Genomic DNA, 57,671 nt, shown 5'->3' on the forward strand with positions numbered 1-57,671 from the left:
TTTTGAAACAAACTTCATTTCAGGAAATTTTTCTGAGTTAAAGAAATCGTCCGATTTTAAATGTGCGTCTCTATCCGCATTTTTTGTATTGATTGAAGCTGTCTTTGCTGAGAATTCAAGAGAAGCATTTTCAAAACTATCCCCTTCAGTTTTTGCAGTTGCAGTAAAGTCTTCAAAATGACCAGTTACGGTCGAAATCATCATGTGCTTTACTTTAAAGGCGATTTCTGAATGCGTTGCGTCAATTGTCCAATTTGTGTTGTTGCTCATCTTAGTTTTATTTTAAATTATTAAATTATTTTTGTTTTTATTTTTATTCTACTTATTATAAACTCATCGGAACTTCCATCAATAAGATTTCGGTGTCACTATCTGCTTTTATGTCCAATTTATCTGTATCCCAGACACCAAAACCATCTCTAAGATTTAATTTCTGACCATTAATGGTAACGTCACCTTTTAATACAAATGCATAAACACCATTATTTTCAGAATCGTTGAAATTGTAAGTAATCTCTTTTCCCTGATCAAGATTTGTCATATTAAACCAAGCATTCTGATGAATCCAAACTCCCGCATCGTCCGCATTTGGAGAAAGAATCTGCTGCAATTTGTTTTTACGATCTTCGGTGTCCAAAGTTATCTGATCGTAACGAGGCTGTACATTTTGCTTATTTGGAATTACCCAAATTTGTAAAAATTTCACCGCTTTGTCGGGATTGTTGTTATATTCTGAATGCATAACTCCCGTTCCCGCACTCATCACTTGGATATCTCCTTGTTTAATTACCGTCTCATTGCCCATATTATCTTTATGTTTCAAATCTCCTTCTAGTGGAATCGAAACAATTTCCATATCTCTGTGCGGATGCGTTCCGAAACCTTGATTTTCTGAAACTTGATCGTCATTAAGAACTCGTAAAACTCCAAAGTTCATACGCTCTGGATTGTGATAATTTGCAAAACTGAAAGTATGTCTAGATTTTAGCCAACCGTGGTCTGCATTTCCTCTTGTGTCTGCTTTGTGAAGTACTGTGTTCATAGTCTTTATATTTTTATTTGGTAAATGATTGTATCCTACTTTTCTCTTTAATAAATCGAAAGTTGAATTTTCTTTTTCGCTGCTGTTCAATTCAAATGCTCTTGGACAAATGTTACAGCAATTGCTGTAATCAATGAGCTTTTTAGAAAATTCTTCCGATCCATAATTTTAGCTTTAAAAGTATACTGCAAAGATATGGCAGCTATAAAGGCTGTGGAATATGAAAAAATTGCTAAAACGTATGAAATTCCGATGTTATGGAGGAGTTTTTAATTGAGAGCCATCATTTAGATTTAATTATAAAATTAGAAATCTAAATTTACTACATTAAAATTTGAAAAATTAAAAAATAAGTGAGTTATATCCCCTTTCTAGTATTAATCACTTAGGAAGTGGCTTCAAAATTCTTAAAATTAGAAGGCGATAAATCAGTATGTTTTTTAAAGAAAGCACTGAAGTTGGCGGGCTCATTAAATCCTAATTCATATCCAATCTCTTTATTTGACAGCTCGGTAAAGTAAATCAAACGTTTTGCCTCGGTAACAATCCTAGTTTGAATATATTCTTTTGCAGTTTTGCCAATTGTAGTTTTTACAACCCGATTAAGATGATCGGCAGATATGGCAAGCAAATTTGCATAATAGCTGGTTGAATGTTCTTTTCTAAAATCGCGATCAACATATTTCTTAAATGCTCTAATGATATTTTTTCCACTGTTATCATTTTCTAAATCAATCGGATTGGTCGAGCAGATATTATTACATTCTATTAAAATTAATTTTAAGTAGGAGCCAATAGAGAGATTTTTCATATTCGCATTGCTATGAAATATTTGAAATATACTTTCGGAAAAATTTTCAATCAAATCAAATTGGGACTCTTCTAAGATTAAAGGCGGCGTTACGCCATAATTCTGAAATAGGTTCAGACTATCAATAAATGATAGCGGAATTGAATTTTCAACCAGAAATTGCGTTGCAAAGGTCATCACAAAACCTTGTGATTGCTCTTCTTCGATTACTTGGTGAATCTGTCCTGGGGCAACAAAAAAAATCTGTCGCTCGCTTAAATCATAACTGGTAAAATCTATTTTGTGTAAACCTTTAGCCTTTTTTATAATCAAAACGGTGAAGTAGTTATGCCGATGTGGCTCATCAATAGCTCCATTTCGCTTTTGATAAATATCTTGCATTTTCGAAATCCCAAAATTTAGATTGGTCTTTTCTGAATTTACTGCCTGATATGTTTTAAAGCTTTCCATTTTTTATAATATAATAAATTTAATAGCTCATTCCTAAATTTCTTAATCATTAACAAGTCAATATTAATTTATTGGAGTTGGTAAGGTGTATGTAAAATTTATAACTTTAGATTGATGCTAATTTTATCCTGAGGATGTGAAGATACCTTTTTTTATAAAATTGTTCAAAGGCACATCTCATTTGAAAGATCAATAAATATTAACGATTTAAAAATTTTGGTTTCTTAGACATTAAGAATGTCCGCTTATAACTCCATCTGCAAAAAGTAAAAAAGCGGAAAATCAATTAAAATTCAATTTTCCGCTTTCGTATAGTTATCATAACAAAATTATTCTTCATTTACTCCAAAACGGCAAGTGCCATTTTGCGTAAGCCAAAAACCAACATCGCAACCTTCAATTACACTTTCGTCCTTCAAAATTCCTCCCAGTCGAACTTCAGATCCTTGCTTGTCAAAAAGTTCTGGAGTTTCGTCCGAAATATATTTGATCGAGTAACCTTCAGGCGTAAAAAGATCTGCCTTTATCAGAAATTCATCGCCATCACTTCTGGTGATTTCAAACAGCATTTTGCCGTCCAGAGTGCAAGTAGTAATATCGCCAGTGTGATCTAAAGTTAAATCTCCAATCGCAGATTCCTCAGTTGTAATCAAACTGCTTCCTTTGGCTGTAGCCAAATAAGTCCCTTCTGCATCAAAAATTGGAATTTGTGTTGTATATCCAAATCCTGCCTCTTTGATGATCTCAATCATATTTAGATTGTCATATTTCAAAATTATAGGAACTTCGATAAAGGTATTTGATCCCATTGTGACCTTTGGCCAATTGATAAAGAGGAGTTTATCTGTATCCATTATTGTATAATATTAAATTGTTTTCAAATTTGTATTGGTAACGTGCCATCGTAAAAAAGTGGCATAGTCGCAATATACAAATTTTTTGCTTTTGCAAAGCAAGATTCTAGCAACTATAATAGAATCTTGGCCCGAAAAACTAAGTTGCTTAGCGTAAAAATACTACCCAACGAAATAATTATTTTATAAAATTAAAGCAAAAAAATACTGAATCATTGCTGATTCAATAATTTTACAATTTGCTAATATAGCTTCCGTACAAATCTTTAAACTGCAATTTCTGATCCACGCGTTCTTTGCTTAGTTTGTTGTATTCTACCAATCCCCAAAGGATAAATTCCTTTAAGAAGTAACGATCTTCGGCAACGACTTCCGGTTGATAAGTATTAATCAAATCGTCAAGTGGCGTGATTGAATCCAGCTGCGCTTTATATTCCTCATCTGTCATATCATCGTATAGTTCGAAATTAGTTTCAGAGAAAAACCATTCTAAAACTTTAGCATAAGGCGATTTTTCAGTATTGCGTTCTAGTTTTTCAATCTCTGGAAAATAACCTGGAAATAAAGTATGAATGGCATCGTTCATTAGATGTTGCGCAACTATCGCAGCACCTTCTTGTTCGCCTTCGTAAACTAATTCGACTTTACCAGTAATCGCTGGAATAATTCCCATAAAATCTGATAATCTAACTGTAGTTTCTTCTTCTCCTAATATCAACGCACGTCTTTCGGCAGTACTCATCAAGTTTTCGAAAGCAGTAATACTCATTCTCGCACTCACACCACTTTTGCTATCTACAAACTCGCTATCACGAGCTTCAAAACTTATCTGCTCTAGCAAATCACTAGCAAGCGAAGGCACGTAAACTGCATCGATTTGCTCTTTTTTCAATTTCGATTCCTGAGTGGTAATATGTCTTGCAACCGCAATAGTTTCTGGATAATGGGTCAAAATCTGAGATCCAATTCTATCTTTTAAAGGTGTAACAATACTTCCTCTATTGGTATAATCCTCTGGATTTGCGGTAAATACAAACTGCATATCTAGCGGCATTCGCAATTTAAAACCTCTAATCTGAATATCGCCTTCTTGAAGAATATTGAATAATGCCACCTGAATTCTAGCTTGCAAATCGGGAAGTTCGTTAATTACAAAAATACATCTGTTGGCACGCGGAATCATTCCGAAATGTATCACGCGGTCATCTGCGTAAGATAATTTTAGGTTTGCAGCTTTTATTGGATCGACATCTCCAATCAGATCGGCAACAGTTACATCTGGAGTTGCAAGTTTTTCAGAAAAACGCTCACTTCTATGCAACCAGGAAATTGGAGTATCGTCACCTTTTTCTTCTAGAAGATTTGTAGCAAATCTCGAAATAGGAGCGAAGGGGTCGTCATTAATTTCTGATCCAGTTACATACGGAATATACTCGTCAAGAAGCTCAACCATCTTGCGCGCAAGTCTGGTTTTTGCTTGACCTCTAAGTCCTAATAAATTGATATTATGTCTGGACAAAATCGCGCGTTCCAATTCTGGAATTACCGTATTTTCAAAACCGTGAATTCCTTCAAAAGCGGCTTGTCCTAATTTTATTCTGTTTCGTAAATTATCGCGTAATTCATCTTTAATACTTTTTGAAATGTATCCTGAATTCTTTAATTCGCCGAATGTTTTTATATCTTCTGTTTTCATATTATTTTTAAAAAATCTTAGTATGTAATTATTATTGTGGTAGTTGTGTAATTTTATTTAAAGCGATAGTTCAGCTATTAATATTACTTAACTCGCTTCTTTCTGTTGGTTTCATAATCCTGAAAGATCATTTCGCCCAGTCCTTTAAGTCCGGTATAAAAAGCCTTTCCTTGATTTGTTTCGGTAAATTTATTCACGAACTTCTGCAAATAAGGATCATCCGCAATCATAAAAGTGGTGATTGGAATATGCAGTTTCCGAGCTTGAGCCGCCTGATTGTAACACTGCTCCGTGATATACTCGTCAAGGCCATTACTATTCATATAATAGGTGCCATCTTTTTCACGAACACAACTCGGTTTCCCGTCAGTAATCATAAAAATCTGCTTATTTGTATTCCGTTTTCGCCTCAACATATCCATCGCCAATTGAAGTCCTGCAACGGTATTTGTATGATAAGGACCAACATTTAAATAAGGCAAATCTTTGATTTTTATGGGCCAGGCATCATTCCCGAAAACTAAAATTTCAAGAGTATCTTTTGGATAGCGAGTAGTAATTAATTCCGCCAAAGCCATCGCAACTTTCTTGGCAGGCGTGATTCGATCTTCGCCATACAAAATCATACTGTGACTAATGTCAATCATCAAAACGGTACTCATTTGCGATTTATACTGCGCATCTTCCACGACCAAATCATCTTCGGTGAGTTTAAAATCGCCAATTCCGTGATTTACCTGTGCATTTCTCAGACTTTCGGTCAGGGAAATACTTTCGTAATTATCACCAAAATTATAACTTCGGAATTCTCCCGTTTGCTCATCTCCAGCGCCAGAATGTTTGGTTTTATGATTTCCACCACCTGATTTTTTCAGAGCGCCAAAAATTTGGTCTAAAGCCGCTTGTCGAATTGCACGTTCGGTTTTTGAAGTAATTTTCGTTCCAGATCCGCCTTCACCGTCAAATTCCTCGCGGATATATCCTTTCTTTTTCAAATCTTCAATAAAATCATCGATCGTATATTCAGCCGTAGTCAGCTTATATTCCTCATCCAACTGCCGCAACCAATCAATCGCTTCATCAAAATCGCCCGAAGTATGGACAATTAGCTCCTTAAATATTTCGAATAATTTATCAAAAGGGGACTGATACGGAGCCTCATATTGCTTAAAGGAAAATCCTTTTTTATAACTTTTTTCCATAGAATATAAATTTACTACTTATAACTTCCACCGATGCCAAGCAATTATTAATCTTTAGTTAAAAGGATTCAATCACATTTATGACAGTAATGACAAGCTTTCTATTTTTTTCCTTTTCGGAAAGAATAAAGCTCGCAAGACGATTTCTGCTATAATTTTAGGCGGTAATCTTCCGTAAAGCGGATAGAGAGAAGCGATTTTGTCTCTTCCGAAGCTATTCATTTTTGGGTTTTTCATTGACGATTAGAACATAGATTGGAACTTAATTTCAGACGTTATTTGAATAGAATGATTTCCGCACACCTCATAGAAAGAGTCTGTTTCAGTTCTTACGAAGCTTTTGTAAAAGTTTTAGGATTTTGAAATAAAAAGAATGGGAGTATTTTCTCCAACATAACCCATTAAAATTTAACTCAAAATTGATTGTGTTTTAAATCATTCGAAGTAAGTCTTATTATCTATTTGTTATTAAGACCATATTTATACCTAAACTAAAAAACAATGGTTATTTTTGCATCTTCAAAAATAATTTAGAAGCGTAAAATATTTCCGCATTTATCAAGATGACATTAACAACACAAGGAAATAAAACATTAAACCTAGCATATCCAATAATCTTTGGAGAGTTGGCGCAAATTGCATTAGGGTTAATTGATACGGCAATGGTTGGAGCGGTGAGCTACAAACATTTGGCTGCAGCCGCACTTGTGGGTAGCGTGATGACCATTCCGTTTGTAATGGGCGTTGGAATTACCATTGCAGTGTCGCAATTAGTAAGTCAAGCCAATGGACAGCGAGATTCGCAACTTGTAAGTCATTATTTATTTAATGGTTTTTGCCTTTCTGCAATTGCCGCCTTACTTATTTCGCTAGGTTTAGAACTCGGAAAAGACGTCTTATTTCATCTCAATCAAGATCCCGAAGTAGCAATGCTGGCAGTTCCGTACTTGCGACTTGTGGGTTGGTCAATAATCCCGATGTTGTTATTTATTGCCTTAAAACAATTTGCCGACGGTCTAGAATACACCAAAACTGCGATGATACTTTCGCTAATTGCAATGCCACTAAACTTCTTCCTAAACTGGGTTTTCATCTTTGGAAATCTTGGCTTTCCACGAATGGAATTAGTAGGAGCGGGTTGGGGAACTTTTATAACTCGAACAATTATTTTTCTGATTTTAGGATTGGTTGTTTTACGACATTCAACTTTTAAGAGATACGTTGCCGTACGCAAAAAGCAATGGGTTTTTAGATGGAAAACAATGAAAGAATTGCTGCATATTGGCGTGCCTACAAGTATGCAGATTTCTATGGAAGCCGGCGCTTTTGCGGTTTCAGGAATTTTAGTTGGAACCATTGGTGCGGTAGAGCAGGCGGCACATCAAATTGCACTGACCTTGGCTTCGGTAACTTTTATGGCAATGCTCGGATTTTCGCAAGCAGCCTCCATCCGAACCAGCAACGCTTTTGGTCGGAAAAATTGGCCATTAATTAGCTTAATCAGTCGAAGTGCGATGATTGTGGCTTTGGGCTACGGAATCATCTGTGCATTGGTATTTATTTTGCTTAAAAATCAACTTCCTTATATATTTAATGACAACTTAGAAGTAGTAACTCTTAGCGCTCTGTTGTTACTCTACGCTGGAATTTTCCAGATCTCTGATAGTATTCAAGCGATCTCTGCAGGATTATTAAGGGGAATTAAGGATGTTCGTGTTCCCACAATCTTCATCTTTATTGCCTATTGGGTAGTGGGAATTCCGATTGGTTGCCTATTGGCTTTCACCTTTGAAATGGGAGCAGTTGGAATCTGGACTGGATTTATCGTTGGACTTACGCTATCGGCAATATTCCTATATTTACGTGTCAAAAAATTGACTTCGTCAAAAAGAAGTACAATTAGTAGTACATGATTTATTTGAGTTAGCACGCTTACTATTGTAGCTGCAAAGGACAAATATTAGGTACATATCAATAATAATTCTAATCTTTAGTAGAATTAAATCGAAATTTTTCTATTTTTAGGAAAATCACTTTTTACTGAAACTTTAATGAATTTAACTATAGAAAACATTCTTCTTGTAGGCTCTCTATTGCTGCTTTTAAGCATCGTGGTTGCCAAACGCGCCTACAAATATGGAGTTCCCACCTTATTATTATTTCTCGGAATTGGTATGCTTGCTGGATCTGATGGAATCGGAAAAATTCATTTTGACAATCCCGAAATTGCGCAATTCATCGGAATTGTTGCTTTAAACTTCATCCTTTTTTCTGGCGGTCTCGATACCAATTGGCAGAAAGTCAAACCGGTTTTAAAAGAAGGAATAGTACTCTCCACACTTGGCGTTTTACTCACCGCACTTACCGTTGGATTTTTTGTCTATTATGTTACCGACTTTACAATTTACGAAAGTTTACTACTTGGCTCGATCGTTTCATCTACTGATGCGGCGGCGGTTTTCTCTATTTTGAGAGCAAATAGTCTGGGTCTAAAAAAGAATCTCCGACCAGCTTTAGAACTCGAAAGTGGGAGTAATGACCCAATGGCTTATGTACTAACCATTGCTTTTTTAAGCTTGGTGATGAGTCCAGAGCAGGGTTTCTTGTCCGTAATTCCGATGTTTATTCAGCAAATGGCTTTGGGTGCTCTTGCGGGATTCGCCTTTGGAAGATTAATAAAATACATCATAAATTCGATAAATTTAGATTACGAAGGATTGTATCCCGTACTGGTAATTGCCCTAATGTTTATCACATTTTCGGCTACCGATTTCTTTGGTGGTAACGGATTCTTGGCAATTTACATCTGCGCCGTTTACCTTTCCGATCAAGATCTAATTCACAAAAAAGCTATTCTCAAAATGTACGACGGGCTCGCGTGGCTGATGCAAATCATTCTTTTCTTGACCCTGGGACTATTAGTTTTCCCATCCGAAGTATTTTCAGTTATGGGAGTAGGCCTCACAATTTCGATTTTTCTAATTTTGGTCGCAAGACCTTTAAGTGTCTTTTTAAGCCTAATGTTCTTTAAAATGAAACTCCGCCGCCGATTTTATATTTCCTGGGTCGGACTTAGAGGCGCGGTGCCAATTGTATTCGCAACCTACCCATTATTGGCGGGAATCGACAAAGCGTCAATGATTTTTAACATCGTTTTCTTTATTTCGGTGACTTCAATTTTAATTCAAGGAACCACTTTGAGTATGGTTGCCAAGTGGCTTCGAGTTGATATGATTGATGATCCTTTGGCAGTGCAGCCCGCAGATTTGCAGATTGTAGATTCGGTGCGAAGTGAATTGCAAGTAATAAAAATCGGCGTAAACGCAACCGCTGCGGGTAAGAAAATCGTCGATTTGCACTTCCCAGATTCCACTATTGTAAGTATGATTGAGCGTGGAGAAAACTACATAATCCCCACTGGTTCTACGATTGTGCTGGCTGAGGATATTTTGCATATTGTCTCAAATGATGTCGAGGATATGGAATCGATTCAGAATAATTTGTTGAAGATGGTGTAGGAATTTTATTCAAAATGTGGCTCTTAAAAACGAAATAGATGTGATAAGGATAGCGGTTAAATTTTGTAACAATGATTAGGTGAAAATGTAAAAAAAAATGTTACAATTTATTCAAAATAATTTAATGAAGATGGCGTAGGGGTTTTTATCCGCGAAATATATTTCTTGATTTTTAAAATCTATTTGCAAAAAATAATATTACAAGAATTGTTAGAGTTGCAAATATTGCAGCAAGCTTAAACGTATAAGTCCCAGCGGGACGACTTTATTGTAGCCCGTAGCTTCAGCTGCGGGTTTACAGAAGGATGATTTGGAAAAAGTCCCATGGGGACGATTTTATGAATTACCACGCGTGGTGGCCAAATTGCTTCAAATCGATATGATACACGATGCGCTGGCACTCGATCCGCCCGATTTGCAGATTGTAGATTCGGTGCGAAGTGAACTGCAAGTCATAAAAATAGCAATCAACGCAACCGCTGCGGGCAAGAAAATTGTCGATTTGCACTTCCCAGATTCCACTATTGTAAGTATGATTGAGCGTGGAGAAAACTACATAATCCTCACTGGCTCTACGATTGTGCTGGCTGAGGATATTTTGCATATTGTCTCAAACGATGTCAAGGATATGGAATCGATTCAGAATAATTTGTTGAAGGTGTTATAATATTTTTTTGGCGCTTTATCCTGCTGTCCACTATATCTTTCCTGCCCAAAACAAGGGGCAGGAAAGGATGCCGTTCCCATCAGGGCTAGGGCTTCAAGGTAATTACAAGAATCATCTTTAAAATTCGAGATGTCGTCCTTTTATTCTCAAAATACTTCAGGTCAATTTCAAACCAAAATTTCAAATTTTACGAGATCCCATAGCCCCGATTGCAACGAAAATCCCTTGGCTAGCAATTTGCCTTTTTGCAGCAACGGCAGGTAAGAGCGACCTTAGTCCCGATAGCTATCGGGATCCTTGGATGCCGACTGCTGCGGCAAATTGCTGCCAAGGATTGCAGAGAAAAGCGGGATAAAGCTCCAAAAAATCAACGGCAATAACTTATAAAATAATTTGGTGAGTACATCATCGAGACTGCTTACCTTTGCACTTCTTAAAAAAATTGAACTTTCAAAAAATCGTAAATGAAAACTATAAAAATTCTTTTTACTGCTGTTATAATTAGCTGTTTTTCGACTTCTGCATCTGCTTGGGGCAAGGAGGGGCATGCAATTGTAGCGGAAGTTGCTTTTAAATATATGGATAAGCAAACGAAGGAAATCGTTACTAAATACCTCGATGGAATGACGTTTCAAGATGCGGCAAACTGGATGGATGTCATCAAAGATGACCGCTCGATGGACTATATGAAGCCGTATCATTACGTAAATTTTGAAAAAGGCGAGGAGGTAAAGCATCTTCATGGTGGAAATCTTTTGGATGAACTACAGAAATCGATGAATGAGCTTAAAAACTATAAATCGATGTCGGATGCGGATGTACGACAGAAAATTAAGATGATTTTTCACCTTGTGGGCGACTTGCATCAGCCAATGCACGTGGGTTACGGAACGGATAAAGGTGGCAATACGGTTCAGATAAACTTTGAAGGAAAGGGAAGCAATTTGCACCGATTTTTTGATAGCGGAATTATACGCAAGCAAAATATCACTACTAAAAAGGTTTTAAAAGAGAATAAAACTTGTAAAAGTAACCGCAAAAAAATCGCGAATTCGAGCGTAATTGATTGGGCAAATCAGTCTCGCAGTGAGTTGGAATCTATTTATGATTTTAAAGGTGCGAAGATTTCGCAGGATTATGTGAACAAATTTGAGCCACTTGTAACGAAGCAACTTTATGATGCGGGTGTTCGTTTGGCTGCTATAATGAATTCGACTTTTAAATAAAAAATCGCTTTTAGTGCTTATTTGTAGCAATAAACCTTAGCGAATACAGATTTCTATGACATCATTATTAATAAGTATCGCTTGCAGTGTGGCTGTGGGCGCCGTTTTTAAAGTGGCGAAAAAGTATCATTCCAACGACGCGCAAATCGTTTTTTGGAATTACTTTTTTGCAATTTTACTTTCCTATTTTGTCTTTGTGCCAGACTTTAGTTTGGTGAATTCTGAAACGCCGTGGTTGCTTTATGGCACTTTGGGAGTTTTATTGCCAACGGTTTTTATCGTTTTGGCAATTTCAATCAAGAATAGCGGAATTGTCAAAACCGATGCGGCACAGAGAATGTCGCTGTTTTTATCCCTTATTGGCGCTTGGCTGATTTTTAATGAGGCTTTTTCGACTTATAAAATAATTGCGGTAGCGGTTGCATTGATTGCGTTTCTGCTAATCCTCGACAAACCAAGCAAGGAATCTAAAAGTCATTGGATTTATCCTGCACTTGTACTTTTAGGCTACGCAACAATTGACTTACTATTCAAACAACTCGCAGGTTTTACAACACTTCCTTACACAGCATCCTTGCTGATAATTTTTGGAATTGCAATTGTGATTATGTCCATGATTTTAATTGCGAAATACATTTTAAAAAAGGAGAAAATAGAATCTAAGAATATTCTTTTTGGAGCAATTGCTGGTGTTTTAAACTTCGGAAACATCCTTTTCTACTTAAAAGCACATCAGCAATATTCTGATAATCCAAGTACGGTTTTCTTAGGAATGAACGTTGGAGTAATCGTTTTGGGTAGTTTATTGGGGATCTTTATTTTTAAAGAAAAGCTTTCGCTAAAAAACTATATCGGAATTGGTTTGGGAATTATGGCGATTGTCTTTGTGGTGCTTTCGCAAAATTGATAAAGGTTGCAATTGGTTTGCACCGTTCTACAACCAGATTACATAACAATTCACTTTATCTTATATTTAAACATTTATTCATTATAAATTGATTGCTTCTGACCATAAATCGAGTCAAAAGCTCTAAATTTGTGATAGTGAAAATTCTAACTCTCCTTTTCAGCCTTTATTTTTCGATGCTTGCAGCAATGCCTTGCACCGATATTGCTGTGAATAGAAATCAGGATTTTAGCAAAATTGAAAAATCGCACGATCACGCTTCACATCCTGATGAAGCCGATTCTTGTTCTCCTTTCTGCATCTGTAATTGCTGTGGAACTCCGATTTTAAATCTTAATTCAACTTTACTTTTTGCAAATTTGAGCATTTCTCAAATTTCAAAAACTCCAATTTCTACTTACAAAACTCCTTTGTTTTCGAAATTTTTTGGAAGTATTTGGCAACCGCCACAGCTTCACGCATAAACGTTATCATCTTTGGATTACTACACCTTTGTAGGTGATCCATTTCAATTTCGCGTAAGCGTAACCCTAATTTTTTACATCAACAAAATGTTAGATAAAATCATACATTTTAGTATCAGTAATAAATTTATTATTGGTCTATTCACTTTGGTATTAATTATAGTTGGAGCTTACTCTGCCTATACTTTACCAATTGATGCTCTTCCGGACATCACAAATAATCAAGTACAAATTATCACAACCTCTCCAAATCTTGCCACTCAAGATGTGGAACAATTTATAACTTATCCAATTGAGCAGGCGGTAAAACCGATTCCGAATGTAGTCGAACTTCGGTCGATTAGCAGATTTGGATTGAGTGTCATCACCGTTGTTTTTACCGAAGACACAGATATTTACTGGGCAAGAGCTCAAATTTCTGAAAGATTAAAAGAGGCCGAAAGCAGTATTCCAACTGGTATGGGCGCTCCCGAAATGGCGCCTGTAAGTACTGGATTAGGCGAGATTTATCAATATATAGTTTTTCCGAAGCCTGGATTTGAAGATAAATTTGATGCAATCGAACTTCGAATGATTCAAGATTGGATTATCAAACCACAACTTATTGGTACAAAGGGAGTGGCAGAAGTCAACACGCTTGGCGGAAAACTCAAGCAATACGAAATCTCCGTAAATCCAGATAAGCTGAAAAGTATGGACATTACAATTGTCGATATTTTTGAAGCTTTGGAGAAAAATAACGAAAATACTGGTGGTGCCTATATTGACAAAAAACCTTATGCCTACTTCATTCGAGCCATCGGAATGCTTACAGGAATTGACGACATTAATAAAATTGTAGTCAAAAATCAGAACGGAATTCCGATCCTAATGCGAGATGTTGCTACCGTACAAGTAGGAAGCAGTATTCGATATGGTGCAGTGACCAAAGATGGTCAAGGCGAAGATGTGCAGGGAATGGTGATGATGCTCAAAGGCGAAAACAGCGGTCAGGTGGTGAATCGTGTAAAGGAAAAAATGGAGCAGATTAAAAAATCTTTGCCAGAAGGCGTAGATGTGGTGGCCTTTATGGATAGATCTCAACTTGTAGACAGAGCGATTTCGACGGTAGAGAAAAACTTAATCGAAGGCGCGCTGATTGTAATTTTCATCCTCGTATTATTATTAGGAAATTGGCGAGCTGGACTTGTTGTAGCATCGGTAATTCCGTTAGCATTACTGTTTGCAATTTCGATGATGAAGCTTTTTGGCGTAAGTGGAAATTTGATGAGCCTTGGTGCCATTGACTTCGGATTGATTGTCGATGGAGCAGTAATTATTGTCGAATCAATCGTGCACCGACTTCAAATAGGCAAGAAGCGCAAACTTTCGAGAGTTGAAATGGACGAAGAAGTCTTTACCGCATCATCAAAAATTAGGAATAGTGCAGCTTTTGGAGAGATTATTATCCTAATTGTGTACTTACCAATTCTAGCGCTTGTGGGCATTGAAGGGAAAATGTTCGGACCAATGGCAATGACAGTTTCATTTGCGATTTTGGGAGCATTTATTCTTTCACTCACTTATGTGCCAATGATGGCTGCGCTTGCGCTAAAAAAAGAAACGGGACACACTCGAAATTATTCGGATAAAATCATCGATAAGTTGCACAGTTGGTACACACCACTATTAGATTTTGCAATGAAATTTAAAAGAGAAGTTCTTGCCGTTACAATTGCATTTTTCGCACTATCGTTAGTGATTTTTAATACGCTCGGTGGCGAATTTATTCCAAGCCTTGACGAAGGCGATATTGCAACCCATCTAATTATTGCTTCGGGAAGTTCACTTTCGCAAGAGATTGAATCGACTACAAAAGCCGAACAGATTCTAAAAGCGAAGTTTCCAGAAATCAAAATGATCGTCTCAAAAATTGGTTCGGCAGAGATTCCAACCGATCCAATGCCAATGGAAGCTGCCGACGTGATGATTATATTAAAAGATAAATCTGAATGGACTTCGGCAGAAACCAAGGAAGAGCTGATGAAAATGATGGAAAAAGAGTTGGAAGTAATTCCTGGAGCTATCACCGAATTTTCTCAACCTATCCAAATGCGATTCAACGAACTGATGACAGGAGTAAGAAGCGATGTCGCCATTAAAATCTTTGGAGAGGATATCGATTTACTGGTGAGCAAAGGCGACGAAGTATTGCAAATGATTCAGAATATCAAAGGTGTCACAGATCCACAAGCCGAGAGAGTGGCGGGATTGCCACAAATTGTTGTTCGTTACAATAAGGACAAGATGGCTTATTACGGACTGAATGTCGGAGATTTAAATCGCGTTGTCAGAATGGGCTTTGCTGGTGAGGTTGCGGGTAATGTGTACGAAGGTGAGAAACGTTTTGATCTTGTTGTTCGTCTCGATCAAGATAAACGACAGGATATTTCGAATTTGAGATCACTATTTGTGACTTTGCCCAATGGAAATCAAGTGCCACTAGATCAAGTAGCAGATATCGCTTATGAAGATGGACCAATGCAAATTTCTAGAGAAGATGGAAAACGCCGAATTGTAGTTGGATTTAACGTGAGAGGCGAAGATGTGAAAACGGTGGTCAATACAATCCAAGAGAAATTGGATGCAGAATTAAAACTTCCTGATGGATATTACACCACTTTTGGCGGTCAGTTTGAAAATTTAATCGAAGCAAATAAACGTCTTGCGATCGCGGTGCCAATGGCATTGGGGTTGATTTTTATTTTACTATATTTTACCTTTAAATCTGTCAAACAATCATTGATGATTTTTACTGCAATTCCGCTATCTGCAATCGGGGGAATTATCGCTTTGTGGCTGCGAGATATGCCGTTTAGTATTTCGGCAGGAGTTGGCTTTATCGCATTGTTTGGAGTAGCGGTTTTGAACGGAATTGTTTTAATAGGATATTTTAATCAACTAAAAGCTGAAGGTATGGCCGATGTTTTACAAAGAATAAAAGAAGGCACAAAAGTGCGTTTAAGACCGGTAATTTTAACGGCATCAGTGGCATCGATGGGCTTCTTGCCAATGGCATTGAGTACTTCGGCAGGAGCAGAAGTGCAGAAACCCTTGGCAACTGTTGTGATTGGCGGATTGATTACGGCAACTTTTCTGACCTTGATAATCCTACCAATCCTATACTATTTAGTTGAAAAGAAATCGAAGATCAAAAGTACTTCAGCCGTAGTTATATTGTTATTTTTAGGCCTTTCGGCGAAAGCCACTGCGCAGGAAACACCTATATTGACATTGCAATCAGCAATTGAATTGGCGCAAGACAACAATTTACAAATCAAGTCATCAACATTAAATGAAAAAGGACAACAGCAATTGCTGAAATCAGGATTTGATATTCCGAAGACTGAGGTTAAAGCCTCATTTGGGCAACTCAATGGATTTATGAATGATAAGAATTTGGAAATCACTCAAGGGATTAATCCTTTTATAATTGGTGCGAATAAGCAGCTTTTGAAAGCAAATTATTCGAAAGCATCTTTAAAGAAACAGAATATTATCCAAGATATTACCCGAGAAATTAGCAGCTCTTGGAATACGATACTTTTTATGAAAAGGCAAAATAAACTGCTGGGATCAGAGGAAGCATTGCTAATTAAAGCGCAAAAAAATAGTAGTCGTCGATTTGAAACGGGAGATATTAGTAAACTTCAATTTACTTCGGCGAAAGCCAGAAAAGAGGATTTATCCATCAAGATTTTGCTGAATAAAGCGCAAGAAGCTATGGAGAAATCTAAATTGAAGTCGCTATTGCAACTGAAGGATTTTAGGATGGCAGATACTTTATTTGTTCCTATGCTGAATAATTTTTCAAAAAATGACGCTTTCGTGGACTTAAATTCAAAATTAGCTTTGGCTAAAATTGAAGTTGAAGTTGCAAAAGGAGAGCAGAAAGTAGTAAGAGCTGAGGGTTTGCCTGAGATCAGATTAGGTTATTTTTTGCAATCGATGCAAGGCACTCAAGAGAAAAACGGAGTTGATGTAGATGTTGATGGGTCACTTCAATTTCAAGGATTTACAGTTGGTCTAGCACTTCCAATTTTTGCGGGAAGCACGATTGCTAAGAATAAGGCAGCTAAGACTAATATTGAAATGCAAGAATTGAACGCACAATTAGTGCAAAACCAATTGGAAACTCAACTTGAGCAGTATCAAATTATTGCCGAAGCTTATCTGGCAAATATTCAATATTATAAAGAAACCGCTTTGGCTCAAGCCGAAACAATCAGAGTAAATTCAGTTAAGGAATATGCAGCGGGCCAGATTTCATACCACGAATTTACCGAGGCGATGGATGATGTTTATGAAATAGAAAACACTTATCTGGAAAGTATTTTTAATTATAATCAGGTTATCATAGAAATCAATTATCTGATCAACCAATAAATAAAAAATTCAATGCGAAATAATAAATCCATATATATAACCATAATTATCATAGGAATTCTAGTTTTAGTAGGCTATCTGATTGTTAGAAATAATTCGTCCGAAGATGATCACGATCACGAAATGGTCGAAAATAAAGTGGATGAAATATCTACAGTTACTTACAAAGAAGTTGCACTGAATGAAGCTCAGTTTAACGCTGCGAAAATCTTACTTGGAACATTTTCATCAAAGAATTTGAGCGATGTAATACACGCAAATGGTTATACCAAATTACCACCGCAAAATCAGGCAGATGTTTCGGTTTTTGCAAATGCTATCGTAAAGCAGATTTCGATTATTGAAGGACAGAAAGTTCAGAAAGGACAAACGGTGGCAATTTTAGAAAGTCCAGAATTTGCTAAACTTCAAGAAGCATATTTAACTTCAAGAAGTAATTTGGAGTTTTTGAAACTAGAATTTAAACGACAAGAATCGCTGAACGATGAGGAGATAAATTCAAGAAAAATATTTCAGAAATCAAAAGCTGAATATGATATCGAGGTTTCTAGAAATCAATCATTATTACGTCAATTACAGCTTTTAAACATTAATCCAAATGCTTCAATTTCAAGTACGGTTGCAGTAAAAGCACCAATTAGCGGTTATATAACAGAAATTTTTATCAAAATTGGATCGACCGTAGAACCTGGAAAATCGCTGATGAATATCGTTGACAATTCTCAACTTCATCTGGATTTATTGGTTTACGAAAAAGATTTGAATAAAGTAAAGCCTGGCCAAACAGTGCGTTTTATGCTCACCAATCAGGGCAATGAAGAGATTAAAGGGAAGATCTTTAATGTCGGAAAGGCCTTTGAAAGCGACACCAAATCGGTTGCGGTACACGCCGATATTTCGAATGAAGGTCAGAAATTAATTCCTGGAATGTATGTAAATGCGCTGATTGATATTGAAGCAAATAAAACAGATGCTCTTCCGCTTGAGGCAGTTGTAAAGGCAGAAGGAAGAGAGTTTATTTTTATTTTAGAAGAGATAGTTCCCGAAAGAAAGGCAGAAGATGGAAATGCTATAAAAGAAAAGGAATTTCATTTTCTAAGAATTGAAGTAAAATCAGGAACTTCGCAATTGGGATTTGTTCACGTAGATCTTTTACAATCAATTCCTAAAGACGCACAAATCGTTCTGTCCGGCGCTTATTACCTTCAAAGTCATTTAATTAAAAACGACGGAGGCGGCGGACACGCACATTAAAAATTAAAGTATGATAACAGAAAATAAAGCCCACTGGGAAAAAGTCTATCAGACCAAATCTGCTGATCAGGTGAGTTGGACTCAAGAATATCCACGACTGGCAATTGATTATCTAGAAGAATTGAATCTACCAAAGGATGCAGCAATCATTGACATAGGTGGTGGAGAAGCAGCATTTGCTGAAGCTGCGATGGATTTAGGGTATACCAATATTTCGGTTTTAGATATTTCTGAAGCTGCTTTGGCAAAAGCCAAAGAGAGACTCGGTACAAGAGCTGAAAACATCAAGTGGATAGCAACTGATATCATTAATTTTGAAACTACAGTAAAATATGACTTCTGGTATGATCGAGCAGTGTTTCATTTTTTGACCGATGAAAAACATATTGATAAGTACATAGAAATCGCTACAAAATCTCTAGTGGAAAATGGCAACTTTCTATTAGGAACATTTTCTGAAATTGGACCTTTTAAATGTAGTGGTTTGGAAATTACCCAATATTCAGAAACTTCCATGAAAGAAACTTTTGCCAAAAATTTCGTGGCAGAAAAATGTTTTACCCAAGAACATAAAACCCCATTTGATAGTATTCAGAATTTTCAATTTTGTGGATTTAAAAAAATTAAATAGATGGCAAAAAGTACAAATAAACCTGCTAAAAAGTGCTGTAGCATTGATGAAGAAATTCACAAGCCTGCAGTAAACATAAGTGACGATGATCATGGACATTCAGATGATGACGGTCATGGACACAGTCATGATCTTGGCGATCAGTCCAAAGTGCAATTGTTTGCTCCGGCAGTAATCAGCTTTTTACTTTTAATGATAGGAATTTCGCTTGATTATTATTTTAAACCCGAATGGTTTACTGATAATTTAAGATTGATTTTTTATATTATTGCTTATATGCCGGTTGGTTTACCAGTTTTGAAAGAAGCTGTAACGAGCATTAAGCAAGGTGATGTATTTTCGGAGTTTTTCTTGATGGGAATTGCCACAATTGGAGCTTTTGCTATTGGCGAATATCCAGAGGGAGTAGCAGTGATGCTGTTTTATGCAATTGGCGAAATTTTTCAAACTCTCGCAGTTACAAGGGCGAAGACAAACATTAAAAAATTGCTTGATCAACGGCCTGACGAAGCCACTATAATTGTTGATGGTAATCAGCTATTGAAAAAAGCAAAAGACATTGCCATCGGCGAAGTGGTTCAGTTAAAATCTGGAGAGAAACTGGCAATTGATGGAATTTTGTTATCAGAGACAGCAAGTTTTAATACCGCAGCGTTAACCGGTGAGAGTACACCAACAACATTTAAGAAGGGTGAAATGGTTTTGGCGGGAATGATTAATTCGCAAACCGTAAGTTTGATCGAGTCAACCACAGCTTTTGAAGACACAAAGCTTTCGCGAATATTGCAAATGGTGCAAGAAGCATCTTCGAAGAAGGCGCCTACGGAATTATTTATCCGAAAGTTTGCGAAAATCTATACGCCAATCGTCGTATTTTTAGCTTTAGCGATCTGCCTGCTACCATACTTTTTTGTCGACGAATATATATTTAGAGATTGGTTGTATCGCGCATTAATATTTCTAGTAATTTCTTGCCCTTGTGCCTTAGTAATTTCCATCCCACTTGGATATTTTGGCGGAATTGGCGCTGCAAGTAGAAATGGAATACTATTTAAAGGCTCGGTATTTTTGGATGTGATGGCTTCAATTGGTTTGGTTGTCACTGACAAAACGGGCACAATGACCGAAGGGGTTTTTAAAGTGCAGAATATTGAAAGTGTTGGCATATCCGAAGAAGATTTAATTAAATATACTGCAGCAATCGAACATAAGTCGACGCATCCTATTGGTGCAGCGATTATTGAGTATGCAAAGGGATCTGAAACAAATGTAGAAGTATCTGAAGTGGAAGAAATTGCCGGCCACGGATTAATCGGCAGAGTTGATGGTCGAAATATCGCGGTTGGAAATACCAAATTACTTGATAAACTAAATATTTCGTACGACAAACAAATTGGTGAGTCAGCATTTACGATTATCGCGGTTGCAATTGATAACAAATACGCTGGCCATGTACTAATTGCCGATCAAATAAAAACTGACGCGGCATTGACGGTTGCCGAACTAAAGAAATTGGGAGTTCGGACTGTAATGCTGTCTGGCGATAAAGATGCGGTGGTTCAGGCTGTTGCCAAAGAATTGAAAATCGAAGAATCCTACGGCGATTTGCTTCCAGAACATAAAGTTGAGAAAATGGAAGGCTTAAAAAGTCCTAATCTCAAAATTGCCTTTGTGGGCGATGGTGTCAATGATGCTCCAGTTGTTGCACTTGCCGATGCTGGAATTGCCATGGGCGGACTGGGAAGTGACGCTACCATTGAAACTGCTGATATTGTAATTCAGAATGATCAGCCCTATAAAATTGTAACTGCAATAAAAATTGGAAAGAAAACCAAACAGATAGTTTGGCAAAATATTTCAATGGCTTTTCTAGTAAAAGCGGTGGTTTTGATCCTTGGCGCGGGTGGACTCGCTACGATGTGGGAAGCAGTATTTGCCGACGTCGGCGTAGCTTTATTAGCAATTTTGAATGCAATGAGGATTCAGAATTCGAAATTCTAAAGCTTAAAACCTAAAATAAAAATCGCTGTGAGTTTTGAAACTTACAGCGATTTTTTTTATTATATCTTTTTCCAAAGGGCATTACAATACCATTTGTTCGAATCGTAGAACAGATGCTCAGTTTCAAAACCTGCATCTCGAGCAAGTTGTTCTATATCGCTTTCTGAATACTTCTGAGACATTTCCATATAAATAGGCTCATTATTTTCGAAATTAATTGGCTGACCATCTACAGAAACTTGTTGTTTAATTTTACTAATTAAATATGACTTACAAGTTCCCGTTAAAGGATCGTAAGTTGGATAATGTTCGAATGAATCTAAATCGAAATCACCATTTGCGGTATCATTAATCCGCTGTAATAGATTTAAATTAAAGTCTCTAGTTATTCCTTCTTTATCATTGTAAGCAGCAAGAATTTGATGTGGATTCTTTTTTAAATCAAAACCAATCAATAGTCTATCTCCTTTATTTAGATGATTATTTAATGCATTTAAAAACAACGAAGCACTTTTGCTTTCAAAATTTCCAATGCTCGAACCTAGAAACAAAACAACTTTCTTCTTGCTAGTCATTCGGTTAAGTTCTTCCAACATCGGCAAATATTCTCCAGCTAAGCCAATTACGGTAACCGAAGGAACCCTTTTGGGAATTTCTGTTTCTAGCTGTTCAATAATATTTTCGGAAATATCGATTGGGTAGTAGTTAAAGTCTTTTTTAGCTCGTACTAAAGCTTTTAATAAATGAGTGGATTTTGTAGCATCTCCCGCACCAAGCTCGACGACATCAAAGTAATCTGATTGTTCTGAAAGTACATTCGAAATTGTATCTGACTGCTCTTCGAAGATTTCCATATCAGCATCAGTAAGATAATATTCTTCCGATTGCATAATACGCTGAAATAGAAGATCGCCTTTTGTATCGTAAAAATATTTTGACTGCAAGTATTTTGGGGTTGCAGATAGCCCTTTGAGAATGTCTTTGGTAAATGTCTTTTCTATCATAGTTTTATTTTACGAGTCTAATTCCGGTAAATTGCCATTGCAAATGTGGCTGAAAAAAATTTCTGTATGTATGCCTGCGGTGCCCGTCAGGAGTTGCAATTGAAGCTCCGCGCAAAATCATTTGATTAACCATAAACTTTCCATTGTACTCACCGGTTGCGTCTTCGGCCATTTGAAATCCGGGGTAAGGTAAGTAAGCACTTTGTGTCCATTCCCATCTTTCGCCCCAATTCAAATTCTGTGACGCCACTTCCCATTCGGCTTCTGTGGGCAATCGCATTTTTTTCCAATTCGCGTAAGCGTAGGCCTCATACATATTAATATGTGTAACCGGTTGATTCATTTTTATTTGAGCTAAACCATTTAAAGTATAATTTTTCCACTCATTATCAATGAAATGCCAATACAACGGCGCTTTGGCATCTCGCTGCTTCTTCCATTCCCAACCGTCCGCGTGCCATAATCGGAAATTATCATATCCGCCAGAAGTCATAAATTCTAAATATTCTTTATTTGAAACTAGGTTTTCGCTGATTTCAAAATGGTTGATGTAGACCTTGTGTCGATTTAATTCGTTGTCAAAACAGAAGTCTTTTCCCTGATGTCCTATTTCGTAAACGCCTTCGCGAAAAGTCAAAAAAGACTCTTGCAATATTTCGGTTGCTTTCTCAATTTGAGTATCAGAGTAGGATGGAAGTAGAGGATTGTTGCCCAAGATAAACTTTATATCGGTAAGCAATAATTCCTGATGCTGTTGTTCGTGATTTAATCCTAGCAAAAATAGCGGTAACAATTCTTCGGGTAATGAATTTTCAAGATATTTTCGCATTGCTGCATCCACGTAAGCTCGATATTTATAAACTTGCTCAACCGTTGGCCTGCTGAGATTTCCGCGATCGGTCCGAATAACACGTGCGCCAATGCTCTCGTAGTAACTATTAAAAACAAAATTAAAATTAGGATCAAATACCTCGTAATCTTTTAGGTACGGAACTAAAATCATCGATTCAAAAAACCAAGATGTATGACCTAAATGCCATTTCGGTGGGCTAACATCTGCAATATTTTGCACAACATAATCCTCAATTTCCAAAGGAGCACAAATATCCTCTGTGCGCTTTCTAATATGTAGAAAATTATCAAGCATATTTCTATGCCCTTTATAAAAAATATTGTGGTTGCTTCTAGTATCGATTTCCATAAATTCTCACGTTGGTTTTTAAAGTTATATAAATTTTTATAAAAGCAATTCATTTTTAACACCTTAACAAAACATTTGCATGCATTTTTTCATAGTGTAGATGAATATTTTCGTGCCTCCTTGTTATTATAGAATATCAGATTGGTTAAGCATTTTATTTTTTTCGCCTAAAATTTTGCCATAAGTGCGGGCTTATCACATAAAAATATTATTTTTGCCAACTATGAAAACAAAATTAATCAATCTGAAGGCTTTTAAGAATTTCTTTCAAAAGTCATCTTCAAGTGGAATAATTCTTCTTTTTTGTGTAGTTATTTCACTATTGCTAGCCAATTCTCCATTATCAAAAGACTTCTCCAATTTACTGCAAACCGAATTAGGTTTTGAAGTGTCGGGAATTATGTTGCGTTACCCTATTATTTTATGGGTAAACGACGGATTAATGGCAATTTTCTTTTTATTAGTTGGTCTGGAAATTAAACGAGAAGTTGTAGAAGGTGAGCTATCATCTTTTAAGCAAGCCTCTTTGCCAGTTCTAGCTGCAATTGGTGGTGTTGCGGTTCCGGCCTTAATTTATCATGCCTTTAATCATGCAGATGTTACGACAGTGCACGGTTGGGGAGTGCCAATGGCTACTGATATTGCATTCGCGTTAGGTATTCTATCCTTATTAGGTGATAAGGTTCCAACTGGGCTCAAGATATTTCTTGCTGCTCTTGCCATTGTTGATGATTTGATCGCGATCATGGTAATTGCAATTTTCTATTCTGGAGATCTGGAGTGGATGTATTTAGGATTTGCCGCAGGAATATTCGCGTTACAAATGATCTTTAATAGACTTGGACTTTTAAATATCTTATGGTACGTTATTCCAGGTCTATTTATGTGGTATTTTATTCACCATTCTGGAATTCATGCTACGATTGCGGGAGTGCTTACTGCAATTACACTACCAACAAATGCTACAGACAGAGAGTCGCCTCTAGAAAAATTAGAGCACTTTTTGAGTACGCCTGTCAATTTTGTCGTGATGCCAATTTTTGCAATTGCAAATACAAATATTACTTTTCAGGGTGGTATGGTTGAGGGCTTAGCAACTAATATGGGATTGGGAATTGTTTTAGGACTTTTCGTTGGAAAACCAATCGGTATAGTGTTAATGTCATGGCTATCGGTAAAATTAAAATTAGGACAATTGCCAGAAGGTGCAGATTGGTTCCATATTCTAGGCTTAGGATTTTTGGCCGGAATTGGTTTTACAATGTCAATCTTTATTGCCCTTTTATCTTACAAATTGGAATCATATCAAATCGAAGCCAAATTTGCAATCTTAATTGGTTCTGTCCTTTCAGGTTTAATGGGGTATATGCTTTTAAGTTTTTACAATAAAAAACAATCAAGAAAAGCGGCTGCGGTAAAATAAAACGGTAATTTTATTAGGCTTAAGTGTCATCTTTTTAAAAGTTCTAGATTTTTTGAGCTGCGCAAAGCGAATTTAATTAAATAGAGAAAGGCAAGATGAAAAAAATTTCTGCCAAGCTTAATCAATTACAAGCAACCGCAATTTGCGGAAATGATATTAGCTCATCCTGCCTGTACGTATCGGCATTAACTATTGGATACGCGGGTCAATTTGCATGGATTTCATTACTGATAGTAGCATTTGTACTATTCTTATTCAGAAAAATTTATGGAGAAGTTGTAGGTGCTTTGCCTCTTAATGGTGGCGCCTACAATGTGCTTCTTAATACCTCTAGCAAACGCACAGCCTCAATTGCAGCGGTGCTTACTGTTTTATCCTATATGGCTACGGCAGTACTTTCGGCTTCAGAAGCCATGCACTATCTGTCTATAATAATTCCTGGAATTAATATAATCCTTTCAACCGTTGTAGTCCTAATTATTTTTACTACTCTCGCAATAATAGGAATTGGTGAATCGGCATTTGTTGCAGTTATCATTTTTCTTGTACACTTAGTATCACTTAGCATACTTGTTATAGCGGCATTTATCTTTGTAGGGATGAACGGACTGACAACTTTTCACCTCAATTGGGATGTACCACTCACGTACGAAAGTATAGCTTACACATTATTTCTTGGCTTTTCAGCAGCAATGCTTGGTATCTCAGGTTTTGAAAGTTCGGCAAATTTTGTCGAAGAACAGCAGCCGGGAGTATTTAGAAAAACGCTCCGCAATATGTGGGCAATCGTTAGTTTTTTCAATCCATTAATTGCGATTTTGATTATTGCGATTATTCCAATTGCCGAGCTTGGAGAACATAAAGAATCCCTTCTAGCATTTGTCGGTAAAACCACAGGTGGAGATTGGCTGGCTTGGTTAATATCTGTTGATGCAGTATTGGTTTTGAGCGGTGCCGTGTTAACTTCCTTTGTAGGAGTTTCAGGACTGTTAAAAAGGATGACCCTCGACAGAATTCTTCCAAACTATTTTTTGAAAGCCAATAAAAATGGGTCTAAATACCGCATTATTATTAGCTTTTTTATTCTTTGCACTTCGGTACTTTTTGCCACAGGCGGCCACATGGAATCTTTAGCGGGTGTTTATACCTTTTCATTTCTGGCGGTAATGGCGCTATTTGGGATAGGAAATCTGCTTTTAAAATTTAAACGTCAAAAATTACCAAGGCCAGAGCGAGCGCGAGGTATTTCGGTGGTAGTAGCCATCGCATTTGTGGTAGCTGCCTTTATTGGCAATATCGAACTGAATGAAAGTGCCTTTGCAACATTTATAAAATATCTTATTCCGGCCTTGATAGCCGTATTTGTAATGCTCAATAGATCTGTATTGATTCGATTTGGCCTGGCAGTTATTGATTATTTCTACCAACCAGTGCGTAAATTTGCGGTTTTAGGCAACAGATATCTTCACCGGATGAATCAAAAAGTAAACTCTCAGGAATTTGTGTTTTTCACAAAAGGTGACGATGTTGCAATTTTAAATAAAGTTATGCAGTATGTACAAAATAATGAATCTACCAAGAATCTGAAAATTGTAAATGTGAAGAAACCCACTGATTCCAACGAAGCACTCAAGGTAGATTTAGAAGTACTTGATCGCGCTTACCCTGATATTCACATCGAATTTATTGAAATTGAAGGTTTCTTTGGACCTGACTTGATTGCAGAACTTTCAGAAAAGTGGGATATTCCTAAGAATTTTATGTTTATCGGGTCTCCGGGAGATCGTTTTTCTTATAGAGTTTCAGACTTGGGCGGTGTGCGACTTATAATGTAATGCGCTATGAGATCTGTATTTAAATGCATATTTTCGCCAGAAGTATTTCGGTAGTTTTTGCGCTTACGCGAAATGTATAAAGGTTAAATTCACGATTAGGTTAAAATTTCATTTATGTCTATTACAATCTCTGCCTATCACGAATCAAAAACTTTTGATGGTATCATTTACGAAAATTCGGACTTGCACTTTTCCGAATTTGAATCTTGTACATTTAGTAACTGTAATTTTTGTGAAGCTACTTTTCTCGCGGTTGTATTTATCGATTGCACCTTTATAAATTGCAACTTCGAATCTGCAAAGATTAATTACGTTTCACTCCGAACTGTTCATTTTATCGATTGCAATTTGAGTAGTATTAACTTTGCAATGGTAGATCAATTTATTTTCGAAGTTCATTTTACTGATTGCCTCCTGGATTTCTCAAAATTCTACTCTTTAAAACTTAAGAATACTGTTTTTACCAATTGCAGTATGATTGCGATGGATTTTATGAATGCAGACATGACAAAGGTGAATTTTGACGGATGCGATTTGTACCAAGCTGTTTTTGACAAAACAAACCTTAATCAAGCAGATTTTCGAACTAGTAGAAATTATAGCTTCAACCCTGCCAAAAACAAAGTAAAAAAAGCAATTTTCTCCAAGGATGGACTAGCGGGATTATTGAAATCACACGATATCGTGGTAGTTTAGATATCTTTTTCCATTACAAAATCGTCCATTATATAGTTATTTCCGATATCGATAATTTCCTTTTTAACGGTTTTAAATCCAATTTTCTCATAGAAATTAAATGCTGAATTAAATTTATTTACATTTAGCGAAAGCTTTATAGAAAATCTCTCTAAAGCAATTTCTGTAATGTAGTCTATGAATTTTCTACCAACACTCAATCCTTGCGCTTCAGGCAAAATGTAAAGCTTGTGTATGCGCGTAGTAGGAACGGAGCCGAAGTTGTGCTCAATTCCACAAAAACCGACAATAACGCCATCATTAATTGCAAAAATATAATCTTGCGACTCCATGCTTTTCTTCAATGCCGCGGCGCTATAGAATAAATCAAGCATGTATTCTATTTGCGCCGCCGACAATATTTGGCCATAAGCAACCGGCCAAGTTTTGGTTGCTATATCCTGAATTTGACTAATGTCATCCTCGGTAGCTTGTTTAAATTCAACCATAAAAATTAACCGTGAACTGATTGACTTTTTCCGTATTTAGAAATAATCGAAGCTTCAAATTCCAACCATTCTCTCCAACGTTTCTCAACATCAATTCCTGTCCCGTATTTACGCGCGTAGGTTATGAAAGTCGTGTAATGGGAGGCCTCGCTTTCCATTAGTTCTCTATAAAATACAGAAAGTTCTGGATCATTGATATTTTCTGAAAGAACCTTAAAACGCTCGCAACTTCTAGCTTCGATCATTGCCGAAAATAGCAATCTTTCAACTAAACCAGACACTCTGCTTCCGGTATTGCTTTGCTTCATATATTTGGCCAATTCTCCCACGTATTCGTCTTTACATTCGCGACCTAAAGTAAGTCCACGTTTTAAGATAATTTCGTGAACCATTTGGAAATGCTCAATTTCTTCTTTTGCAAGTGCAAGCATATCTGTAACTAAATCAGGAAATTCTGAATTGATTGTAATAATTGTAATCGCGTTTGTTGCAGCTTTTTGCTCGCACCAAGCGTGATCCGTAAGAATATCTTCGATATTTTTTTCTACTATATTAACCCATCGCGGGTCGGTTGGGAGTTGTAATCTTAATACAGACATAATTTTAAATTTTATCAAAAAACCTTCAAAAGAGAACTTAAGAAGGCTTTTTTAGTATTATAAAAGAAATTTTTTTTACCACACAAAGATGGCTCTTTCGCCCATCATTTCGTTCACTTCTTCGGCGATATCTTCCAATAAATCTTCGTTTGTATGATCAGAAAGAACACGGTCAATTAAATTTACAATTGGCGCCATATCTTCTTCCACAAGTCCACGTGTTGTAATTGCTGCAGTCCCTATACGAATTCCGGAAGTTACAAATGGAGACTTATCATCAAAGGGAACCATGTTTTTATTTACCGTAATTTCTGCTTTAACCAATGCGTTTTCTGCTTCTTTTCCTGTAATGTTTTTATTTCTAAGATCAATAAGCATCATATGATTATCAGTTCCTCCAGAGATAATGTCATATCCTTTGTCCATAAATGCTTGAGCCATAACGCGTGCATTTTTCTGAACTTGTACCATGTATCTAAAGTATTCGTCGGTAAGCGCTTCTCCAAATGCTACTGCTTTCGCCGCGATCACGTGCATCAAAGGTCCACCTTGATTTCCTGGAAAAACCGCCAGATCAAGTAAAGACGACATCATTCTTGTTTCGCCCTTAGGAGTTTTAAGTCCAAATGGGTTTTCAAAATCTTTGCCCATCATTATCATTCCACCACGAGGGCCACGCAATGTTTTATGCGTAGTTGTAGTTACAATATGACAATGTGGTAGTGGATCATTCATCAAGCCTTTGGCAATTAGACCAGCAGGATGTGCAATGTCAGCGAGAAGCAATGCTCCAACACTGTCGGCAATTTTCCTGAAACGTTCAAAGTCCATATCACGCGAATAAGCAGAAGCTCCAGCGATGATCATCTTTGGTTGCTCTCTAGTTGCAATTTCTTGAATTGCATCGTAATCCAGTTGACCTGTTTCTTTATTTACTCCATAAAATACAGGATTGTATAATTTTCCTGAAAAATTTACTGGCGATCCGTGAGTTAAATGTCCTCCGTGTGATAAATCAAATCCTAAAATTTTGTCTCCAGGTTTCAAACATGCAAAATACACCGCTGTGTTTGCTTGAGATCCTGAGTGCGGCTGAACGTTTGCATATTCTGCCCCAAATAAAGCTTTGGCTCGGTCAATTGCAATTTGCTCAACAATATCAACTACTTCACAACCTCCGTAGTATCTCTTGCCCGGATAACCTTCGGCATATTTGTTGGTTAAAACTGATCCTGCAGCTTCTAAAACGCGATCGCTTACAAAATTTTCACTGGCTATTAATTCCAATCCGTCAATTTGTCTTTCTTGTTCATCTAATATGAGATCAAAAATTTCCTGGTCGTTGTACATGGCTTTTTTTTCGTTAAAATGATGACAAAAATACGAAAAACGTTTGTTAATATGGTTGTTAATTTTATATTTGAATAAAGATATAATAACCCTACAAACACAACATACAAATGCCAATAACAGCCAACAATCCTGAATTAAAATCTTGGTTAAAAGTTTCTGCTGACAGTGATTTTCCAATTCAAAATATTCCTTTTGGAGTATTTTTAACAAAAGAACATGTGGTGACAATTGGAACAAGAATAGGAGATTATGCCATCGACCTGGGTGCTTTGCAGCAATTAAATTATTTTGAAGGCATTGAGCTTACAGATGATATGTTTATGCAAGATACTCTTAATGACTTCATTTCTGACGGCAAAAGGACATGGAGAGCGGTGCGTAATCGTATTGCAGAATTATTTTGTGAATCAAATGAAACTCTTCAGAAGAATGAAAAACACAGAGAGATTGTGATTTTTAATCTTGACGATGTCGAAATGCAACTCCCAGTTTTAATAGGTGACTATACTGATTTTTATTCAAGCAAAGAACATGCAACTAATGTAGGAGCGATGTTCCGTGATCCAGATAATGCGCTGCTGCCAAATTGGCTCCACATTCCAGTAGGATATCATGGAAGAAGTAGTACCATTATTCCTTCAGATATTCCCGTACATAGACCTATGGGTCAGACACTTGCTCCGGATGCAACGAATCCAACTTTCGGACCATCAAAAAGAGTTGACTTTGAGCTAGAAACCGCATTTATTACTACGGATGCCAATATAATGGGAGAGCCTATTCCGGCAGGAGAAGCCGAAGATTATATCTTTGGAATGGTTTTATTAAACGATTGGAGCGCACGTGATGTGCAAAAATGGGAATATGTTCCACTTGGACCATTCCTTGCAAAAAGTTTTGCAAGTTCAATTTCACCTTGGATAGTTACAATGGAAGCACTAGAACCTTTCCGTACCGCAGGTCCAAAACAAGATCCTGAGCCTTTGGACTATCTAAAAGTAGAAGGGGATCAAGCTTTTGACATTAAATTGGAAGTATCGCTAAAACCTGAGGGTGGAGAAGAAAACTTATTGGCAACTTCAAATTTCAAGTATATGTATTGGAGTATGAGTCAGCAACTTACACACCACACTAGCAATGGATGTCGCGTGAATTCTGGTGATATGATGGGATCTGGAACTATTTCCGGACCTACTCCAGATAGCTTTGGTTCAATGTTAGAATTAACTTGGGGAGGAAAAAATCCAATTAAATTAAGCGACGGTACCGAACGAAAATTCATCGATGATAATGATACCGTTATTATGAGAGGTTATTGTAAGAATGATGAAGTTAGAATAGGATTTGGTGAAGTTTGCACCAAATTACTACCTCCTTATCAGAAAAAATAATATTTATTTAAAACTTTTTTAATCCACTTCAATGAAGTGGATTTTTTTTTGCAAACTGTTTCGATAATCTATTATATTTGTTAAAATCAAACATCTAAAATGAAAAAGCTTTATATCCTTTGTGTTTTTTTACTGCTAATGGCTTGTGGAAAAAAAATTACGCAAAACGCAATTAATTCTGGCGATTACGATCAAGCGATTGAAACTGCCACTCAAGCTCTTCGAACTAATAAAGATAAAAACAGCAAAAAACCTTACGTCTTTATGTTGGAGGAAGCTTATGCCAAAGCAGTCGAGCGTGATTTAAGTACTTTAGAGTATTTAAAAAAGGAAAAAAATTCAGCAAATGCCGAAAAGATTTATCAATTGTATTTTAACCTTCAACAAAGGCAGGATTTAATAAAACCTTTACTACCATTATATCTTTCAGAAAATCGTACCGCTCGTTTTGATTTTTCAAACTACACATCACAACTAGTTCAAAGTAAAAAGGAATTAGTAAATTATTTATACATAAATGCGATGCGTTTGTCACTCTCTACAAAAAAAGAAGATGCTCGAAAAGCTTATGATGATTTGAATTTTATCGAGAAATTACAGCCTGATTTTAAAGATTTAGCCTCTTTAAAAGACAAAGCGCTTCAAAAAGGAACTGATTATGTACTTGTAAAAATTGATAATCAGACAAACATGATTATCCCTCAGCAATTACAAAATCAATTATTAGATTTTTCTACCTATGGATTGGATGAATTTTGGGTGGTGTATCACTCCAATCCTCAACAAAACTATAAATACGACTTTACCTATTTTGTGAATTTTCGAGATATTCAAATTTCGCCAGAGCAGATGCGCGACAAAGAATTTGCCGTTGAAAGAGAAATTCAGGATGGTGTAAAAAGGAGTTACGATGCCAACGGAAATGTTATTTTGGATGATAAAGGAAATGCGGTAATGATTCCTAATATAATTTTGGCGAAAGCCTTGATACAAGAAATAAATTTACAAAAAACTTGTTCGGTAACGGCAAAAGTTGACTTTGTTAACACAAGCAACAATCAACTTATCAAATCATTTCCATTAAATTCAACTTTCGTCTTTCAAGATATCGCAGCCAAATATAGAGGTGATATTCGCGCGATAGATCCAAATTATACCCAATATTTAAACCGGCGGTTACCAGGATTTCCATCAAATGCACAAATTCTAATCGACAGTGGAGAAGAATTAAAAGCCAATTTGAAAAGAATTATTTCTAATAATAAATTTTAAAAAATATTCTTCAATATGAATGATAAACAGCAGAAGCAAGCTTCAGAATTTTTGGTAGCTAGAGGTTTGATTTCTGATGATCAGTATCGTCAGATAGAGGCATATCAAAAACTAGAAATATTTTCATTGCATACAGAGCTTCGGCTGTTGATCTACTTTGCTGTCTCTTTATTCTGCGGAGGAATTGGATTACTAATTGCAAATAATATTGATACTATCGGACATAGTGTCGTCTTGTCTATTTTGTGTTTATGCATTTTGGCTTGCTATTATTTTTCTTATAAAAACGCACCCAAGTTTTCGTGGAATAAAACCGATTTCGAAAATGCTGTTTTTGAATATGTAGTCTTAACCGCCGTAATTCTCAGTGGTATATTCATTGGCTACTTGCAATTTCAGTTTTCCGCATTTGGTCAAAATTATTCGGTAGCTACGCTTTTACCAACAGTTGTAGCATTTGCAACAGCGTACTATTTTGATAATAAAAATGTGCTTTCAATTGCAATTACTGGACTTATTGCCACAATTGGTCTTAGCATTAATCCCAGAAATATTTTAGAAGGGGACATTTTCGCAAGTGAATTTTTAAGTGTTTCGGGAGTTGTTTTGGCAATCATTCTTTTAGGATGGGGAATCTATTCAGACAAAAAAAGTCTTAAATCTCACTTTAGTCCTTTATATTTTCAGTTTTCTTTACATCTGATGGGAATCGTGGGAATTGCAAATATGACCGAGAATTACTGGCCATTGTATTCAATACTTTTAGGAATATATTTCTATTATGTTATTAGAATATCGATGCAAACCCGCTCTTTGTTTCTATTTATCTTTTCTATATTTTATTCTTATATCGTATTGGCAATTGCCTTGTATCAACTTGCGGATACTTTAAATGTTTGGAGATTTCTAGAGCAACTTTCTATCGTCTTACCAATACTGTTCGCTGCTTCGATTTATCTGTTTGTAGTATTAATTCAAAAGTTTAGAAGAAATGATGGAAGCATATAACGAAGAATTGTTGTTAAATACTTTAGTTGCAGAAAAGGCCGAGGAGCTTTACGATGGAAATTTCATTAGTATTGAACAATTTCAAAATATTAATAGAACTTTGCCTAAATTGGTGGGTTCTAGAAATATTATTATAAGAATATTTTTCTACTTTTTAGGTACATTTTTGTATGGATCTATCTGTGGAATGATTAGCTTGATTTATCTTACAACCCTAGACGACAGCACTATTTGGAACTTAGCTCCATTTCTATTCGCAGCAGTTGGAATTGCATCAATGGAATTAGTAATTACTAAGAATTTAAAATTTTATAAAAATGGAATAGACGACGCCTTTGTTTTGGGAATTGTGCTCTGCATCGCAGTTGGATTAGGCCTGCAGATTGAGTTTGAAAGCTGGGTGGTATCACTTTCGGTGTTTATAAGTGCGGGACTTTGCTATTTTAGATATTTAAACATTCCAGCATTATTAGTTTCTTGTACTGCTTTTGTGGCAACAGTAACATTTGTGATGATTCAATATATTATTTACGGAAGTGCGGTGCTACCAATTCTACTTGCTGTAGTTTCTGCATTTGTATACCAAATAATTTCAAAGAATATTAATCACATTAGCAAACCTCTATATTTTCAAGGGACGACTTTTACAAAATATTTTGCAGCGATTGTATTTTATCTTTCTTTAAATTATGCTGTTATAACTGAATTATCAGTGGTTTTGATGCCAAATTTGACCCCAAACACTTTTAGTACACTAATGTCATACTTATTTATAATTCTAACCGCAGTTGTTCCGATAGCATATATTTATAAAGGAATTAAGGAAAAAGACAAACCTCTTTTTGTAATTGGACTCCTTGCGGTTGCAGTAAGTTACGCCACACTTAGATATTACGTTCAATTCATGTCGGTAGAAGTGGAAATGATTTTTGGTGGGCTTCTGATTTTTTGCGCTTCCTATTTAATTATGAAAAAGATCAAAAATAATGTTCAAGGAGTTACATTTTTGCCAGATCGGCTTGCCACAGATAATGCTGCGCAATTAGAAATATTAGCATCAGTGGCACAGTTTAGAGGAAACGCAACCGCCACTGAAAGCAGTCCGATGAAATTTGGCGGAGGCGGTTTCAGTGGCGGTGGAGCAGGAGAAAGTTTTTAAACTTAAACCTTATTTATTTTACTTAGTAAATCTGTCGCATCAATATCGCTATGAGAAACGTGGTATAAGCAATGTCCTTTCTTAATCATCAATAACTGTGGAGATTGATGCATTACATTGAATTTTGTACTGATTTCATTCGAAATATCTCTGTGCTCTAGAAGATCTAAAAAATACAATTTAGCATCGGCTTCACTCAACTTATATTCTCTTTCAAACCCTTTGAGTGCCATTCTACTAATGCTACATCTAGTGCTGTGTTTGAATATAAATACCGGAATTGTATTAGATTCTAAAGCTATCTCATCTAATTGTTTTATTTCTGTTAAAGAATTCCACAAAAGTGGAGATTCATTGCTATCTTTATTGTCGGAATCACCGAACATCTTACTGAAAAAATTCATAATTAATAATTTTGTAATTGGTGTGTTTTTTAAAATACCGAAATTTTACTATAGTTCGATTCTCCCAAATATATAAATTAAAATTTTTTATTACGTTAAACTTTAAATAATTAATGAGTTATGAATATAAATAATTTTACGATCAAATCTCAAGAAGCACTTCAATTATCACAACAAATTGTGCAAGCGGAAGGTCAACAGCAAATTGAAAACGAGCATATTTTAAAAGCGATTTTTCAGGTTGACGAAAATGTTGCGCCGTTTTTACTTAAGAAATTAAATGTCAACTTGCCCCTTTTCAAGCAATTATTAGATAGTACTATTTCTAGCTTCCCTAAAGTGAGTGGAGGTGAAGTGCAATTTTCGAGAGAGGCAAGCAAAACATTAAATGAAGCCGAAATCATTTCCAAAAAAATGAGCGACGAATATGTATCTATTGAACATCTTCTGTTGGCAATTTTCAAGTCGAGAAGTCAAGTTGCTCAAATTTTGAAGGATCAGGGCGTTACCGAAAAAGGTTTTAAAGCAGCAATTGATGAACTTCGAAAAGGAGAACGAGTAACATCGTCTTCAGCCGAAGACACTTACAATTCATTAAATAAATACGCAAAGAATCTAAACGAAATGGCAATTAATGGAAAATTAGATCCTGTAATTGGCCGTGACGAGGAAATTAGAAGGGTTTTGCAAATTCTAACGCGTCGTACTAAGAATAATCCGATGCTCGTGGGAGAGCCTGGAGTTGGTAAAACCGCTATTGCCGAAGGTCTTGCACATAGAATTGTTGACGGTGATGTTCCCGAAAACCTCAAAGACAAAATAATTTTTTCACTCGATATGGGTGCATTAATCGCGGGAGCGAAATACAAAGGAGAGTTCGAAGAAAGATTGAAAGCGGTTATTAAAGAAGTAACAACATCTGACGGTGACATTGTATTATTTATAGACGAAATCCACACACTTGTTGGAGCGGGCGGCGGAGAAGGCGCGATGGATGCGGCAAACATTCTTAAACCAGCCTTGGCTAGGGGTGAATTACGAGCGATTGGAGCAACAACTTTGGATGAGTATCAAAAGTATTTCGAAAAAGACAAAGCATTAGAACGACGTTTCCAAAAAATCGTAGTCGATGAGCCAGATACCGAAAGTGCTATTTCTATTTTGAGAGGAATTAAAGAAAAATACGAAGCACACCATAAAGTCCGAATTAAAGACGAAGCAATTATAGCGGCAGTTGAATTGTCTCAGCGATATATTACAAATCGATTTTTGCCAGACAAAGCAATTGACTTGATTGACGAAGCTGCATCAAAACTCCGAATGGAAATCAATTCCAAACCCGAAGAGCTTGATGTCCTTGACCGACGTGTGATGCAACTTGAAATTGAAATTGAAGCCATTAAACGTGAAGATGACGAAGCAAAATCGAAATCTCTTGGAGTTGAACTTGCAAATTTGAAAGAAGAGCGAAATGAGATTTATGCAAAATGGAAAAGTGAAAAAGATGTAGTTGATAATATTCAGACCATAAAATCTGACATAGAAGATTTAAAACAAGAAGCAGAAAGAGCCGAACGTGATGGAGATTACGGTCGTGTTGCCGAAATTCGTTACGGATTAATGAAGGAAGCACAACAAAAATTAGATTCTGCACAAATTGAACTTCAGGAAAATCAGGATGGAAATTCTTTAATTAAAGAGGAAGTTACCAGAGAAGATATTGCCGAAGTAGTTGCCAAATGGACAGGGGTGCCGGTGATGAAAATGATGCAAAGTGATCGCGAAAAATTACTTCACCTTGAAGATGAATTGCACAGACGTGTGGTTGGTCAAGAAGAAGCGATTGAAGCAATTAGTGACGCGGTGCGTAGAAGTAGAGCAGGATTGCAAGATCCAAAGAAACCAATTGGCTCATTCTTATTTCTTGGTACCACCGGTGTCGGTAAAACCGAATTAGCGAAAGCTCTTGCCGAATATCTATTTGATGACGAAAATGCAATGACCCGAATTGATATGTCAGAATATCAGGAACGTCATAGCGTCAGTCGACTTATAGGAGCGCCTCCAGGATATGTAGGTTTTGAAGAAGGTGGTCAACTTACGGAGGCGGTTCGTAGAAAACCATATTCTGTTGTATTGCTCGACGAAATTGAAAAAGCCCATCCAGATACTTTCAATATTTTACTGCAATTGCTTGACGAAGGTCGATTGACCGATAATAAAGGCCGTACTGCCGACTTTAAAAATACCATTATTATTATGACTTCCAATATGGGGAGCGCCATTATTCAGGAGAAATTTGAAACTTTACAAGGTGGAATTGAAGCTGCCACTGAATCGGCAAAAGTAGAAGTACTAGCATTATTAAAGCAAACTGTCCGACCAGAATTTATAAATCGTATAGACGAAATTGTAATGTTTACGCCACTTACATCGGAGAACATTAAGCAGATTGTAGGTTTGCAGTTGAAGAGCGTTACCAGAATGCTAGCAAAGCAAAGTATTGTACTTGATGCAACTCCAGAAGCAATTTCGTATTTATCAGCGAAAGGCTACGATCCGCAATTTGGAGCTCGTCCAGTGAAAAGAATAATTCAAAAAGAAGTTTTAAATATGCTTTCAAAAGAAATCTTGAGTGGCACTGTAACTACAGATAGTATTATTTTACTAGATAGTTTTGATGGAAAATTAGTTTTTAGAAATCAAACCGACTTAGAGAGTAAATAATTTTACAAATAACTGTTCCGCTTACGCGAAATGAGGAGCGATTTGATTGATGTTTTTCGGTTATGAACTCATTTTTTCGCGCTTAGGCGGAATAGTTTCTATTTTTAATAATTTTTTTTTGTTATAAAATCTTGATTTTGAATAAGTAGCAAATTGAAATAGAAAAAATTCGATTTCTTCGAAAATTTATTGTTGGAAATGCTAATAAATGTTCTATATTTGCACCCACAATAAGGCCTCGTGGCGCAACTGAATAGCGCACTTGATTACGGCTCAAGAGGTTACTGGTTTGAATCCAGTCGAGGTCACGAATAAATGTTTAAATCAGAAAAAACGCCAAGCTTGCTTGAGCGTTTTTTTTTGATTTAAGCATTTTCAAAGCGGAGCTTTGCTGGAAATGCGAAGCAAATCCAGTCGAGGTCACTTAAGAATGAAAAGCTTACACGAAAGTGTAAGCTTTTTTGATTTAGGATACTTCTCGAAGCTTGCTTAAAGAGAAGTATCCTAAATCAAAAATGTAAAGCGACTTTTTAGTCGCTGCTTTTCATTTAGACTATGGAGCTCATTCTGGATGCGCGAAGCGAATCCCGTCCTTACCTATATTATTATTTTGTAGAGACAAGGCATGCCTTATCTCTACAAAATAATAATCACATCAATAAAACCGATCCTCTTTCCAATTCTTAACATTTGATTCTATATAATCATTGATTCGGCGATATTCGTCATCACTCCGAATTATATGGTCATGAAATTTACCCTGCCAACCATTAGTATATTCCAACCGATTTGAATTTTTCGTTACTGCTGATTTATAAGAACCAATTATAGACGAAACAGTATTTTTTCCCTGATTTTGAAATCTTGAAATTGTTTCATCATCTGCAAATTCCCTCAATCCAATTTCCGAATCCTCTGTCAAAATCAATATTCCATGAATATGATTTGGCATCACCACAAATGCACCTAATTCAACATTTTTTGCGTGATGGGGAATTTGATACCATAAAATATTGGCGATTATGCCACAATGGGATAAATTCATTTTGTTTTTGTATTGGGTTTTGGATTGCGGATTGGGTACGGGTTCGGGTTCGGGTACGGGGTCGGGTACGGGGGCGGGTAGATACAAGGCATGCCTTGTATCTACAACGTTCAACGGGACGGACGTGATTTCACCAAAATAATGATCCCTATTATGCGTACAAATTGTAATAAAATAGGCGCCAGCCCATCCATAATTCCACCAATTAGCACGCGCAGATTCTGTTCGGTATTTATTTTTGAATAGCGTCATATTCTAACTATTTAGATAGCAACAATATACAAAATTTTCAGACGAATTATTCTGCAGTTGCCGGACATCTAAACGCAAATTATTCAAAGGCGTTATTAAATAATTGTATAAAAATTTTATAGATATTATTTTCAATACCCCATTTCCATAATCCATTTCCTACCACATTAATTATCAGAATGTCATATCTTTGCATCTCCAAAAACCTTAGATTTTTTTTAAATGATATACACCGTCATTGATGTTGAGACGACTGGAAAAGGCAATAAAATTACCGAAATTTCCATTTTTAGATACAACGACAACACATTTCTAGATGAGTTTACAACCCTAGTCAACCCCAACGCATATATTCCCGATTTTATCACCGCACTTACGGGCATCGACAATACGATGGTTCAAGACGCACCAACTTTTGCCGAAGTCGCCCAAGACATTCTGAAAATAACCGAAGACGCTGTTTTTATCGCTCATAATGTCAACTTTGATTACAATGTAATTCGGAATGAGTTCAAAGAAATTGGGATAAATTTCAATCGAAGAAAACTCTGTACAGTAAGGCTTTCAAGAAATTTACTGCCTGGACATCGCTCTTACAGTTTGGGTAAAATCTGTGCAGATTTAAATATCAATATTCTAAATCGACACCGTGCGAAAGGTGATGTGGAAGCGACTGTAATTCTTTTTCATAAATTATTAGAGCAACCGGATGCCGAGGCAGTATTAGAAAAATCATTGAATAAAGCTTCGAAAGAGGCAACCTTACCGTCAAATCTTAGCCAAGAAGTTTTTGGAAATCTACCCAAGAAACCAGGTATTTATTATTTCCGTAACAAGAAAAATAAAATTATTTACGTTGGCAAAGCAATTGATATTCAGAAACGTGTTTTGGGTCACTTTTATTCGAAAACTGAAAAAGAATTAAGTCTTTGTCGCGAGACCGCCCACGTAGATTTTGAGCTGTCTGGAAGTGAGACAATCGCTTTATTGATGGAGGATTGTGCAATCAAACATCACTTTCCACCTTTTAATCAAGCGGCAAAAAGAGTTCCTAAAACGTTTTCTATTTTTACTTATACGGATAGAAAAGGCATTGCACATCTAGCCTATAATGAGACCAAGACGGCACCTAATTCACTTGCAATTTTGTATAGCATTACAGAATGCCGCGCTTTTATCCAAAAATTATGCAGTCAGTATCAGCTCTGTCCCAAATATTGTCATCTTGCCGAAGTTTGCAGTGGCGGCGATCAATTCACTCATTTTTGTCAGGGAATTTGTCAAGATTCCGAGGCTGTAGAAGCTTACAATCAACGTGTTTTTGAGGCAATAGAGCAAATTACTAGCAATTCTCAAGATGTTGTAATCAAAAAGAAAGGTCGCTATGATCATGAAGACGCCTTTATTTTGATAGAAAATGGCACCTATCTCGGCTATGGTTTCATCGATAAGTCTGAGCAAATAATGTCGAATTCTGATTTAGAGCCATTTTTAATTAAGCAAAAAGACAATTCAGATATTAAGAGAATTTTGCGGAAAGAGATTGAAAAGACACTTTCAATTTAATTTTTTGGAGCTTTTTCCTGCTTTCCGTTCCAATCTTTTGAGCCTGAAAAAAAGGCTCAAAAGGATTTCACTGCAATCAGGGCTAGGGCACTCCGTCATTTTAGAATTGTGGGGTATATACATCTAACAATCAAGCTAATCGTGCAAAATTTCTAAAAAATAATATAACCTTAGACTTCCATATTTTTAGAACTTAGACTTTCATTAAAAATATCAAATTATGAAAGCAGCACAAATACACGGACCAGGCTCAATAAAATACGACACTGTACAAGATCCTATAATAAAAAATCAAGACGACTTAATCCTCAAAGTAACCTCGACCGCTATCTGTGGGTCGGATTTACATATTTATTCTGGGGGAATTCCCCAACCGCGACCTATGACTATTGGTCACGAATTTATGGGAATCGTCGAAGAAGTCGGCAAAAATGTAACTCATCTTAAACGCGGCGACCGAATCATAGTTCCATTTCCAATCTCCTGTGGTCACTGCTTTTTTTGCGATCACGAATTGCCGGGGCATTGCGAAAATAGCAATCCCGATCATTATGGACCAGAAGGCGGTGTTCTAACCGAAAAAGGCGGAGGAATGTTTGGTTACACCGATTTGTACGGTGGTTATGATGGAGGACAAGCGCAATACGTTCGCGTTCCATACGCACATGTTGGACCACGAGTAGTGCCTGATAACCTTACCGACGAACAGGTGTTGTTTCTAACAGACATTTTTCCCACTGGATATTCTGGTGTCGATTGGGGCGAAGTGAAAGGTGGCGAAAGCGTTGCTATTTTTGGCGCGGGGCCAGTAGGAATAATGGCCGCGAAAAGCGCTGTACTGAGAGGCGCTGCAAAAGTGATTGTAATTGATACCGTGCAATATCGACTTGATAAAGCAAAGGCTTCAACCGGCTGCGATACAATTTTGTGGAACAGCGGATCAAAAGATGTAGTAGAGCAAGTTCGACAGTTTACCAAAGGTCGTGGTGCCGATGTATGCATTGACGCTGTTGGTTTTGAACCTGATAGAAATTTGCTAGAACGGGTTGACTCTGCACTAAGTTTTGAAGTTGGTTCAGTAAAAGTTTTGGAAGCTTGTATGAGCGCGGTGCGTCGTGGAGGAATCGTATCGGTATTAGGTGTCTATCCGTATTTATATGATGCTTTTCCAATTGGACAATTCTTTGACAAGGGAATTCAAATTCGAGGTGGTCAAGCGCCAGTTCACAAACATATCGATAAGTTATTAGATTATGTCAAACAAGGAAAAGTGCAACTTGATGATATAATAACCCACAGATTACCATTGAGCGAAGTGTCGCACGCCTACGATATTTTTAATAAAAAGAAAGATGGTTGTGTGAAGGTAATTCTTGATCCGTGGAAATAATTTTAGGATTATTTATATAACACTAAATGCTCGACTTTTAAATTTATTTGTCGGGCATTTTGGCTGTAAATATGAGATAGAAAATATTATAATTTTCTACGATCCTCAAAACCACTTTATCGGGATTATACTTATGTTTGTAAGTCAAATATTACACTATGAATTTCAAGAAAATCATTTCGGCGGCAACTTTAGGTTTTTGCACTTCAGGAGTATTAATTTCCTGCAATTATAAAGAATCAACTACCACAATCGAAACAATTAATAAAGCAAATATCGACAGCATTGCGGCAAATTATTACGAAGAATATCTTTCGTTTTATCCTCTAGAAGCTACGTCACAAGGAGATACTAGGTTTAATAATCAACTTCCTATTTCAATTTCACAGGAATTTATTGCTAAAGAGATAGCATTTCTAAACCGCTTTCTAGATCAATTAAATAAAGTTGATTATGAATCACTGTCTAATGACAAGAAGGTAATTTACGATGTACTTAAATATAAATTGGAAAATGACAAAGCGCAATTTGATTATAATCCACAATTAATTCCATTTACGCAGTTCGGCGGATTGCCTTTAGATTTTCCATTATTGGGAAGTGGAGAAGGAAGTCAACCTTTCAAAACCGTCAAAGATTATTATAATTGGCTAGAGCGTATGGCAATATTTCCACTTTGGATGGATGCGGCGATCGTAAATTTTAAAGAAGGACTGGACAAGGATGTCGTATTGCCTAAAATTTTGGTTGGTAAGATGATTTCACAAATGAGTGCTTCGGAATTGGTGTCAACAGATTTTTCTAAAAATATTTTTTCGGGACCAACGAGAAACTTTCCTTCAGATTTCGATAGTGCTACAAAAGCTGATCTTACTAAAAAGTACAAAGAAGCAGTAGCAAAGAATATAATACCTGCCTACAAAAAGATGGCTGATTTTTTAGCCAATGACTATTTGGCGAAAGCCAGAACCACCGATGGCTACAACGCCCTACCACAGGGACAGAAAACTTATAATTACCAAGTTGCAAGTTGGACCACCACCGACCTTGACCCCGAAGAAATTTTAGTTCTAGGTCGACAAGAAGTTAAGAGAATTCGCGACGAAATGACACAAGTGCAGAAAACACTTGGCTTCGAGGGAACTTTAGAAGAATTTCTAACTCACGTAAAAAGTGATCAAAAAGCAATGCCGTTTCAAACATCCAAAGAAATTTTGAAAGCTTTTAATGATATTTTATTAAAAATAACGCCAAAATTACAAACGATGTTTAGTGTAACTCCAAAAACACCGTTCGAAATCAGGCAGACCGAAAAATTTAGAGAAGCAACAGCAAGTGCACAATATGTGCAGGGAACGCCTGATGGCAAAAGGCCTGGTATTTTTTATATGCCCATTCCAAATCCTGCAAATTTTAATGTAACATCAGGAATGGAGTCTTTATTTTTGCACGAGGCAATTCCTGGACATCATTACCAAGTTTCGCTACAGCAAGAAAACGAAAGCTTGCCAAAGTTTATGCGATTTGGTTGGTTTGGAGCTTACGGCGAGGGTTGGGCCTTATATTGTGAATCACTGGGAACAGAATTTGGACTTTACACTGATCCTTACCAAAAAATGGGCGCTTTAAGTGACGAAATGTTGCGAGCAGTACGCTTGGTAATAGATCCGGCACTTCACACAGGTAAAATGAGTAGAGAAGAAGCGATTCAGTACTTTTTAAATAATGTCGCGTACGATAAAGCATCTGCAACTGCCGAAGTAGAACGCTATATGGCTATGCCGGGACAAGCAGTAAGTTATAAAATTGGTGCACTTAAAATCAAAGATCTGCGTAATAAATATCAAAAGCAATTAGGACCAAAATTTAATATTGCGTCCTTTCACGACGAAATTTTAAGCCAAGGTTGCTTACCTTTAAGCGTTCTAAAACGAAAAATGGCACAATGGGCCGAATCTCAAAAATAAAATTATGATCAAAAAATTAGCATTTTTTATACTGTTCTGCGGAAGCGTATCTGCTCAAGAACAGTGCAATATCGAAAAATCTAAAGAGTATCAGCAGGAACTCAATAAAGAATACTCTGACAACAAGACGACTCCACTTACCGCCGCGGATTTAAAGGATTTTACTAATCTGGATTTTTTTAAAGCCAATTCCGATTATTGTGTCGTTGCAAAAATAAAACGAACTATCAATGCTAAACCTTTTGTGATGCAGACCACCACAGATAGAAGTCCAATGTATGTGAAATATGCAGATTTGGTTTTTCTGATTGATGGCAAAGAGCAAATTTTGGAAGTGTATCAAAGTATTAAGCCAGCATCAATTGACGCTTTTAGCACAGATTTATTTCTACCTTTTACAGATTTGACTACTGGCAAAGAGTCCTACGGTGGCGGTCGTTATATGGACCTTGAAATCCCTGATGGAGATTTGATCACCTTAGATTTTAACCGCGCTTACAATCCATATTGCGCTTACAACGCAAGATATTCTTGCCCTTTGGTTCCAAAGGTGAATCATCTCGAAGTTGAGATTAGAGCAGGGGTAAAAAAATTCCACGACTAGATGATCTATTATAATTTACATACACATTCAGATCCTGAAAGTAGTACAATTGTAGCGGTGGTCAATGTTTATCCAAAGGACTATCCTACGGGCAGTAAATACTTTTCAATCGGAATTCATCCATGGTATATTGACGAAGAAAATTTTGAAAGTGAATTGGCAATTATTGAAAAAGCGGTGCAGGACAAAAATTGCATAGGGATTGGGGAATGTGGAATCGATAAAAAGATAGAAACAAACATCAACTTGCAAACTAAAGTTTTTGAGCGACAATTGCTTCTTGCCGAAAAATATCAAATTCCCGTTATTTTACATCTTGTTGCGGCTTATGACGAATTGATTGCGATGAAAAACGATTTGAATATTACCGTACCACTTATTATCCACGGATTTGCAAAAAGTCCTGAATTGGCACAGCAGTTGGAATCGCATGGAATTATTTTGTCCTTTGGAAAATACTTATTACGAAATCCTAATCTAGCTGAATCGCTAAATGCAATTGCTGACAAAAGCTTCTTATTAGAAACAGATTTAAGCGAAGACACAATTCAAGAGATATATCTCAAAGCCGCCGAGGCAAAAAATATAACTTTAACTGAACTGCACTCAATAATACAACGTAACTTTGCACGCATATTTTCAAAATATAAAATCTAAAGTAAATACCGTACAGAATGGCAGAATGGTTAAGCAGAGCCGAGTTATTATATAAAAAAGAAGGTTTAGAAAGATTGCACAATGCCAACATTTTGGTAGTAGGTTTGGGAGGAGTTGGATCTTTTGCTGCAGAATTCTTGGTACGATCGGGCATTGGAAAAATCACAATAGTTGATGCAGACACTGTTGATATTTCAAATATTAATAGACAATTGCCAGCACTTAATTCAACTATAGGTTTAAATAAAGTTGACGTTGTTGCTCAACGACTATTGGATATAAATCCCGAATTAAAACTTACTCCAATCAAAGAATTTTTATCACCGGAGCGTGCTTTCGAAATCGTAACGGACGAATTTGATTTCGTGGTGGATTGCATTGACAGCGTTACTCCGAAAATCAATTTGATTATCGCGGCCAAACGCAAACGCGTAAAAATTGTTAGTTGCATGGGAGCAGGAGGAAAGATGGAAGCTTCCAAAGTAAAAGTTGGCGATATTAAGAATACCGAAAACTGCTTTTTGGCCAAAGCTATAAAAAAACGTCTAAAGGAAGTCAAAATTGACAAAGGTGTAAAAGTCGTATATAGTTCCGAAATTCAAGACGAATCAAGTTTAAAAACCACAGACGGCAGCAATTACAAAAAATCCTTTTATGGCACCAATAGTTATATGCCAGGACTTTTTGGACTTTATGCCGCCGAAACAGTAATTAGACATATTTTAAAAAAATCAAAAGATGATCAAGACAGTATTGTTTGATATGGATGGGGTAATCGTGGACACAGAGCCTGTACACCGTTTTGCCTATTTCGAACATTTTAAAGAATTGGGAATAGATGTGACCGAGGAGATGTTTACAACCTATACAGGAAATTCTACCCGCAATGTTTTTCAAAGAATTAAAGAGCATTTTGGATTAGACCACGAAGTGGAAAGTTTGATTCAACGCAAGCGAAGTATTTTTAATGATGCCTTTGATTATAAGGAAGATTTGACGCTGCTAGAGGGCGTTGAAGATTTGATTAAAGACTTTCACTCAAATGGAATTCAAATGATTCTGGCTTCTTCTGCCTCAAAAGTCACGATTGACAGAGTTTTTAGACGTTTTAATTTGCATCAGTATTTTAGTCATATTGTCAGTGGCGAAGATTTTCCGAAATCAAAACCAGACCCCGCAATTTTTCTACACGCGGCCAGGCTAAGTGGCGACTCTCGTGACCAATGTATTGTTATTGAAGATAGCACAAACGGTGTAAAGGCGGCAAATGCTGCAAATATTTTTTGTATTGGATACAGAAGTTTCCATTCGAAATTGCAAAATCTTGAAACGGCCGATATGATAATTTCAAAATTTTCGGAGATCGATGCCGCGAAAGTACGCTCAATTACAGGGAAAATTATTGCTTAAGATTTGGAAAAACAAAATTGAATTAAGTATTTATTAACTAATAGTTTTAACTTGAAATCGTATTTTTGAAGATTAACGAAATTTAAAGAACATTATGAAAAATATTTTCGCTACTTTCTTGTTAGTTTGCGCAACTGCAAGCTTTAACGCTCAGGTAAAAACACCACAACAAAGTCCAAAAGCTATTGTAAATCAGACCGTAGGTCTTACAAATGTTGAATTAGAATATTCACGTCCAAGTACAAAAGGCCGTATTATTTTTGGAGATCTTGTTCCTTTTGGAAAAATGTGGAGAACAGGAGCAAACGAGAATTCGGTTATTACCTTCAGCGATGACGTTGTTATTGATGGTAAAACATTGAAGAAAGGTAAATATTCAATCTTTACAATGCCGAAAGTAGAGAGCTGGGATGTAATTTTTTATACCGCTACAGACAATTGGGGATTGCCAGCTGAGTGGAATGAAGCAAATGTTGCATTAAAAACCACGGTAAAACCGGAGTCTTTGTGTAGAAATGTAGAATCATTAACTATCGCTATTAGCAGTTTGGATATTAATTATGGAGTGTTAGAAATTTCTTGGGAGAAAGCGCTGGCAGCTGTAAAATTTGAGGTTCCTTCGAAAAAAGCTGCGATGGCAAGTATTGCAAAAACTTTGGCAGGAGCGACTTCAAGAGACTATTTCGACGCCGCATCTTATTATTATCAATCTGGCGAAGACATGAATCAGGCTTTGACTTACGTAAATAAAGCGTTGGAATTAAGCCAAGACAAACCATTCTTTTACTTGCGTCAAAAATCTTTGATACAAGCTAAGTTGGGTGACAAAAAAGGTGCAATCGAAACTGCAAAGCTTTCTCTTGCCGCTGCTCAAAAAGCTAATAATATGGATTACGTAAAAATGAATCAAGACAGCATTTCTGCGTGGTCTAAATAATTTTCTCTTATATCATTCAAAAAGCATCTCATTGAGGTGCTTTTTTTGTTTTATAGCAATTGCATATTTTGGCTTTCGCCGAAAGACTTCAACTTTTTTAGAATATTTTCTAGAACAAAGACAATTATGAAATTCTCAGGCGCGGGGAGAGAAGGGGATTTTGCCATTTCCGAAGGTATACTGAATGGATTGAAGTTTTTGTGGCTGATGGAAATTTATTTTATAGGTGATATACATAGGACTTCGTCAATAGTTGATCTATAACGACCATTCAGGGCTTGCGAAAATTGTTTAATTTGTAGTTTTATAGGGACTGTCCTTTGCTAGATAATTTCGCACTTACAGGGCAAGTTTAAAGGGATAAATTAATTTCTAAAATGATATTTACAACTTTTTAATTCTAATTAAAATGTCCTAAGTCTTAAAAGAACGACATACAAAAGGAATGGATGGAATCCATTCATACAGGAATTATTATTAATCAATAATCTTGAAAGGGCGGTATAATATTTTGTGAAAAATTTGAATCTAAGATGTAACCCATAGCCGTGATAGGAGCGGAAATCCCGCAGGCAGTAGGGCTATTTTTTCCTGACATAATAGAGCGACCAACGGAAGCTCCTATTATGTCATTGGAAAAAAAGTCCTGCAACGAGGAATTGTAGTGGATAGCGCGATTAGCTTCAAAAGATTATAATTCTGATTGTAGCTTGACCGCTTTTGGTGTATTGAATATTGTAAATTGTAATAAAATTGCAATAATGATTGTCAGCATTGCCCCGATAAAATTTAGCCATAAAAAGCTTACCACATCTAAATAATAAATATAAAATATGGCTAGTTGACTTACAACTGTACTCCAAAATATAGCTTGAGCTTTGACGAATTTGATGTAAAATCCAACTAGGAATATTCCTAAAACGGTTCCGTAAAACACCGATCCGACAATATTTACCAACTGAATAAGATTTTCGAACAAGGTACCGACGCAGGCAAAAAGGATGGCGATAATTCCCCATAATAGGGTGAAGACTTTGGTGGCATTTACGTAATGTTTGTCTGATTTCACACCTTTCAAATTCCTTTTGTAGATATCAATTGCGGTGGTAGATGCAAGCGCCGTAAGACCTGAAGCCGATGAAGACATCGCTGCCGAGAGAATTACCGCAAGTAACAAACCAATCAATCCTTGAGGTAGATAATTTAGAATAAAGTGGATAAAAACGTAATCTTTGTCATTGGTTTCGGTCTTATTATCTGCTTTTGAAATAAGAACTTTTGCCTCTTCACGCAATTCTTTTTCCTTGCCCGAAAGGCCAATAAGTTGTTGTCGTAAAATAGGATTGTCGTAATTCTGATTCAGATGATCAATGTATAATAAATTGAGTTCCTTTTTCTCTTCGGAGAGGGTTACCAATTTTGCTTCTAGATTGTTGTACTCTTCCTTATATACTGTCTGTTCAACAGCTATCTTATTGTTCGGATTGAAATTTAAAGGAACATCATTAAATTGGAAAAATACAAAAACCATTACTCCTGTAAGAAGGATGAAAAACTGCATCGGAACTTTGAGAAGTCCATTCATAATTAATCCCATCTGACTTTCTTTGACAGATTTGCCAGATAAATAACGTCCTACCTGCGACTGATCGGTTCCGAAATAAGCTAGGGCAAGGAAGAAGCCTCCAGTGATTCCACTCCAGAAAGTATATCTTTTCTCTGGATCAAAAGAAAAATCGACAATATCCATTTTGTCATTTGCACCAGCAATATGCAGCGCGTTGCTAAAAGTCATATCATTTGGCAAATAATGTAAAATCAAGAAAAAAGTAATAAACATTCCAGACATAATTACAAACATCTGCTGCTTTTGAGTGACATTTACCGCCTTTGTACCTCCCGAAACGGTGTAAATAATAACCAAGATTCCGATTAGAATATTCATCGCAGTCAAATTCCACCCTAAAATTGTAGATAAAATAATTGAGGGCGCATAAATCGTTAATCCGGTTCCTAGACCACGCTGTATCAAGAAAAGCATTGCCGCTAATGAACGTGTTTTTAAATCAAAACGCTGTTCAAGATATTCGTAAGCGGTATAAACTTTGAGTCGATGGTAAATTGGAATAAAGGTCATACATATGACCACCATGGCAATTGGCAGTCCAAAATAAAACTGCACAAAGCCCATTCCGTCGTGGTAAGCTTGACCGGGAGTTGATAGAAATGTGATGGCACTAGCTTGCGTCGCCATTACCGAAAGTCCAACTACATGCCAAGGAGTTTCGTTATTTCCTAAAATAAAATCTTTGACATCCTTACTTCCGCGAGTTTTATAAACCCCGAATGATACTATTGATAGTAGGGTTACAACTAGTATTATCCAATCAATTTGCTGCATCTTTTATGAGAATATTTGCATTAGAAAATAAAAAGTTACGATGTACAGAAAATTTGCAATAAGCACCCAAGAGTAACTTTTTTTCCAGACTGGTTTTGTGTTATTTTTCATTTTAATAAGGAATTGAAATCATATTTGCCATCAACTTAAAAGCACCGCTAACTCCTGCCGGAAGTTCTCTAAAAAAGCTGATACCGGTGTAAATATATTGCCCTTTGCCGTACTTTGCCACCAAAATTGCTCCGTCCTTGGGATCTTCGCCGTAATCGTGCGCTGATATAATTGGAGTGAAAGCTTTGTCCCATTTGTTAGGATAATAAAGGCCTTGCTCTTGTGTCCAACCTTCAAAATCTTTGGAAGTAATTTTGTTCGGGAAGTTTAGTATAGAATGTTGCGGCGCCAAAAATGTAACTTTAGCATTTTCGTCCGTTACTCTATCTTTGGAAATTGTAAGTGGAAACGGCGCTAGTTTATCACTAACTAAATTTCCGAGAGTATTATATTGTACGATCATCGTCTTGCCAGAATGTACAAAGTCTAAAAGTAAATCTTGCTTAAGTCCAAGTTCAGTAATGGTATTGTAGGCGCGAATTCCGGTGATAACGACATCAAATTTATAAAGACTTTCTTTGGAAATTTCAGAAGGATTTAAAATCTGTACATCATATCCCATTTGAGATAAGCTTGTGGCTACTTCATCTCCGGCACCCATAATGTATCCAATTTTTTGTTTACCTGTTTTGATGTCTAGTTTAATGAATTTAGCATGAGCTTTTTGTAAAACTTGTTGCTTGGCGATGTGTGGATAGCGTATATAGGTTTGCTCCATATCATATGTTTTTCCATCCATCAAAACAACCGCATGCGCCGTAACTTCTTCCTGATCTTTTGGAGGGTTTACTGTAAAAATAAAGGTTTCTTCTGATCCTTTTAGCGAAAGCGAAAATGGAATCTCACTAGGACTTACTTCCCAATTTTGTGGAAGTTGCAGTCTCAAAATTCCATTTGCTGAATCTTTTCCCGCTTTTACTTTTACAATTACATCCTGCTTTTTCTTAGTAAAAATCTGAACTTTTTCGGTTATCGAGGTCGTAACTGCTGGAATTAAATCGAAGTTCTCGAAAATTTCTCCAGTAACAGGATCATTATATTTATATGCAACCTCCTGCGTTTTTGCAATTTCTACACCATCAATTAAGAAGTTGTATTTAAGTCTTACTGATCTTTCTGCCTGTGGTTTGCCTCGGTCTTTTTGGTCTGCAACATAATACATACCTTCTGTCGCTTGATCATTTAGATAGTAGGGTGAGGAGTAGGGAGCATTGTCTAATCTAATTGAAGTGGTAATTTTCTCAGATTTGTTATTGCTGAGATTTTTGTTTAAAATTTTCTTCTCATTGGTTGGAAAGGCAGTAATGGAAGCAAGTATAACGGGAACCGAGCTTCTATTGGTAAATTCCATCGCAACTTGAATAGCATCATTGGGTGTAGCATCAGGTTGATGGGTAACGGCTTCAGTATAAAGTCCTAAGCATGCGAGAATAATTTCTGAAATTTCATTGGTTTTGACTGATTTCCAATGAATATTGGTTAGGTTTTGAATTAATTTGTAAGCTTTAAGCAGTTCGCCAACCGAAGCCGAGGGATTATTAAAGTCAAATTTAGTTTGAACGTCTTCTAAAATTTTTCCAATTTCTTGTCCACCTTGCACACGATTCCACGAAGTATCAATTCCTTCGAAAATATCAGATGTACTGATTTTTTTTCCCTTTATAAATTCAAGATATTCGGTGTCATTACCACGACTTCCGGTAGATCCAAAACCTTGAGATTGATGTCTGCTACGGCTGAGAGCTGCAATTTCTTGATTGCTTTTTCCGCGAGAGTTGTAGTAAACACCGGTTGGAATACTTGTAAAATTTGATTTATCTGCCTTATCAAAAGCTTCTTGACTTCCGTAAAAAAAGTAAGATACATTAAAAAATGCACGTGTAGGTTTCCATGTATTTACGTATGAAAGTTGTGAGGGAAATTTGGATGGATCACCCGCAAAATCAAAGCTTTCAAGACTCAGCATTGCCGAAGCAGTGTGATGTCCATGGGTTGTACCTGGAGTTCTGGCATCAAATCTGTTAATAATAACGTCTGGCTGAAAGTTTCGAACCACCCAAACGATGTCACTAAGAACCTGATCTTTATCCCATATTTTTAAAGTTTCGTCGGGCAATTTAGAATATCCAAAGTCGTTTGCCCTAGAAAAGTATTGAATACCCCCATCAATTTTTCGCGCTTCGATAAGTTCCTGAGTTCTAATAACGCCTAGTTGCTCTCTTAATTCCGTTCCAATTAAATTCTGACCTCCATCGCCTCGAGTAAGAGACAAATAGGCAGTCCTCGCGTGAACGCTATTTGAATAGTAGGAAATTAACCTAGTATTTTCATCATCAGGATGTGCGGCGAGGTACAGTACAGATCCTAAAAAATTTAATTTTTGGATATCACTATAAATTGCTGCAGCATCTTTTTTTATTGGAGTTTGAGAGTTTGAAATTTGTGGCAGGAGTATAAAACAATAGAGCAGAAAAAAAGAGGTCTTTAGCATTAAATTGAAAATTATGATAAATTTCAAATATACTAAAAACCTCTTGTTTCTATTGCAACTCATGGTTAATAATGAGTGTTAAAGAGTGTTAACTGTCTTCTTTTTTTAATCTCCCTTTCGAATTATAAGGATATAAAATTTTATGAATTGCTAGTAATTCAGTAATATTATCACCAAAATAATCATCAATTTTTACTCGGTGATTATTGTATAGCGAGTAGCCACCGTAGTTTTCGGGAAAACTTTCAGCACTAATCCACTGCTTGTTTACGCGAAATAAAAATAAATTGGTTTGAGTATCAAAATACGCTTGTAGATTGGGATAATAAAAATATCGTGCTTCAGCTTTTTTCGACGATTCAGCTTTTACAGTAGTTGTTTTTAAAACCGAAGTTTGCGAATATGATACTGTAGAAGTTAGCAAGAAAAACAGTATTAAGTATGCAAATTTTGTTTTCATAATAATTTGGGGTTATAAGAATACTTGAGGTAATTTACTCTGAGCAAAACTAACAAAAAAAATGTTTAGTCGGTTAAGTTGTTCAAATTAATCGATTAAATGCACAGGTATTTTAAAAGCTGGGTATTTATCTTACAATGAAATACTGGCTTTTGCCTTGATGTTTTAGTAAAGTGCTATTTAGAGCTAAATAGAAAAGGGCTGAAAAGGTTGGGTCTAATACATTCCCTTTAAATCTAGAGCAAAAAAAACTGCCGATATATAATCGACAGTTTTATCTTTATCAATAATAAGTTGAAATTATAGGATCAATATCAACAATAAAATTACAATTATAATCGCACCAACTGATAGATAAATCCCGTTTCCACTAGATTTCAAATCTGCTTTGATAGCTTTAACTTCTTTACGAAGTTCTCTTTTCTCTGCTCTTGACATATCAGATTTATCCATGTCTTTAATTTCATTCAAACGATTAATTAAAGATTCGGCGTGAGCAGCATTAGCAGCAGTTTCAATAGGAGTTACAGGCTTGTCAATAGAGGCGTGCATTGGGGTAAATGTTACAGACATAATAGCAAGCAACATAAGTACGAATGATTTTTTCATGGTATTTTATTTTTTAGAGTTATCTCTGACAAATTTAGTTTACACTGTCTCTATAATATTACAAAATTAACGTTATAATTTCTAGAATTTACATTTTACCTTGATCTAATACTTTGTGTAACCTGATATTTCTAGACCATAACCTATCATTCCAACTCGTTTTGATTGCTCCGAATTTGTTAAAAGATTAAGCTTAGAAATATCCAAATCATGTAAAATCTGTGCACCAATACCAAAATCTTTATTGTCCATTTTTATTTCTGGAGCTTGCATAGTTCCCTGCGCTTGCAATACTTTAAGTTCAGAAAGTCTGTTTAGTAAATCACTTGAGTGATTTTCTTGGTTTATAAAAACAACAGCACCTTGCTCATTCTCATTCAATTTTGCAAAAATTCGGTCTAATTTATCCCCTTCACTTTGAGTAAGCGTTCCAAGTATATCGTTGTTTATAGCATGTGAATTGATTCTGGTAAGAACAACGTCGCCATCGTTCCACGTGCCTTTGGTAAGCGCAATATGCACTTGTTTATTTGTTGTTTGTTGATAAGCGCGCAGGCGGAAAGTTCCAAATCTTGTCTGAACGTCATAATCTTCTTTTTTAACAATAAGACTATCGTGCTTCATTCTGTAGGCAACAAGATCTTCGATAGAAACAATTTTAAGATCAAATTTTCTGGCCACCTCCATCAATTGCGGAAGCCTAGCCATCGATCCATCTTCATTTAGAATTTCGACCAAAATTCCAGCAGATTTTAATCCAGCAAGTCTGGCAAAGTCAATTGTTGCTTCTGTATGTCCAGTTCTTCTTAGCACACCGCCTTGTTTTGCTCTCAATGGGAAAATGTGTCCTGGACGTCCTAAATCCTCTGGCTGTGTATTATCATCAGCTAGCGCCAACACAGTTTTAGCTCTATCGTGCACAGAAATTCCAGTAGTACAGCCTTGACCAATAAGATCGACTGATACGGTAAATTGTGTTTCGTGCAAAACTGTATTATTAGTAACCATCAAATTTAAATCTAACTCTTTACATCTTCGCTCGGTAAGAGGCGCACAAATAAGCCCTCTACCATTTGTAGCCATAAAATTGATCATCTCAGGAGTTACTTTTTCTGCGGCTGCAACAAAATCTCCTTCGTTTTCGCGGCCTTCGTCGTCAACAACAATAATTATCTTGCCTTGACGAATTTCTTCGATCGCTTCTTCAATAGTATTTAGTGCAATAGCATCAGTCGTCATAATATTATTTTTTTGTGGGTATAAATTTTTTAAATATTTTTTGGATAGGATCTAAAATTCGATCGAAGTTTATTAACCCTACGTCGTTTGTTGCTCTATATGTAAGCAAAACAGCCAGAGGTGCTAATACAATCGATGACATCCATGTTCCTAAAAAAGGAGAAATTTCATTCTCTTGAGCGATTTTCTTGCCAAAGGTATTTATAAAGTGGAAGATGATAAATATTAATACAGCAAAAACTATTGGAAGTCCCAATCCTCCTTTGCGTATAATAGCGCCTAAAGGAGCACCGATAAAGAACATCAGAAAACATGAAAATGCGATTACAAATTTTTCGTAAAAAGCGATCCAGTGACTATTGATATTCTTCTGCTTATTTTCAAATTCTATTTTAGAACTGCTTATTCCAAAAGAAGTATTTAAAACAAAACTATTAGCAACTTTCAAAATTTCGATTTGATCGGTCTTATCAAATAAATTCAAAACAGCTGTACTATTTGGAAGTTTTTTAGTTTGGACAACTGGCAAATCGATAGTATTTGTTTGCGGTAAATAGGGATTTAGAATTCCTGTTCTTTGATGGCTATTTTCTGAAAACGATTTTAATTCTTTCATGTAGTCTAGATCGAGCGAATCAATTGTGTACCGCAGTTCGTCAACTGTTAGCATCGTATTAGTATTACTTATCTGAGTATCGTCCAAATTACTACCTGTAAGCGTTGAAAGATCAATATTTAGGATATATTTTTTAAAAGAGCTTTTAGCAAAGGGTACTTTATTTCGGTCTTGGAAGTTTTTTGGAATTACATCTTCGTAATAATAGCCATCATTAAGTACTAATTGCAAAACACTAGATTGCTTACTACTAATAAGCTCGCCAGTTTTTGCTTTGATAACTGTGGAATTCCGAGTATCTAATTTAGACTTTTTGTGAATGGTGATTCCAGTAAGAAATCGCCCATCTTTTCCGGATTTTTTGTTGACTTTGATGTTGTAATCACCCACGTCATTAAACTGCCCTTCGGCGATGGCAAGAGCAGGTTGGACTTGAGCTAAATTTTTACGAAAATTTACAAACTTATATTCCGCAAATGGAATTATATTATTTGCAAAGGCGAAAGCGGCAATCGCGAGAATTGCTATAAAAACCGATAAACCACGCATCGCCCGATTAAGTGAAATACCCGCCGATTTCATTGCAGCAAACTCATAATTCTCTGAGAGATTACCAAAGGTCATAATTGAAGCAAGTACAATCGAGAGCGGAAGTACAAGAGGTACAACGCTTGGCATTTTATAAATAAGAAACTTGAAAATAAGAAGCACATCCAGGTCTTTCCCAGCAAGTTCTCCTATAAATAGCCAAACCGTTTGTAGAATAAAAATTAAAAATAAGATTACAAATACAGTTCCGAATGTAGTTATAAAGCTTGTAAGAATGTACTTGTCAAGTATTTTCACAGAACTTAATCGAGTTTATTAATGTAATAGTTAGGATATTTATTCTGCGCAAATATAAATTGATTTTTTGACAGTGGCTGATTGGTTTTAAAAGAATTAACAGTGAGTGTTGTCTTCGTACCATTTTTGCCGCTTTCAATCAAATTATAGATATGTTTTGTCTGAATATCGATTCCTAAAAGGATGTCTTTTCGCTGATCTTTAGAGCTAATTGGAGTCAATTTTACATACTGAATTTTTCGTCCTTTTACGTTTTGCAAAATATCCCAATCATATTTATATCCTTTATTAAAGAATGTCAACATTTTGGATGGGGTAATTGCATTATCGTCATTATCATCAACTTTACTAATAGATACTTCTTCATCTTCTGGAACTATAGTATAAGTTTTTTGACCGTCAAAAATTTTAGTAACACCCATAAAATTAAGCAAATACTTATTGCCCTGCATGGTAACATTTCCTTTGCTGTCTTGATTGATATTTTCTTTTGCGTTATTGAGTTGATATTTAAAATCAATTGCAATATTATCGTAAGATTTAATCTTTGAAGTTACTTCATCGAGTAGTGCTTTTGCCTTTTTATCTTGAGCTTGCGCGCTAAATGTGATTAATGCAATAAGTAAAATCTGTACTAACTTTTTCATTTTTTAAGAGTTTTGTTCGTTATTAAAGAATTGATCGAGCGCTGATAAATCACTAATATTAACTCCTCTGGCTTTACTTCCCTCAAATGGACCAACAATTCCTGCCGATTCTAATTGATCAATCAATCTTCCTGCGCGGTTGTATCCTAATTTAAGTTTCCTTTGAAGCAATGAAGCCGATCCTTGTTGGGCGCCAACAATGATTTCTGCAGCTTCTCTAAAGAGCGTATCTCGTTCAGAAATATTCATATCAAGATTAATGCCACTATCATCTTTATCAAACTCCGGAAGCAGATAAGCCTCGGGATAAGCTTTTTGCGATCCAATATATTCAGTAATTCGTTCAACCTCGGGAGTGTCAACAAAAGCACATTGCACGCGCACAACATCATTACCATTGGTATAGAGTAAATCTCCACGACCAATTAACTGATCGGCACCTGCAGTGTCCAAAATTGTACGTGAATCAATCTTTGATGTCACTCTAAAGGCAATACGAGCAGGGAAATTCGCTTTAATAATACCTGTAATTACGTTTACCGAAGGTCGCTGTGTTGCAATAATTAAGTGGATTCCAATCGCTCTCGCAAGCTGTGCAAGCCGTGCAATTGGTGTTTCAACTTCTTTTCCTGCAGTCATAATTAAATCGGCGAATTCGTCGACAACCAATACTATATATGGTAGGAAACGGTGCCCATTTTCTGGGTTTAATTTT

At 36.3% G+C, this 57,671-nt stretch carries 47 protein-coding genes and 1 tRNA gene (2 of these 48 cut by a window edge); 27 read left to right on the forward strand and 21 right to left on the reverse strand.

The features are described from left to right. The 6 genes from SBO79_RS10265 to SBO79_RS10290 all read right to left on the reverse strand — a co-directional run. Positions 1-270, reverse strand: partial view of a YceI family protein gene (locus SBO79_RS10265; protein WP_318640307.1) — the 5' portion only. It extends 252 nt beyond the left edge of the window; the window shows 270 of its 522 coding nt (coding positions 1-270); its start codon is at positions 268-270; its stop codon lies off the left edge, out of view. A 55-nt stretch (positions 271-325) separates the two neighbouring features. Continuing rightward, complete coding sequence (locus SBO79_RS10270) at positions 326-1,042, reverse strand: pirin family protein (protein WP_318640308.1); 717 nt, start codon at positions 1,040-1,042, stop codon at positions 326-328. Positions 1,043-1,427: 385 nt separating this feature from the next. Then, complete coding sequence (locus tag SBO79_RS10275) at positions 1,428-2,303, reverse strand: AraC family transcriptional regulator (RefSeq protein ID WP_318640309.1); 876 nt, start codon at positions 2,301-2,303, stop codon at positions 1,428-1,430. A gap of 329 nt (positions 2,304-2,632) precedes the next feature. Further along, positions 2,633-3,157, reverse strand: coding sequence for a hypothetical protein (locus tag SBO79_RS10280; RefSeq protein WP_318640310.1), 525 nt, complete (start codon positions 3,155-3,157; stop codon positions 2,633-2,635). Positions 3,158-3,389: 232 nt separating this feature from the next. Then, complete coding sequence (locus SBO79_RS10285) at positions 3,390-4,853, reverse strand: magnesium chelatase (RefSeq protein ID WP_318640311.1); 1,464 nt, start codon at positions 4,851-4,853, stop codon at positions 3,390-3,392. 83 nt (positions 4,854-4,936) lie between these two features. Continuing rightward, entirely contained in the window at positions 4,937-6,055 is a 1,119-nt protein-coding gene (locus SBO79_RS10290) for a vWA domain-containing protein (protein WP_318640312.1), read from the reverse strand. 563 nt (positions 6,056-6,618) lie between these two features. On the opposite strand from SBO79_RS10290, the gene SBO79_RS10295 reads away from it, so the two are divergent. The 10 genes from SBO79_RS10295 (at position 6,619) to SBO79_RS10340 (ending at position 21,148) form a co-directional block, all read left to right on the forward strand. Beyond that, positions 6,619-7,968 (forward strand): MATE family efflux transporter, encoded by a 1,350-nt coding sequence (locus SBO79_RS10295; protein ID WP_318640313.1) that lies wholly within the window; start codon positions 6,619-6,621, stop codon positions 7,966-7,968. A gap of 138 nt (positions 7,969-8,106) precedes the next feature. Continuing rightward, positions 8,107-9,573, forward strand: coding sequence for a potassium/proton antiporter (locus tag SBO79_RS10300; RefSeq protein ID WP_318640314.1), 1,467 nt, complete (start codon positions 8,107-8,109; stop codon positions 9,571-9,573). Between the two features lie 310 nt (positions 9,574-9,883). Further along, a complete protein-coding gene (locus SBO79_RS10305) occupies positions 9,884-10,240 on the forward strand; it encodes a TrkA C-terminal domain-containing protein (RefSeq protein ID WP_318640315.1) in 357 nt (118 codons plus the stop codon). Positions 10,241-10,704: 464 nt separating this feature from the next. Further along, complete coding sequence (locus SBO79_RS10310; RefSeq protein ID WP_318640316.1) at positions 10,705-11,466, forward strand: S1/P1 nuclease; 762 nt, start codon at positions 10,705-10,707, stop codon at positions 11,464-11,466. Between the two features lie 55 nt (positions 11,467-11,521). After that, complete coding sequence (locus tag SBO79_RS10315; RefSeq protein WP_318640317.1) at positions 11,522-12,373, forward strand: EamA family transporter; 852 nt, start codon at positions 11,522-11,524, stop codon at positions 12,371-12,373. Between the two features lie 137 nt (positions 12,374-12,510). Next, positions 12,511-12,837 carry a DUF6660 family protein gene (locus SBO79_RS10320; RefSeq protein WP_318640318.1) on the forward strand — a complete coding sequence of 109 codons (327 nt, stop codon included), beginning with the start codon at positions 12,511-12,513 and terminating at the stop codon, positions 12,835-12,837. An 87-nt stretch (positions 12,838-12,924) separates the two neighbouring features. Then, on the forward strand, positions 12,925-17,262 hold the full coding sequence (locus SBO79_RS10325) for a CusA/CzcA family heavy metal efflux RND transporter (protein ID WP_318640319.1): 4,338 nt from the start codon (positions 12,925-12,927) through the stop codon (positions 17,260-17,262). Positions 17,263-17,274: 12 nt separating this feature from the next. Further along, the gene (locus SBO79_RS10330) at positions 17,275-18,516 is read left to right on the forward strand and encodes an efflux RND transporter periplasmic adaptor subunit (RefSeq protein ID WP_318640320.1); all 1,242 of its coding nucleotides are present in this window, start codon (positions 17,275-17,277) and stop codon (positions 18,514-18,516) included. A gap of 10 nt (positions 18,517-18,526) precedes the next feature. After that, positions 18,527-19,147, forward strand: a complete 621-nt coding sequence (locus SBO79_RS10335) for a class I SAM-dependent methyltransferase (RefSeq protein ID WP_318640321.1) — start codon at positions 18,527-18,529, stop codon at positions 19,145-19,147. Next, positions 19,148-21,148 (forward strand): heavy metal translocating P-type ATPase, encoded by a 2,001-nt coding sequence (locus tag SBO79_RS10340; RefSeq protein ID WP_318640322.1) that lies wholly within the window; start codon positions 19,148-19,150, stop codon positions 21,146-21,148. 59 nt (positions 21,149-21,207) lie between these two features. On the opposite strand, the gene egtD is transcribed toward SBO79_RS10340, so the two are convergent. Next, positions 21,208-22,152, reverse strand: a complete 945-nt coding sequence (gene egtD, locus SBO79_RS10345; protein WP_318640323.1) for an L-histidine N(alpha)-methyltransferase — start codon at positions 22,150-22,152, stop codon at positions 21,208-21,210. A gap of 4 nt (positions 22,153-22,156) precedes the next feature. After that, a complete protein-coding gene (gene egtB / locus SBO79_RS10350; protein WP_318640324.1) occupies positions 22,157-23,353 on the reverse strand; it encodes an ergothioneine biosynthesis protein EgtB in 1,197 nt (398 codons plus the stop codon). Positions 23,354-23,576: 223 nt separating this feature from the next. On the opposite strand from egtB, the gene nhaA reads away from it, so the two are divergent. The 3 genes from nhaA (at position 23,577) to SBO79_RS10365 (ending at position 27,307) form a co-directional block, all read left to right on the forward strand. After that, positions 23,577-24,776 carry a Na+/H+ antiporter NhaA gene (nhaA, locus tag SBO79_RS10355; RefSeq protein ID WP_318640325.1) on the forward strand — a complete coding sequence of 400 codons (1,200 nt, stop codon included), beginning with the start codon at positions 23,577-23,579 and terminating at the stop codon, positions 24,774-24,776. Positions 24,777-24,871: 95 nt separating this feature from the next. Then, positions 24,872-26,611: an APC family permease gene (locus SBO79_RS10360; RefSeq protein WP_318640326.1), complete on the forward strand. Its 1,740-nt coding sequence runs from the start codon at positions 24,872-24,874 to the stop codon at positions 26,609-26,611. A 114-nt stretch (positions 26,612-26,725) separates the two neighbouring features. Beyond that, positions 26,726-27,307 (forward strand): pentapeptide repeat-containing protein, encoded by a 582-nt coding sequence (locus SBO79_RS10365; RefSeq protein WP_318640327.1) that lies wholly within the window; start codon positions 26,726-26,728, stop codon positions 27,305-27,307. Here the strand turns inward: SBO79_RS10365 and SBO79_RS10370 are convergent. The 3 genes from SBO79_RS10370 to glyA all read right to left on the reverse strand — a co-directional run bounded on the left by SBO79_RS10370 (position 27,304) and on the right by glyA (position 29,744). After that, positions 27,304-27,795: a GNAT family N-acetyltransferase gene (locus tag SBO79_RS10370; protein WP_318640328.1), complete on the reverse strand. Its 492-nt coding sequence runs from the start codon at positions 27,793-27,795 to the stop codon at positions 27,304-27,306. The two genes, SBO79_RS10365 and SBO79_RS10370, sit on opposite strands and share 4 nt — an antisense overlap. A gap of 5 nt (positions 27,796-27,800) precedes the next feature. After that, on the reverse strand, positions 27,801-28,394 hold the full coding sequence (gene miaE, locus SBO79_RS10375; RefSeq protein WP_318640329.1) for a MiaE family protein: 594 nt from the start codon (positions 28,392-28,394) through the stop codon (positions 27,801-27,803). A gap of 75 nt (positions 28,395-28,469) precedes the next feature. Beyond that, positions 28,470-29,744: a serine hydroxymethyltransferase gene (gene glyA, locus SBO79_RS10380; protein WP_318640330.1), complete on the reverse strand. Its 1,275-nt coding sequence runs from the start codon at positions 29,742-29,744 to the stop codon at positions 28,470-28,472. A 110-nt stretch (positions 29,745-29,854) separates the two neighbouring features. Between glyA and fahA the strand changes: the two genes are divergently transcribed. The 4 genes from fahA (at position 29,855) to SBO79_RS10400 (ending at position 34,577) form a co-directional block, all read left to right on the forward strand. After that, complete coding sequence (gene fahA, locus SBO79_RS10385) at positions 29,855-31,138, forward strand: fumarylacetoacetase (protein ID WP_318640331.1); 1,284 nt, start codon at positions 29,855-29,857, stop codon at positions 31,136-31,138. A 99-nt stretch (positions 31,139-31,237) separates the two neighbouring features. Next, positions 31,238-32,410, forward strand: a complete 1,173-nt coding sequence (locus SBO79_RS10390; protein ID WP_318640332.1) for a hypothetical protein — start codon at positions 31,238-31,240, stop codon at positions 32,408-32,410. A gap of 15 nt (positions 32,411-32,425) precedes the next feature. Next, positions 32,426-33,418, forward strand: a complete 993-nt coding sequence (locus SBO79_RS10395; RefSeq protein ID WP_318640333.1) for a DUF2157 domain-containing protein — start codon at positions 32,426-32,428, stop codon at positions 33,416-33,418. Beyond that, positions 33,402-34,577 carry a hypothetical protein gene (locus SBO79_RS10400; protein ID WP_318640334.1) on the forward strand — a complete coding sequence of 392 codons (1,176 nt, stop codon included), beginning with the start codon at positions 33,402-33,404 and terminating at the stop codon, positions 34,575-34,577. Before SBO79_RS10395 ends, SBO79_RS10400 begins: the two co-directional genes overlap by 17 nt. 2 nt (positions 34,578-34,579) lie before the next feature. On the opposite strand, the gene ytxJ is transcribed toward SBO79_RS10400, so the two are convergent. Then, the gene (gene ytxJ, locus SBO79_RS10405; RefSeq protein ID WP_318640335.1) at positions 34,580-34,981 is read right to left on the reverse strand and encodes a bacillithiol system redox-active protein YtxJ; all 402 of its coding nucleotides are present in this window, start codon (positions 34,979-34,981) and stop codon (positions 34,580-34,582) included. A gap of 120 nt (positions 34,982-35,101) precedes the next feature. Between ytxJ and clpB the strand changes: the two genes are divergently transcribed. Continuing rightward, positions 35,102-37,708 (forward strand): ATP-dependent chaperone ClpB, encoded by a 2,607-nt coding sequence (gene clpB / locus SBO79_RS10410; RefSeq protein WP_318640336.1) that lies wholly within the window; start codon positions 35,102-35,104, stop codon positions 37,706-37,708. Between the two features lie 234 nt (positions 37,709-37,942). Further along, positions 37,943-38,016 (forward strand) — tRNA-Arg (locus SBO79_RS10415). Positions 38,017-38,363: 347 nt separating this feature from the next. Here SBO79_RS10415 and SBO79_RS10420 read toward each other — a convergent pair. Then, positions 38,364-39,005 (reverse strand): transposase, encoded by a 642-nt coding sequence (locus SBO79_RS10420; RefSeq protein WP_318640337.1) that lies wholly within the window; start codon positions 39,003-39,005, stop codon positions 38,364-38,366. Between the two features lie 222 nt (positions 39,006-39,227). Here SBO79_RS10420 and SBO79_RS10425 point away from each other — a divergent pair, with 222 nt between their 5' ends. The 8 genes from SBO79_RS10425 to SBO79_RS10460 all read left to right on the forward strand — a co-directional run bounded on the left by SBO79_RS10425 (position 39,228) and on the right by SBO79_RS10460 (position 47,536). Then, entirely contained in the window at positions 39,228-40,571 is a 1,344-nt protein-coding gene (locus tag SBO79_RS10425) for an exonuclease domain-containing protein (RefSeq protein WP_318640338.1), read from the forward strand. A 220-nt stretch (positions 40,572-40,791) separates the two neighbouring features. Then, positions 40,792-41,961, forward strand: coding sequence for a zinc-dependent alcohol dehydrogenase (locus SBO79_RS10430; protein ID WP_318640339.1), 1,170 nt, complete (start codon positions 40,792-40,794; stop codon positions 41,959-41,961). 158 nt (positions 41,962-42,119) lie between these two features. After that, positions 42,120-43,928: a DUF885 domain-containing protein gene (locus tag SBO79_RS10435; protein WP_318640340.1), complete on the forward strand. Its 1,809-nt coding sequence runs from the start codon at positions 42,120-42,122 to the stop codon at positions 43,926-43,928. A 4-nt stretch (positions 43,929-43,932) separates the two neighbouring features. Then, the gene (locus SBO79_RS10440) at positions 43,933-44,532 is read left to right on the forward strand and encodes a DUF1684 domain-containing protein (protein ID WP_318640341.1); all 600 of its coding nucleotides are present in this window, start codon (positions 43,933-43,935) and stop codon (positions 44,530-44,532) included. Further along, positions 44,533-45,189 (forward strand): TatD family hydrolase, encoded by a 657-nt coding sequence (locus SBO79_RS10445; RefSeq protein WP_318640342.1) that lies wholly within the window; start codon positions 44,533-44,535, stop codon positions 45,187-45,189. It begins immediately after the preceding gene. Positions 45,190-45,206: 17 nt separating this feature from the next. After that, entirely contained in the window at positions 45,207-45,950 is a 744-nt protein-coding gene (locus tag SBO79_RS10450; RefSeq protein ID WP_318640343.1) for a tRNA threonylcarbamoyladenosine dehydratase, read from the forward strand. Then, the gene (locus SBO79_RS10455) at positions 45,928-46,599 is read left to right on the forward strand and encodes an HAD family hydrolase (RefSeq protein WP_318640344.1); all 672 of its coding nucleotides are present in this window, start codon (positions 45,928-45,930) and stop codon (positions 46,597-46,599) included. The genes SBO79_RS10450 and SBO79_RS10455 overlap by 23 nt, the downstream gene beginning before the upstream one ends. Positions 46,600-46,693: 94 nt before the next feature. Beyond that, positions 46,694-47,536: a DUF2911 domain-containing protein gene (locus tag SBO79_RS10460; RefSeq protein ID WP_318640345.1), complete on the forward strand. Its 843-nt coding sequence runs from the start codon at positions 46,694-46,696 to the stop codon at positions 47,534-47,536. A gap of 691 nt (positions 47,537-48,227) precedes the next feature. On the opposite strand, the gene SBO79_RS10465 is transcribed toward SBO79_RS10460, so the two are convergent. The 8 genes from SBO79_RS10465 to SBO79_RS10500 form a co-directional block, all read right to left on the reverse strand. Then, the gene (locus SBO79_RS10465; protein WP_318640346.1) at positions 48,228-49,937 is read right to left on the reverse strand and encodes a sodium:solute symporter family protein; all 1,710 of its coding nucleotides are present in this window, start codon (positions 49,935-49,937) and stop codon (positions 48,228-48,230) included. A gap of 112 nt (positions 49,938-50,049) precedes the next feature. Further along, a complete protein-coding gene (locus tag SBO79_RS10470; RefSeq protein ID WP_318640347.1) occupies positions 50,050-52,539 on the reverse strand; it encodes a PIG-L family deacetylase in 2,490 nt (829 codons plus the stop codon). 88 nt (positions 52,540-52,627) lie between these two features. Then, positions 52,628-52,999: a hypothetical protein gene (locus tag SBO79_RS10475; RefSeq protein WP_318640348.1), complete on the reverse strand. Its 372-nt coding sequence runs from the start codon at positions 52,997-52,999 to the stop codon at positions 52,628-52,630. A 300-nt stretch (positions 53,000-53,299) separates the two neighbouring features. Further along, entirely contained in the window at positions 53,300-53,608 is a 309-nt protein-coding gene (locus SBO79_RS10480) for a hypothetical protein (RefSeq protein WP_318640349.1), read from the reverse strand. Positions 53,609-53,713: 105 nt separating this feature from the next. Beyond that, the gene (gene ribB / locus SBO79_RS10485; RefSeq protein ID WP_318640350.1) at positions 53,714-54,847 is read right to left on the reverse strand and encodes a 3,4-dihydroxy-2-butanone-4-phosphate synthase; all 1,134 of its coding nucleotides are present in this window, start codon (positions 54,845-54,847) and stop codon (positions 53,714-53,716) included. Between the two features lie 4 nt (positions 54,848-54,851). Then, complete coding sequence (locus SBO79_RS10490) at positions 54,852-56,309, reverse strand: LptF/LptG family permease (RefSeq protein ID WP_318640351.1); 1,458 nt, start codon at positions 56,307-56,309, stop codon at positions 54,852-54,854. Positions 56,310-56,314: 5 nt separating this feature from the next. After that, positions 56,315-56,956, reverse strand: a complete 642-nt coding sequence (locus SBO79_RS10495) for an outer membrane lipoprotein periplasmic chaperone LolA1 (protein ID WP_318640352.1) — start codon at positions 56,954-56,956, stop codon at positions 56,315-56,317. Between the two features lie 3 nt (positions 56,957-56,959). Next, positions 56,960-57,671, reverse strand: partial view of a DNA translocase FtsK gene (locus SBO79_RS10500; RefSeq protein WP_318640353.1) — the end only. 1,784 nt of this gene lie beyond the right edge of the window; 712 of the gene's 2,496 nt are visible here — the last part of the coding sequence; the start codon falls outside the window, past its right edge — the gene reads right to left on this strand; the stop codon is at positions 56,960-56,962.

This window comes from Flavobacterium ardleyense (assembly GCF_033547075.1).
Taxonomy (GTDB): Bacteria; Bacteroidota; Bacteroidia; order Flavobacteriales; family Flavobacteriaceae; genus Flavobacterium; species Flavobacterium ardleyense_A.

Excerpts from the sequence above, each read along its gene's own strand:
- fahA (WP_318640331.1), top strand. The coding sequence starts at position 29,855 with ATGCCAATAACAGCCAACAATCCTGAATTAAAATCTTGGTTAAAAGTT.
- SBO79_RS10270 (WP_318640308.1), bottom strand. The coding sequence starts at position 1,042 with ATGAACACAGTACTTCACAAAGCAGACACAAGAGGAAATGCAGACCAC.
- SBO79_RS10295 (WP_318640313.1), top strand. The coding sequence starts at position 6,619 with ATGACATTAACAACACAAGGAAATAAAACATTAAACCTAGCATATCCA.
- SBO79_RS10390 (WP_318640332.1), top strand. The coding sequence starts at position 31,238 with ATGAAAAAGCTTTATATCCTTTGTGTTTTTTTACTGCTAATGGCTTGT.
- SBO79_RS10465 (WP_318640346.1), bottom strand. The coding sequence starts at position 49,937 with ATGCAGCAAATTGATTGGATAATACTAGTTGTAACCCTACTATCAATA.
- glyA (WP_318640330.1), bottom strand. The coding sequence starts at position 29,744 with ATGTACAACGACCAGGAAATTTTTGATCTCATATTAGATGAACAAGAA.
- SBO79_RS10285 (WP_318640311.1), bottom strand. The coding sequence starts at position 4,853 with ATGAAAACAGAAGATATAAAAACATTCGGCGAATTAAAGAATTCAGGA.
- egtD (WP_318640323.1), bottom strand. The coding sequence starts at position 22,152 with ATGATAGAAAAGACATTTACCAAAGACATTCTCAAAGGGCTATCTGCA.
- SBO79_RS10435 (WP_318640340.1), top strand. The coding sequence starts at position 42,120 with ATGAATTTCAAGAAAATCATTTCGGCGGCAACTTTAGGTTTTTGCACT.
- SBO79_RS10300 (WP_318640314.1), top strand. The coding sequence starts at position 8,107 with ATGAATTTAACTATAGAAAACATTCTTCTTGTAGGCTCTCTATTGCTG.
- SBO79_RS10315 (WP_318640317.1), top strand. The coding sequence starts at position 11,522 with ATGACATCATTATTAATAAGTATCGCTTGCAGTGTGGCTGTGGGCGCC.
- SBO79_RS10395 (WP_318640333.1), top strand. The coding sequence starts at position 32,426 with ATGAATGATAAACAGCAGAAGCAAGCTTCAGAATTTTTGGTAGCTAGA.
- SBO79_RS10455 (WP_318640344.1), top strand. The coding sequence starts at position 45,928 with ATGATCAAGACAGTATTGTTTGATATGGATGGGGTAATCGTGGACACA.
- SBO79_RS10325 (WP_318640319.1), top strand. The coding sequence starts at position 12,925 with ATGTTAGATAAAATCATACATTTTAGTATCAGTAATAAATTTATTATT.
- SBO79_RS10275 (WP_318640309.1), bottom strand. The coding sequence starts at position 2,303 with ATGGAAAGCTTTAAAACATATCAGGCAGTAAATTCAGAAAAGACCAAT.
- SBO79_RS10290 (WP_318640312.1), bottom strand. The coding sequence starts at position 6,055 with ATGGAAAAAAGTTATAAAAAAGGATTTTCCTTTAAGCAATATGAGGCT.
- SBO79_RS10450 (WP_318640343.1), top strand. The coding sequence starts at position 45,207 with ATGGCAGAATGGTTAAGCAGAGCCGAGTTATTATATAAAAAAGAAGGT.
- SBO79_RS10470 (WP_318640347.1), bottom strand. The coding sequence starts at position 52,539 with ATGCTAAAGACCTCTTTTTTTCTGCTCTATTGTTTTATACTCCTGCCA.
- SBO79_RS10460 (WP_318640345.1), top strand. The coding sequence starts at position 46,694 with ATGAAAAATATTTTCGCTACTTTCTTGTTAGTTTGCGCAACTGCAAGC.
- SBO79_RS10495 (WP_318640352.1), bottom strand. The coding sequence starts at position 56,956 with ATGAAAAAGTTAGTACAGATTTTACTTATTGCATTAATCACATTTAGC.
- SBO79_RS10440 (WP_318640341.1), top strand. The coding sequence starts at position 43,933 with ATGATCAAAAAATTAGCATTTTTTATACTGTTCTGCGGAAGCGTATCT.
- nhaA (WP_318640325.1), top strand. The coding sequence starts at position 23,577 with ATGAAAACAAAATTAATCAATCTGAAGGCTTTTAAGAATTTCTTTCAA.
- SBO79_RS10280 (WP_318640310.1), bottom strand. The coding sequence starts at position 3,157 with ATGGATACAGATAAACTCCTCTTTATCAATTGGCCAAAGGTCACAATG.
- SBO79_RS10340 (WP_318640322.1), top strand. The coding sequence starts at position 19,148 with ATGGCAAAAAGTACAAATAAACCTGCTAAAAAGTGCTGTAGCATTGAT.
- SBO79_RS10430 (WP_318640339.1), top strand. The coding sequence starts at position 40,792 with ATGAAAGCAGCACAAATACACGGACCAGGCTCAATAAAATACGACACT.
- SBO79_RS10480 (WP_318640349.1), bottom strand. The coding sequence starts at position 53,608 with ATGAAAAAATCATTCGTACTTATGTTGCTTGCTATTATGTCTGTAACA.
- clpB (WP_318640336.1), top strand. The coding sequence starts at position 35,102 with ATGAATATAAATAATTTTACGATCAAATCTCAAGAAGCACTTCAATTA.
- SBO79_RS10420 (WP_318640337.1), bottom strand. The coding sequence starts at position 39,005 with ATGACGCTATTCAAAAATAAATACCGAACAGAATCTGCGCGTGCTAAT.
- SBO79_RS10335 (WP_318640321.1), top strand. The coding sequence starts at position 18,527 with ATGATAACAGAAAATAAAGCCCACTGGGAAAAAGTCTATCAGACCAAA.
- SBO79_RS10330 (WP_318640320.1), top strand. The coding sequence starts at position 17,275 with ATGCGAAATAATAAATCCATATATATAACCATAATTATCATAGGAATT.
- SBO79_RS10400 (WP_318640334.1), top strand. The coding sequence starts at position 33,402 with ATGATGGAAGCATATAACGAAGAATTGTTGTTAAATACTTTAGTTGCA.
- SBO79_RS10425 (WP_318640338.1), top strand. The coding sequence starts at position 39,228 with ATGATATACACCGTCATTGATGTTGAGACGACTGGAAAAGGCAATAAA.
- ytxJ (WP_318640335.1), bottom strand. The coding sequence starts at position 34,981 with ATGAATTTTTTCAGTAAGATGTTCGGTGATTCCGACAATAAAGATAGC.
- miaE (WP_318640329.1), bottom strand. The coding sequence starts at position 28,394 with ATGTCTGTATTAAGATTACAACTCCCAACCGACCCGCGATGGGTTAAT.
- SBO79_RS10310 (WP_318640316.1), top strand. The coding sequence starts at position 10,705 with ATGAAAACTATAAAAATTCTTTTTACTGCTGTTATAATTAGCTGTTTT.
- ribB (WP_318640350.1), bottom strand. The coding sequence starts at position 54,847 with ATGACGACTGATGCTATTGCACTAAATACTATTGAAGAAGCGATCGAA.
- SBO79_RS10365 (WP_318640327.1), top strand. The coding sequence starts at position 26,726 with ATGTCTATTACAATCTCTGCCTATCACGAATCAAAAACTTTTGATGGT.
- SBO79_RS10370 (WP_318640328.1), bottom strand. The coding sequence starts at position 27,795 with ATGGTTGAATTTAAACAAGCTACCGAGGATGACATTAGTCAAATTCAG.
- SBO79_RS10445 (WP_318640342.1), top strand. The coding sequence starts at position 44,533 with ATGATCTATTATAATTTACATACACATTCAGATCCTGAAAGTAGTACA.
- egtB (WP_318640324.1), bottom strand. The coding sequence starts at position 23,353 with ATGGAAATCGATACTAGAAGCAACCACAATATTTTTTATAAAGGGCAT.
- SBO79_RS10475 (WP_318640348.1), bottom strand. The coding sequence starts at position 52,999 with ATGAAAACAAAATTTGCATACTTAATACTGTTTTTCTTGCTAACTTCT.
- SBO79_RS10360 (WP_318640326.1), top strand. The coding sequence starts at position 24,872 with ATGAAAAAAATTTCTGCCAAGCTTAATCAATTACAAGCAACCGCAATT.